Annotated in this window: 49 protein-coding genes and 1 riboswitch (2 of these 50 only partly in view); of the genes, 25 read left to right on the top strand and 24 right to left on the bottom strand. The window is 43.4% G+C overall.

Annotated elements, in window-relative coordinates:
• On the top strand, window positions 1-1,032 hold the 3' end of the coding sequence (locus tag OCV24_RS08225; RefSeq protein WP_150877960.1) for a retention module-containing protein. 16,551 nt of this gene lie to the left of the window's left edge; the window shows 1,032 of its 17,583 coding nt (coding positions 16,552-17,583); its start codon lies off the left edge, out of view; the stop codon is at window positions 1,030-1,032.
• A gap of 268 nt (window positions 1,033-1,300) precedes the next feature.
• On the opposite strand, the gene OCV24_RS08220 is transcribed toward OCV24_RS08225, so the two are convergent.
• Entirely contained in the window at window positions 1,301-1,810 is a 510-nt protein-coding gene (locus OCV24_RS08220) for a peptide-methionine (S)-S-oxide reductase (RefSeq protein WP_150877962.1), read from the bottom strand.
• 325 nt (window positions 1,811-2,135) lie between these two features.
• On the opposite strand from OCV24_RS08220, the gene OCV24_RS08215 reads away from it, so the two are divergent.
• The 3 genes from OCV24_RS08215 (at window position 2,136) to tnaA (ending at window position 7,123) form a co-directional block, all read left to right on the top strand.
• Window positions 2,136-3,248: a YcjF family protein gene (locus OCV24_RS08215; protein WP_046222862.1), complete on the top strand. Its 1,113-nt coding sequence runs from the start codon at window positions 2,136-2,138 to the stop codon at window positions 3,246-3,248.
• Window positions 3,235-4,920: a GTPase family protein gene (locus OCV24_RS08210; protein ID WP_017055207.1), complete on the top strand. Its 1,686-nt coding sequence runs from the start codon at window positions 3,235-3,237 to the stop codon at window positions 4,918-4,920. Before OCV24_RS08215 ends, OCV24_RS08210 begins: the two co-directional genes overlap by 14 nt.
• A 730-nt stretch (window positions 4,921-5,650) precedes the next feature.
• Window positions 5,651-7,123, top strand: coding sequence for a tryptophanase (gene tnaA, locus OCV24_RS08205; RefSeq protein WP_150877964.1), 1,473 nt, complete (start codon window positions 5,651-5,653; stop codon window positions 7,121-7,123).
• A 180-nt stretch (window positions 7,124-7,303) separates the two neighbouring features.
• Here the strand turns inward: tnaA and OCV24_RS08200 are convergent, their stop codons facing one another.
• Both OCV24_RS08200 and OCV24_RS08195 read right to left on the bottom strand, forming a co-directional pair.
• The gene (locus tag OCV24_RS08200; protein WP_017055209.1) at window positions 7,304-8,539 is read right to left on the bottom strand and encodes a DUF3103 domain-containing protein; all 1,236 of its coding nucleotides are present in this window, start codon (window positions 8,537-8,539) and stop codon (window positions 7,304-7,306) included.
• 488 nt (window positions 8,540-9,027) lie between these two features.
• Window positions 9,028-10,851 (bottom strand): M4 family metallopeptidase, encoded by a 1,824-nt coding sequence (locus tag OCV24_RS08195; protein ID WP_077680316.1) that lies wholly within the window; start codon window positions 10,849-10,851, stop codon window positions 9,028-9,030.
• 507 nt (window positions 10,852-11,358) lie between these two features.
• On the opposite strand from OCV24_RS08195, the gene OCV24_RS08190 reads away from it, so the two are divergent.
• From OCV24_RS08190 to OCV24_RS08170, 5 genes are all read left to right on the top strand, one after another.
• Window positions 11,359-11,976 (top strand): HAD family hydrolase, encoded by a 618-nt coding sequence (locus OCV24_RS08190; protein WP_146441969.1) that lies wholly within the window; start codon window positions 11,359-11,361, stop codon window positions 11,974-11,976.
• Window positions 11,977-12,171: 195 nt separating this feature from the next.
• Complete coding sequence (locus OCV24_RS08185; RefSeq protein WP_017055212.1) at window positions 12,172-12,585, top strand: hypothetical protein; 414 nt, start codon at window positions 12,172-12,174, stop codon at window positions 12,583-12,585.
• A 121-nt stretch (window positions 12,586-12,706) separates the two neighbouring features.
• Complete coding sequence (locus OCV24_RS08180; RefSeq protein WP_261878786.1) at window positions 12,707-12,838, top strand: hypothetical protein; 132 nt, start codon at window positions 12,707-12,709, stop codon at window positions 12,836-12,838.
• Window positions 12,839-12,902: 64 nt separating this feature from the next.
• On the top strand, window positions 12,903-13,166 hold the full coding sequence (locus OCV24_RS08175; protein WP_017055214.1) for a YrhK family protein: 264 nt from the start codon (window positions 12,903-12,905) through the stop codon (window positions 13,164-13,166).
• A 33-nt stretch (window positions 13,167-13,199) separates the two neighbouring features.
• Window positions 13,200-13,604: a DUF1801 domain-containing protein gene (locus OCV24_RS08170; protein ID WP_017055215.1), complete on the top strand. Its 405-nt coding sequence runs from the start codon at window positions 13,200-13,202 to the stop codon at window positions 13,602-13,604.
• 221 nt (window positions 13,605-13,825) lie between these two features.
• On the opposite strand, the gene OCV24_RS08165 is transcribed toward OCV24_RS08170, so the two are convergent.
• Complete coding sequence (locus OCV24_RS08165) at window positions 13,826-14,854, bottom strand: methionine synthase (RefSeq protein WP_017055216.1); 1,029 nt, start codon at window positions 14,852-14,854, stop codon at window positions 13,826-13,828.
• Between the two features lie 69 nt (window positions 14,855-14,923).
• The gene (locus tag OCV24_RS08160) at window positions 14,924-15,901 is read right to left on the bottom strand and encodes a DUF1852 domain-containing protein (RefSeq protein ID WP_102506390.1); all 978 of its coding nucleotides are present in this window, start codon (window positions 15,899-15,901) and stop codon (window positions 14,924-14,926) included.
• A 343-nt stretch (window positions 15,902-16,244) separates the two neighbouring features.
• On the opposite strand from OCV24_RS08160, the gene OCV24_RS08155 reads away from it, so the two are divergent.
• Together OCV24_RS08155 and OCV24_RS08150 are read left to right on the top strand one after the other, a co-directional pair.
• Window positions 16,245-17,054 carry a sulfite exporter TauE/SafE family protein gene (locus OCV24_RS08155; protein WP_046222899.1) on the top strand — a complete coding sequence of 270 codons (810 nt, stop codon included), beginning with the start codon at window positions 16,245-16,247 and terminating at the stop codon, window positions 17,052-17,054.
• A gap of 219 nt (window positions 17,055-17,273) precedes the next feature.
• Window positions 17,274-18,275 (top strand): metal-dependent hydrolase, encoded by a 1,002-nt coding sequence (locus tag OCV24_RS08150; RefSeq protein WP_046222869.1) that lies wholly within the window; start codon window positions 17,274-17,276, stop codon window positions 18,273-18,275.
• 129 nt (window positions 18,276-18,404) lie between these two features.
• Here OCV24_RS08150 and OCV24_RS08145 read toward each other — a convergent pair whose 3' ends face one another.
• The 4 genes from OCV24_RS08145 to OCV24_RS08130 form a co-directional block, all read right to left on the bottom strand.
• Window positions 18,405-19,136 (bottom strand): anti-sigma factor, encoded by a 732-nt coding sequence (locus tag OCV24_RS08145; RefSeq protein WP_046222870.1) that lies wholly within the window; start codon window positions 19,134-19,136, stop codon window positions 18,405-18,407.
• Window positions 19,133-19,666 carry a sigma-70 family RNA polymerase sigma factor gene (locus tag OCV24_RS08140; protein WP_060467566.1) on the bottom strand — a complete coding sequence of 178 codons (534 nt, stop codon included), beginning with the start codon at window positions 19,664-19,666 and terminating at the stop codon, window positions 19,133-19,135. The genes OCV24_RS08145 and OCV24_RS08140 overlap by 4 nt, the downstream gene beginning before the upstream one ends.
• Before the next feature lie 138 nt (window positions 19,667-19,804).
• Complete coding sequence (locus tag OCV24_RS08135) at window positions 19,805-20,356, bottom strand: DUF3455 domain-containing protein (RefSeq protein WP_102506388.1); 552 nt, start codon at window positions 20,354-20,356, stop codon at window positions 19,805-19,807.
• Window positions 20,357-20,664: 308 nt separating this feature from the next.
• Window positions 20,665-22,137 carry a carboxypeptidase M32 gene (locus OCV24_RS08130; RefSeq protein WP_136998200.1) on the bottom strand — a complete coding sequence of 491 codons (1,473 nt, stop codon included), beginning with the start codon at window positions 22,135-22,137 and terminating at the stop codon, window positions 20,665-20,667.
• A 324-nt stretch (window positions 22,138-22,461) separates the two neighbouring features.
• Between OCV24_RS08130 and OCV24_RS08125 the strand changes: the two genes are divergently transcribed.
• Entirely contained in the window at window positions 22,462-23,097 is a 636-nt protein-coding gene (locus OCV24_RS08125; protein WP_029626806.1) for a LysE family translocator, read from the top strand.
• 102 nt (window positions 23,098-23,199) lie between these two features.
• On the opposite strand, the gene OCV24_RS08120 is transcribed toward OCV24_RS08125, so the two are convergent.
• The 4 genes from OCV24_RS08120 to OCV24_RS08105 form a co-directional block, all read right to left on the bottom strand.
• The gene (locus tag OCV24_RS08120) at window positions 23,200-24,675 is read right to left on the bottom strand and encodes an aerolysin family beta-barrel pore-forming toxin (RefSeq protein ID WP_102506386.1); all 1,476 of its coding nucleotides are present in this window, start codon (window positions 24,673-24,675) and stop codon (window positions 23,200-23,202) included.
• Window positions 24,676-25,120: 445 nt separating this feature from the next.
• Window positions 25,121-25,582: a hypothetical protein gene (locus OCV24_RS08115; RefSeq protein WP_017055226.1), complete on the bottom strand. Its 462-nt coding sequence runs from the start codon at window positions 25,580-25,582 to the stop codon at window positions 25,121-25,123.
• Complete coding sequence (locus tag OCV24_RS08110; RefSeq protein WP_017055227.1) at window positions 25,579-26,385, bottom strand: winged helix-turn-helix domain-containing protein; 807 nt, start codon at window positions 26,383-26,385, stop codon at window positions 25,579-25,581. Before OCV24_RS08110 ends, OCV24_RS08115 begins: the two co-directional genes overlap by 4 nt.
• 396 nt (window positions 26,386-26,781) lie before the next feature.
• Entirely contained in the window at window positions 26,782-28,152 is a 1,371-nt protein-coding gene (locus OCV24_RS08105) for an alanine/glycine:cation symporter family protein (protein ID WP_150877966.1), read from the bottom strand.
• Between the two features lie 129 nt (window positions 28,153-28,281).
• Window positions 28,282-28,415: riboswitch (glycine riboswitch) on the bottom strand.
• 623 nt (window positions 28,416-29,038) lie between these two features.
• Between OCV24_RS08105 and OCV24_RS08100 the strand changes: the two genes are divergently transcribed.
• Both OCV24_RS08100 and OCV24_RS08095 read left to right on the top strand, forming a co-directional pair.
• Window positions 29,039-29,773: a chromosome segregation ATPase gene (locus OCV24_RS08100; protein ID WP_017055229.1), complete on the top strand. Its 735-nt coding sequence runs from the start codon at window positions 29,039-29,041 to the stop codon at window positions 29,771-29,773.
• A 323-nt stretch (window positions 29,774-30,096) separates the two neighbouring features.
• Window positions 30,097-30,312: a hypothetical protein gene (locus OCV24_RS08095; RefSeq protein WP_017055230.1), complete on the top strand. Its 216-nt coding sequence runs from the start codon at window positions 30,097-30,099 to the stop codon at window positions 30,310-30,312.
• Between the two features lie 144 nt (window positions 30,313-30,456).
• On the opposite strand, the gene OCV24_RS08090 is transcribed toward OCV24_RS08095, so the two are convergent.
• From OCV24_RS08090 to OCV24_RS08065, 6 genes are all read right to left on the bottom strand, one after another.
• Window positions 30,457-31,998, bottom strand: a complete 1,542-nt coding sequence (locus tag OCV24_RS08090; RefSeq protein WP_046222880.1) for an alanine/glycine:cation symporter family protein — start codon at window positions 31,996-31,998, stop codon at window positions 30,457-30,459.
• A gap of 560 nt (window positions 31,999-32,558) precedes the next feature.
• Window positions 32,559-33,731, bottom strand: a complete 1,173-nt coding sequence (locus OCV24_RS08085; RefSeq protein ID WP_046222881.1) for an ABC transporter permease — start codon at window positions 33,729-33,731, stop codon at window positions 32,559-32,561.
• Window positions 33,728-35,017 (bottom strand): ABC transporter permease, encoded by a 1,290-nt coding sequence (locus tag OCV24_RS08080; RefSeq protein WP_046222882.1) that lies wholly within the window; start codon window positions 35,015-35,017, stop codon window positions 33,728-33,730. Before OCV24_RS08080 ends, OCV24_RS08085 begins: the two co-directional genes overlap by 4 nt.
• Before the next feature lie 7 nt (window positions 35,018-35,024).
• Entirely contained in the window at window positions 35,025-35,999 is a 975-nt protein-coding gene (locus OCV24_RS08075) for an HlyD family secretion protein (RefSeq protein WP_017055234.1), read from the bottom strand.
• 3 nt (window positions 36,000-36,002) lie between these two features.
• A complete protein-coding gene (locus OCV24_RS08070; protein ID WP_150877968.1) occupies window positions 36,003-37,445 on the bottom strand; it encodes a TolC family protein in 1,443 nt (480 codons plus the stop codon).
• A 237-nt stretch (window positions 37,446-37,682) separates the two neighbouring features.
• Window positions 37,683-37,910: a hypothetical protein gene (locus OCV24_RS08065; RefSeq protein WP_017055236.1), complete on the bottom strand. Its 228-nt coding sequence runs from the start codon at window positions 37,908-37,910 to the stop codon at window positions 37,683-37,685.
• Window positions 37,911-38,538: 628 nt separating this feature from the next.
• Here OCV24_RS08065 and OCV24_RS08060 point away from each other — a divergent pair.
• The 6 genes from OCV24_RS08060 to OCV24_RS08035 all read left to right on the top strand — a co-directional run bounded on the left by OCV24_RS08060 (window position 38,539) and on the right by OCV24_RS08035 (window position 45,921).
• Window positions 38,539-40,188, top strand: coding sequence for an ATP-binding protein (locus OCV24_RS08060; RefSeq protein WP_032547857.1), 1,650 nt, complete (start codon window positions 38,539-38,541; stop codon window positions 40,186-40,188).
• A gap of 69 nt (window positions 40,189-40,257) precedes the next feature.
• Window positions 40,258-40,953 carry a response regulator gene (locus OCV24_RS08055; protein WP_017055238.1) on the top strand — a complete coding sequence of 232 codons (696 nt, stop codon included), beginning with the start codon at window positions 40,258-40,260 and terminating at the stop codon, window positions 40,951-40,953.
• A 501-nt stretch (window positions 40,954-41,454) separates the two neighbouring features.
• Entirely contained in the window at window positions 41,455-42,957 is a 1,503-nt protein-coding gene (zwf, locus tag OCV24_RS08050; protein WP_017055239.1) for a glucose-6-phosphate dehydrogenase, read from the top strand.
• Entirely contained in the window at window positions 42,954-43,670 is a 717-nt protein-coding gene (gene pgl, locus OCV24_RS08045) for a 6-phosphogluconolactonase (RefSeq protein WP_017055240.1), read from the top strand. The genes zwf and pgl overlap by 4 nt, the downstream gene beginning before the upstream one ends.
• A 28-nt stretch (window positions 43,671-43,698) precedes the next feature.
• The gene (gene gnd / locus OCV24_RS08040; RefSeq protein WP_017055241.1) at window positions 43,699-45,147 is read left to right on the top strand and encodes a decarboxylating NADP(+)-dependent phosphogluconate dehydrogenase; all 1,449 of its coding nucleotides are present in this window, start codon (window positions 43,699-43,701) and stop codon (window positions 45,145-45,147) included.
• Between the two features lie 360 nt (window positions 45,148-45,507).
• On the top strand, window positions 45,508-45,921 hold the full coding sequence (locus tag OCV24_RS08035) for a VF530 family protein (RefSeq protein WP_017055242.1): 414 nt from the start codon (window positions 45,508-45,510) through the stop codon (window positions 45,919-45,921).
• A gap of 95 nt (window positions 45,922-46,016) precedes the next feature.
• Here the strand turns inward: OCV24_RS08035 and OCV24_RS08030 are convergent, their stop codons facing one another.
• The 5 genes from OCV24_RS08030 to OCV24_RS08010 form a co-directional block, all read right to left on the bottom strand.
• Entirely contained in the window at window positions 46,017-46,208 is a 192-nt protein-coding gene (locus OCV24_RS08030; RefSeq protein ID WP_017055243.1) for a hypothetical protein, read from the bottom strand.
• 221 nt (window positions 46,209-46,429) lie between these two features.
• Window positions 46,430-47,188, bottom strand: coding sequence for a sulfite exporter TauE/SafE family protein (locus OCV24_RS08025; protein ID WP_150877970.1), 759 nt, complete (start codon window positions 47,186-47,188; stop codon window positions 46,430-46,432).
• 191 nt (window positions 47,189-47,379) lie between these two features.
• On the bottom strand, window positions 47,380-48,900 hold the full coding sequence (locus OCV24_RS08020; RefSeq protein WP_017055245.1) for a tripartite tricarboxylate transporter permease: 1,521 nt from the start codon (window positions 48,898-48,900) through the stop codon (window positions 47,380-47,382).
• Window positions 48,901-48,910: 10 nt separating this feature from the next.
• The gene (locus OCV24_RS08015; RefSeq protein ID WP_060467586.1) at window positions 48,911-49,411 is read right to left on the bottom strand and encodes a tripartite tricarboxylate transporter TctB family protein; all 501 of its coding nucleotides are present in this window, start codon (window positions 49,409-49,411) and stop codon (window positions 48,911-48,913) included.
• Window positions 49,412-49,656: 245 nt separating this feature from the next.
• The gene (locus OCV24_RS08010) at window positions 49,657-50,628 is read right to left on the bottom strand and encodes a tripartite tricarboxylate transporter substrate binding protein (protein ID WP_017055247.1); all 972 of its coding nucleotides are present in this window, start codon (window positions 50,626-50,628) and stop codon (window positions 49,657-49,659) included.
• 552 nt (window positions 50,629-51,180) lie between these two features.
• Here OCV24_RS08010 and OCV24_RS08005 point away from each other — a divergent pair.
• From OCV24_RS08005 to prpF, 5 genes are all read left to right on the top strand, one after another.
• Window positions 51,181-51,900 carry a GntR family transcriptional regulator gene (locus OCV24_RS08005; RefSeq protein ID WP_029626809.1) on the top strand — a complete coding sequence of 240 codons (720 nt, stop codon included), beginning with the start codon at window positions 51,181-51,183 and terminating at the stop codon, window positions 51,898-51,900.
• Window positions 51,901-51,937: 37 nt separating this feature from the next.
• Window positions 51,938-52,834: a methylisocitrate lyase gene (gene prpB, locus OCV24_RS08000; protein ID WP_150877972.1), complete on the top strand. Its 897-nt coding sequence runs from the start codon at window positions 51,938-51,940 to the stop codon at window positions 52,832-52,834.
• Window positions 52,835-52,980: 146 nt separating this feature from the next.
• A complete protein-coding gene (gene prpC / locus OCV24_RS07995) occupies window positions 52,981-54,183 on the top strand; it encodes a bifunctional 2-methylcitrate synthase/citrate synthase (protein WP_150877974.1) in 1,203 nt (400 codons plus the stop codon).
• Window positions 54,184-54,283: 100 nt separating this feature from the next.
• Entirely contained in the window at window positions 54,284-56,920 is a 2,637-nt protein-coding gene (acnD, locus tag OCV24_RS07990) for a Fe/S-dependent 2-methylisocitrate dehydratase AcnD (protein WP_150877977.1), read from the top strand.
• 9 nt (window positions 56,921-56,929) lie between these two features.
• Window positions 56,930-57,671, top strand: partial view of a 2-methylaconitate cis-trans isomerase PrpF gene (gene prpF / locus OCV24_RS07985; protein ID WP_150877979.1) — the 5' portion only. Its footprint extends 431 nt past the window's final position; only the first 742 of its 1,173 coding nucleotides appear in the window; its start codon is at window positions 56,930-56,932; its stop codon lies beyond the right edge, outside the window.

Genomic DNA, 57,671 nt, shown 5'->3' with positions numbered 1-57,671 from the left:
GTTTACCTTGATGCGAGCCTGTCTCCAACCAATAGCATTGGTTTAGAAGTGGTCGCTAAAGACAGTGGTAACCCTTCAGGTATCGCGATAGAGGCGGCACCTGTGGTTTACAATATCGCGGTTACGCCAGTTGCGAACGCGCCAACCTTGTCTATCGATACTGCGACTAACTACGTGAGAAACATTACTGCGAGTCAGTCTGTCAGTGCGAGTGGTATTCCTTTGGTTGGGATTATCGCGGCCTTAACGGACATTACAGAAGAGCTCACGTTGCATATCAGTGATGTACCTGCTGGCGCTCAAATTACCAGTGCTGCTGGTTCTGTAACGGATCTTGGCGGCGGTGTTTGGATTGCAACGGCGGATGCAATTGAAAGCTTGCAAGCGGTCGGGCTTACTCAAACTCCAGGTAACTACACGCTTAAAGTTGAAGCGGTTTCTGAAGAGACTGACAACAACGATACGGCGACATCGGCTTCAATAGACCTTAACCTGAACATTGTGTCTGACGCGGCCGATATTAACCTAGCTTCTGAAACCGATGATGTTCAGTTGTTAGCTGGCACAAATACGACTGACCTAATTGCGGGCTCTGGAAATGACCGACTGGAAGGTGGATCGGGTGATGACACTCTTATTGGTGGTGACGGTAACGACACACTTATTGGCGGAGGTGGTTCCGATATCCTTACGGGTGGCAATGGAATGGATTCGTTCGTATGGCTTAATATCGAAGATGGCGTTGAAGATACCATCACCGATTTCAGCCTATCTGAAGGAGACCAGATTGACTTGCGTGAAGTACTACCAGAATTGAAGAACACATCTCCAGACATGACGGCGCTATTGCAACAGATCGACGCGAAAGTCGAAGGGGATGATATTGAACTTACGATCAAGTCTGATAATTTAGGCACCACGGAACAAGTGATTGTGGTTGAAGATCTTGCTCCTCAGCTAACCTTAGGTGGTACCATGCCTTCGGATATTTTGGATGCGCTAGTGCAGCAGAACGTTATTACTCATGGGTAGCTTATCAAAACGGGTGAGGTGCTTACTGAGTAAATATGAACTTAGTGGTTTCATTATAACGATGTTACCTAGCTTGTTTGGATATCTTGTTTTTATGTAACCGCACTAGCTAGTATAAGTGTTAGTAGTGTGGATCATGATTCGATGAATTAGCTGGAAAAAACGAAAACCTCAACAATATATAATTGTTGAGGTTTTTTTGATGGGTACTTTTTAAGCTAGAAGACAAAAGATAAAGTAGCGATCTAAACTAAACTTAATCTCAAAGCTAGGATTTGTATTTATGCAGCAGATCCCAAGGGATATGACATAAGTGATGATCTTCAGGAAAGTGGCTTAAGTGATGCTGATGGATATCGTCACTGGCGACGTATTTGGTCAACGGCAAAACCTCTAGAGCGACTCGATCTGCATCTTCACGTGATGCAATGTAGCGCTTGGCTTCCGCTAAGTGTTGAGCGTCGGTGCTGTAAACACCGGAGCGATACTTTTCGCCCACATCGACACCTTGTTTATTGACGCTGTAAGGGTCTATGATCTCGAACAGATGCTCCATCAGAACCGTGACTGATGTGATGAGTGGGTCAAATTCAATTTGCACACACTCTGCGTAGCCATCATAAGCGTTTTGGGCGTTATCGCTTTTTGATGTTTTGTTCTCTGTTGGCTGGGAGCTGCCATTTGCACGACCGGCTTCTGTGCTGATCACGCCGGGTACATACTTGATAAACTCCTGTACGCCCCATAAGCAACCGCCAGCTAAATAAATCTGTTCCATACTTCTCTTTGAGCTCTTAGTGTTTGTTCGTGGTCGCTAGCGACTATTTATAACTGTTAGTTGACCACTGATCATGGCTAATTGATGGTCTAGGCTACTAAGCTTCAATTATATCAATAGCTTGGAGTATGCTTTAATGCGTGATAGAACCGTGCATCCAAAAACGATCGCCTGTATAGAATGGGTTCTTATATCTGATTAGCGCCTAAACATTGTAAATTAGCATGAATGTATCAACTTAAGTGTAATGCGATAGAGTGATTATATAAGTCCTAGCGCTTTGTCACCAACCCGAATCTCAAAACAAGTGAGAGTTAGCCTAACTATGTTTGATCAAATAAAAGACTTCATTAATCCGAGCAAAAATCCCGATTTGACTCCGGCCCATGAATATCAGCGTAAGCATCTGCCGACATTATGGCTGTTGGGAAAAACGGGCGCTGGTAAATCATCGTTTATTCAAGCAGTCACGGGTGATTCTTCGGTTGAAGTGGGCAATGGTTTTGCGCCATGTACCATGACGGCGATGTCTTATGAGTTTCCTCAGGACAAACCTGTGATGCGGTTTCTTGATACCAGAGGTCTGGGTGAGGCAGATTACGATCCGAAAGACGATCTGGAAGAGATAGGTCTGGCTGGTAACGCGCTGGTGGTTGTGATGAAAGCCGATGAGCCAGAACAGTCTGCTGTGTTTGCTGCTTTGAAACAGATTAAGAAGCAAAAGAAAATTAAGCACTTGTTGCTTGTTCATACAGCAGTACTTTGTTCCAGTGAAACAGACCGCGCAAGACAAGTTCAATTTAATTCCAATCAAGTGGAAAGGGTTTGGGGGAAGGGCTTTGAATCGATATCGGTCGATTTCGAAACTGATGACTCGAGCAACAACATTGGCTTAATCTACAATTATGATGCCTTGATTGAACAGTTGGCGAATATCCTGCCTGTTGTCGGAATGATGGTGGTCGACAAAGAGCATTCCACGCAAGAAGAGGCCAACTTCGACCACGTAGAAAATGAGGTACTTTGGTACGCGGGAAGTGCTGCGACCAGTGATTTGATTCCGGGTGTTGGCTTAGTGTCCGTGCCTGCGATTCAAGCAAAAATGCTTCATAGTTTGGCGAACCAGTATGGAGTTGAATGGAACAAGAGAGTATTCAGTGAGTTGATAGGTACGTTGGGAAGTAGCTTTGCTTTGCAATATGGAATGAAGCTGGGCTCTCGACAATTGATAAAGCTGATTCCGGTTTATGGTCAGACGGTTGGAGCCGTTGCTGCTGCAGCTATGAGTTTTGGCACCAGTTATGGTTTAGGTCGAGCGGCTTGTTTTTACTTCTATCATAAAAACAAAGGCGAAGAAGTCTCTGAACAAGAGATGCAAAAGATCTACAAAGAATCCCTGAAGAAAGGTAAGGCAGCATCGGGTTATGAAGAAAATTAGAAACCTATTTCGATTACTGGCCGTTTTATCGAGTGGACGCTGGGGTATTGCTCTGATTTCGGCCGTACTCCCAAGTATTATTATGATGGGCTTTGGTATTTTCTTGGCGATTAAATACGGTTACTTACTGGAAATGTCGATTGTCATTGTTGTGAGCACTTTGTTTTTTACTATTCCTTTATATGTTTCTAGTCGTTCTTCACGTCAAGCTTTGTATAGACAGTCTGTCATTCACAAGTCTCCCTCAAATACTGAGCAAAATGGCATGGGGGATTCTGAATCAGAGATAAAGCATGACAATATTGATATTAACGATGCGTTGGTTAAGGCTTCTCTTGATTGGTCTCAAAAGGAGTTGTCGATCTGGAATGAATCAAAACACTATGTACGCCAACAATTAATGGTCGATGTAGAGTGGGGTAATCTCGATCAAACTGGTTTAGAGATACTTGAATTCGTCGCTGAAAAGTTTGATAAAAAACCACTCGATTTTTCAATTCCCGAAGGGCTAAAGCTTTTTGAAGAAGTCAGTCGGAGATACAAATTGGTGGTGCGGGAGCATATACCGGGTATTGAGTACCTGAAGGTCTCCTATATTAAAGCGGGATACGAAGCCTATGATCGATATGGCGAGCTAGGGCTGAAGATCGTCAAAGCGGCTATCTGGGGAAATCACCTTAAAAATTTGTACCTGAACCCTTTGAAAGTCGTTTCGGATTTAGGCCGAGAGCAAGCGACATCGTCAATGACCAAAGGTGTGGTCGATGATATGCAGTATGCTGCAAAACAAGCCTTGTTAGATGAGGTTGCAGCCGTGGCAATTGATCTTTATAGCGGACGCTTCAGCATTGAAGATGAAGCATTAAGAACATCGGAGGTTTCTGAACTGGACGAACAGCGTTTTGCTCCAGAATTAGAACCCGTAAGAATTGTGCTGGTGGGTCAAACAAGCTCGGGGAAATCCTCACTGATTAATGCACTTAAACAAGAGTTGGTCGCCGAAGTTGATGTTCTACCATCAACAGATGCTTCAACAGTCTACAACGCGTTTGTGGACGACAATGATGTTAGAGTTGTTGACCTTCAGGGGTTGGATGGTAACGCCAAAACCGAAGTCCTGATGCTTAAGGAGATGACTCAAGCAGATGTTGTGCTATGGGTGCTTAAAGCCAATCAGTCTGCACGTGAATTGGATAAGCAATTGAAAGATAAATTTGATGCTTTCTATGACGACCCTAAAAACATTTCTCGTAAGAAACCTATTGTAATATCGGTGGTGAATCAAGTGGATAGATTAAAACCGGTTAATGACTGGCAGCCTCCTTATGATTTGGGCAATCCTACATCGACAAAAGCTAAAACCATCGCTCAAGCACTCGAATATAACCATATGTTGTTGCAAACCGATATCGTATTGCCACTCGCTATCGCGCCAGAAAAGGTGGAGTTTGGATTAGAGGCTCTGAAGCGAACGCTAATCGAAGGCATAGCCGATGCGAACAATGTTCAGAGAAATCGCCAGCGTTTAGAAGCAATCAAAAGAGGGAGATCGGTCAAAGGTCAACTGAATCAAGCGGTAAATGCCGGTAAGAAGGTGGCACCAAGCGCATTGAAAGCAGCGACACCAAAATTGGCTGAAATGGCAATCAAGCAAGCGGTTAAGAAAAAGTAACCAAGGACTGAATTTACAATGACGTTCTAGCGAGGTGCTTGCGCTTTATTAATTCGCATTCTTGTTAGAGTTCAGTAGCATCCGGAGTTTACTATAGGTTATTGAATGTATAGGGGAGTATATATTATTATTTAGCTCTCTGAACTAGTTTAATAGTATATGAGCCGATGGCATTCACAGTTTATATAATGCGTTATCGTATTTTATTACTATTCTAAAGGTTGATCACATTTATACTTTTTTAATCTGTCTTTATAAAAGAATCATACTATATTTAACGTTCGGTTCATCTTGATTTCAACGTAGGGATATATTGTGAACATGTACCTGAAATGGCAATCAACAACATGGCTAACCTTGTTAGCTTGGTATACCTTAGATCATCAGCTCTCGTTCCACCTTTCTTCAGAGTAGTATTCTCTAGGCGTCACGCGCCAGCAGAGCCTTGAGCTTTGCCCAATCCTGTTAATTTTGTCTTAAAGAAATGTCGTAACTCATGCGTTCGCTCTTTGTGTTTTGTGCATGTGGTTCTTTATCTTTTAGTTATTATTAATTGGGACCTAATCAATACATCATTGATTAAATAATCTATTTTTAGCTATTAATTTTTATCGTAATTACCACGAGAGTGATCGTGCGTAAAACTAAATTAATGGTGATGACTCGTGACATCTAAAATAATGAATTCAGATTTTTCGCTTTAAGGCTGAATTTGTTGAAAGGGACTATTATGGAAAACTTCAAACATCTACCAGAACCGTTTCGTATTCGCGTTGTAGAGCCAGTAAAAAGAACAACTCGCGCCTATCGTGAACAAGCCATTGTCGAAGCGGGTATGAACCCATTTTTGCTCGACAGTGATGATGTGTTCATCGATTTGCTGACCGATAGCGGTACTGGGTCTATTACTCAACGCATGCAAGCTGCAATGTTGATGGGTGATGAAGCTTACAGCGGCAGTCGCAGTTACTATGCATTGTCGAATGCGGTGAAAGATATTTTCGGCTACGAGCTGACTATTCCAACACACCAAGGGCGTGGCGCAGAACAGATTTACATTCCTGTTCTTATCAAGAAGCGTGAAATGGAGAAAGGGCTTGATCGCGGTAAAATGGTCGCTTTGTCTAACTACTTCTTTGACACCACCCAGGGTCACACCCAGGTAAATTGCTGTGTCGCGAAAAACGTTTATACCAAGGAAGCATTTGATACCTCGGTTAATGCTGATTTCAAAGGCAATTTCGATGTAGTGAAGTTGGAAGAAGCTATCTTAGATGCGGGCGCAGCAAACGTTCCATACATTGTAAGCACAATTACCTGCAACTCTGCGGGTGGACAGCCAGTGTCTATCGCCAATCTAAAAGCCGTTTATGAAATCGCTCAAAAGTACGACATTCCCGTGATCATGGACTCTGCGCGCTACGCTGAAAATGCTTACTTTATTCAACAGCGCGAAGCGGGTTATCAAGATTGGACAATTGAACAGATCACACGTGAATCATACAAATATGCAGATGGTTTAGCCATGTCTGCCAAGAAAGATGCCATGGTACAAATGGGTGGCTTGTTATGCTTCAAAGATGATTCCTTCATGGATGTTTACACAGAATGTCGAACACTGTGTGTGGTTCAAGAAGGTTTCCCAACCTATGGGGGCTTAGAAGGTGGCGCGATGGAGCGTCTTGCTGTTGGCCTGTATGATGGAATGCGTCAAGATTGGTTGGAGTATCGCATCGGTCAGGTCCAATACCTGGTTGATAGCTTGGAAGCGATAGGTGTGGTGTGTCAGCAAGCGGGCGGTCATGCGGCGTTTGTCGATGCGGGTAAACTGCTCCCTCATATTCCGGCTAGTCAGTTCCCAGCTCATGCTTTGGCGTGCGAGTTGTACAAGGTGGCGGGCATAAGAGCGGTTGAAATTGGTTCATTATTGCAAGGACGTGATCCGGCTACTGGAGAGCAACACCCATGTCCAGCTGAGTTACTGCGTCTTACCATTCCTAGAGCGACATACACACAAACCCACATGGATTTCATCATTGAAGCGTTTGAAAAAGTGAAAGGGAATGGTGGGCAAGTAAAAGGCTTAGATTTTACCTATGAGCCAACAGTATTAAGACACTTTACTGCTCGTTTGAAAGAAGTTGAAATCAAGGAGAAGCAAACAGAAGCTAAGGATGAACCAACGCTCGAAGAAGAATTTTAAAATAAAATAATTTAACAGTTCAGAATAGAAAGGCTCTTTTGGGGGCCTTTTTTATTTGTCTATTTACTGGGTAAGAAAGCGTATATACCGAATGTATATTTACATAGGGCATATACGCTGAAGTGTAAGTTAATAACTCATTAAGGCTACGACAATGAAGGCCTCAACGTGAAAAAAGTATTATTCTGTTGGTGAAATTATTACAGGTGCGAACGACGCGACAGCATTCCCGCCAGCGCCAGGATGATCAACATAAGAAGTGTTTTGCATCAAAGTGTAGAATACGTCAACGAAGTCATCGTCATTCACGAGTACACCATCAGGAATCACATCGATAATCTTGCCAGTGATCTGAGGGATGATCGCATACCCTTGAACTTCAGGATCAGGAATCATTTTCAGTATCTCTTCTGCGGCTTCAACCAGCAGTTTTGCTAGCTCTTTGTAGTCGGTGCCGTCATCGTGCTCCATCAAAATCATGTCTGCTGCTCCCCAACGGTAACGAGGCCAGAAGATAACGGTTTGATTTGGGTAGTAGGTCTGCTTGTCGTAATCCAGATAAGGCATCTCAACGAGATCAATCTGTGGTTCTACACGACTCGAATCGACCCCAGTGACGATAGCATAGATTTCAGCTTTGCCAGAGATCCACGGTTCTTGGTCGACAGCCAAATGGATTTTCGTTAACTGCGTGGTGTTCAACGGCTCAGGTTCCGACATCGTCATTGAGCGTTTAGCTTTGCCCATAAACGTTTGTTTTTGGAACTTACTGTTTTTACTCCCTTTACTGTCTTCATTATCGCCAGTGTTTTTGGAGCCAGAATTGATTTGGGTTGCAGTACCCAGCTTGTTCATCTCGGCCTGCATCGCCATTAGGCCTGCTTTGAGTTCTTCAGCACCATTGCTATCAACGACAAACACAGGAACGTTTGGCATTTGGTACACGTCTAATTGATGAACTTGTCCGTACACGTCATACGCTTCAATGTATTGCCAATTCGAATCATCGCCTGATGGTTCAAATGCAAACAGCGGGTTTTCGCCATTCTTCCAAGCTTCAATCATTGCTTTATCAGCCATGCGAATCTCTAACACAGAGTCACTGAAATTATTGATCCCTTTCATCTTGCGATAGCCAAGATCCGCTTTCTGCATCTTGTTAGAGAATGCGGAGTAGGGCTGAGAAGAGTTCAGTTTGTCTATTGGTGTGGATAGACTCTTTTGTGAAATTTGAGCCTTTAAAGAAAGCTCAAGATCGGAATAACGCTCGCTGATTTGCAACGCCAAAGATTGCTTTTGTGCTGAGGAGCTCTCTGAAAGAGAGCGTGCGTCTATTGTGTCGATATTGTTTGCATAGGACTGGAAGCCAACCACTGTCGTTGCAAGCACCATACTGATAGAAATAGATGGTCTCATAAATAATCCTTATTTTAATTTTTATCATTAATAGAGCATTTGCCCTATAAGGATTAACCTATCAGCAAGGTGAATGTGTTTAAAAGTTAGACAACTTATTTTATTCCGTTGTTCAGCACAGGATCTCAATTTAAACAATTTATAAAATATTAAGTGAGTGCTGACTTGCCATATCCAAATTTATAAACCAATAATTAGTTAATTAACAAAATTATTAACTGTATATCCTGAGTTTGTAGGGATTTAGAGCGCGCTTAGGTATGAGGGTATCTGTTGGCTTGTATAATTCAGATAAGAAAAAGGGCTAGCGCTTGGCTAACCCTTTTATGTTTATAAGCGCACGGCAACGCTTATACATACTGACTGTTGTTGGTCTTGGATTTAAGTACCAAGTCTCTAGATAAATCTAACTGCTTAATAAGCAATGAAGCCTACTCATGTGAGTAGGCTTTGTTATTGGTTGCGACCTTCAACGGTACGTTTTAACCTCAATCTAAACGCAATGTTAGGCCAGAATAGTTCGAGTACCCACGCAATAACACATGATACGTTACATCAGGTTGTGCACTCACATTACACTGTTCTGTGTTTCCTGGACGGTAAGGGCGGCAGTCGTAACTTGAAGTCGTCGGCTTGCTTCCCGATTTAACGTAAAGATCCGCGTCGCCTGAACCACCAGACATTGAAACTGTTACGTTTGATGCTGACTCAACGGTGAAAGTATAGAAGGTTTGAGAGTTTTGGCTCCCGCTTAGGTTCGCAATCGGAGTGCCTTTGGTTAAGATATTGCCAGTTGGAGGCGTCGTTCCACAACTTGCATTGACACCGACAGTACTAAAAGCGGCTTCAACATCTGAAACTTCGTAACCCATGTCTGCGGCGGCTTTTGCAACACCACAAGCCCCAGCGTCAAAGGTACTGTTTGCCGTCCAATAAAGTTGGTTTGCAACCGTAAATACCTCGAAGCCCTTACGCACATCCCAGCCAGATTTGTTCGCTAACAGGTAAAAGGCACGGTTATAAACCCCGCTAGATAAATGAACGTTCAAACCATCGTAGTATTGAGAAGCGTGATCTATAGATCGGCCATCTTTTGACGGTTGATCAAAGTAACGTAGCCCACCTTCTGATTTGAAGATATCGCTACCGACAACCCAGTCAACATTTCCACGCAGATAGTATTCAGCAGCTTCGCCTGCAATGTCTGAGAACGCTTCGTTAATCCCTCCCGACATATTTTTATATACCAAGCCAGAGTTCTGTTCAGTAAAGCCGTGACTGACTTCGTGGGCACTCACGTTGATATCGACTAACGGATAGAAGGTATTTTTACCATCCCCAAATGTCATTGATGTACCGTTCCAAAAAGCATTTTCGTAATCAGAACCGTAGTGCACTCTCATGGTAAGCTGGAAAGTTAAGGGAGACGTGTTCATCCAATCTTTGTACATATCAAATACAACATTACCGAAATAATGAGCGTCGTTAAGAGGTGAGTAGGCGCCGTTAACGTATTTATAGTCATTGTAATTGGTGCTGTCGCTACAGTTGTAACTGAATGCCGAGTTACCAGAGGTTCCGTTATTTAAGTTGACCGTTTTAACCGCGGAGTTTTCCAAAGTACAAGTGGTGCCCGTTTTGTCTATGGAAAATCCCGTAAAGTCACTTCCATATTCATATCGAGCCGTTTTTATGTTGCCACCTGGACCTGTTCCCAGAGCTTTGGCATGGTTTAATCCGTCCCATTTTTGGAGGACTTCTCCAGTGATCGCATCAATGAAGTAAAAAGGGCGCTCAGGGTGATCGGAGGCGACGAAGAAGTCGACCAAGTAAACCATCTGAGCGATTTGGTTCTCATCTAGTCTCACCATCAGTTTTGCATTTTTGTTTTCAACAGAAATGTTATCGACTACCAAGGTTTTATGAGCTGAAAGTGCAGCGGCAATAGCTTGCTTTTTATTCAGTTTGGGAGTGATGCTTGATAGGTCACCACTGATTCCTTGCGCCATTGAACCGAAGACTTTAGTAGGCTGGTTTTTAGAGAGTGTTGCCACAACCGAGGTATCAAAAACGGGTAAACCTAAGTGTGTTTGTTGGTAACGGACTTTTGTTTTTCCATTGGGCAACACTACCCGCTTTACTTCAGAAAAACCTAATTCTAGTGGGGCGACACTATTCGATTGAGCGAGGATACTTTGTTGTAGCAATGTATCATTATCCACTTTTACCATTTCTGCAGCATGCGCTGTAAAGCCGAAAGCGGTACCTAGAATAGCTGCTATTTTCCAGCTTAATTGACGTTTTTGGTTCATTTTTCGTTCCTGATATAAATATAAACTCCTTCTTCCCAACGACTTTATAGGAAGCCTATATGCAACACATTAATGCCATGTGTTGCGAATCAAGATTGGGAGAACGTGTGGAATTATGGCAAGTTTTTCAGGAAAATTAAATTTTATAGTATGTAAACTATAATATACAAAAACATTATTGATTGTTATATCGATAATTCTTTAATTTTAAACTTTTATTATAAATACATGAAATTACGATAGTTCCTATAATTTATTCTGTTTTAATTTTATGTATTCGTCTTTCCTATTGAGGAGTGTGTTTTTTCGTTTTTTATTAAATTACAAAGTTAATAATAACGACATTTTCGTAGTGGTGGTAGATGTTAATTCTATCAATGTTGAGGTTTGATAGCGGTTGTTAAACACAGCTCCCAGTTTTATGAATTAATTAGTGTTAGAAGAGAATGGTTATATATTTCCCGTCACTAAAAAGAAGTGCGAATTAGACCTGTGAAAGGAGAAACTATGAGCTCAGGAAGCATTAGAAATGTAGTCTTTGATATTGGTAACGTGATTGTCCGTTGGACTCCTTTGGAAATCGTGAAGCTCACATTTGGTGAGGTTAAAGCTCCTGAGGTATTGGTTAAGGCTATTTTTCAGTCTGAAACTTGGCTCGATTTAAATAAAGGTTTAATTTCAGAATCTGATGCTAAAGCGCAGTATCAGCAGTTTCTTAATTTATCACACTTGGAATGTGAGCGCTTATTTTACTACGTCAAACAAACACAAATCCTTATTTTCGGCTCTGTTGATCTTCTGCAGCGTGTTAAGTTAGCAGGTTACAACGTTTATGCGTTAACAGATAATGTTCACGAAATTGTTTCCCATCTTAAGTCTACATACACGTTTTGGCCTTTATTTGACGGAGCGACAGTGTCTGCGGAGTTAGGGCTACTCAAACCTCAAGCAGAAATCTATCAATCATTACTTATGCAGCATAGATTAGATGCTTCGGAAACCGTATTTATAGATGACATGCCGTGTAATGTTATGGGCGCAAACGCTGTTGGTATTACTGGAATTCAATTTGAAAATGCAGCTCAATGTGAGGAAGCTTTAAAAGCTTTAGGACTGTCTTTCTGAATAATTGAATTTCTATATAATAGAGACTTCACCATTTTGCTATACAGTAGGATGACTATGATGGGTTTAGCTAGCTCGATACAGCAGAACTAAGGCTAATCAGACATAGTGTCTCGATGTTGTTAAATACCACTCAAATGTGGAAGGTCCTTAAGAGGGAGAATACATGTTACTCATTAAATTCAAGGAGGAGATATGGGGTTACTAATTGGTCCAGTAGTGATTTTTTGGATCGTTTCATTCTTTTTTACTTGGCGTATGGGATATTACCTTTTGGTAGATAAACCATTTTTTCCTTATATATTCACCGTGGTTATCATAGCTATCTTCGGTGCGCTAACCTATGTTATGGGTGGTTTGTTTACCTTTAAAGATCGCAGTGAACTTTGGGCATTTGAAATCCCATGGTTTTTCCTCGTGAATAAATATGCCTTTGTATTATTTGTTTGCTCAGTAATGGCTTACCTATTTGGAAGCAATATTTTTACCGGAAATATCTCAAAAGCAGTGATTTTTATTATTGCTTTTTCGATCACTTTGGGAAATCTAGTAGGGTGTTTGAGCTCTAACACCTTTATGCAAAAGTATAATATTTCAGAAACGTATTAAGCTATCCGGTTTCAGTTATCCGTTTTTGGAGAATAAGCAAGTTTCAATTACGGATGTATCTGATTTACCCGTGTGGAGTTCTTATTCTTCAAACAAGTAATTTTAAAGTGGTTTGAAATGTATGGCATTGTCACTGTGTGGTTTCGGTGGTTTCGGTGGTTTCGGTGGTTTCGGTGGTTTCGGTGGTTGCGGTCACCCTATGGTTGCAGCGACTCAGGTATTGCTTGTTCATACTTTAGCAGCGTTATGTTGACAAGTGGAGCATCGGTCTGATATCCATTTATAGTTTTAATCATAGTTCGACCTAAGGAGAGTTTGTGAATCAAGGTGTTGAATTGGATGTAGATATCGGTAAGAAACATATAGTGATTCAGCGCCGTTATGAGGCTTTAGGTGCATTCAATGATTTGTTAATAGCTGTTTGGTTTTTGATCGGTAGTTTTTTCTTTTTAAATGAGTCTCTTATTGAAAGTGGTACTTGGTTATTTATAGTGGGTAGTGCGCAGTTAATCATTAAGCCATTAATCAAGCTACTAAGTTTAGTTCATGTTAGTAGAGCGTCCAAACCATTTACACAATAGTTACGCCATTTGTTAGGTTCATCGGAGGTTTCAGTGGACAAGCTAGTCAAAAATCGTTTTGAAGAATATCCGGAGAACGCTCGAATTCGACTAGAAGAGTTGCGCTCTCTCATTCTTGATCTGTCCTGTGAATTGAAGTTAGGGGAAGTTGAAGAGTCTCTTAAGTGGGGAGAACCTAGTTACAGTGTTAAAGCGGGCAGCCCAATTCGAATTGATTGGAAATTGAAATCGCCGAATAACTACTCTTTATTTTTCAACTGCCAAACTAAGCTCGTTGATACATTTCGAGAGTTACATGGAGATACACTGCAGTTTCAAGGTAATAGGGCAATTGTATTGCATTTATCTGAGCCCATGCCTGAGGTAGCAATCAAACAGTGCTTGGAGCTTGCTTTAACTTATCAAAAACGAAAGCATCTACCGCTTCTTGGGGCTTAATAAGGCACTAATAACTCTGAAGAAGATGACAGTTTTCTTCGATGAATGAAGAGCTTGCTAAATAGATAACCGCATCGACATAGACAGTTTCTCTGAGTAAAGTGATGTGTAGGAAAAAGAAAGCCTAAGCGCTGATATGCGACTTAGGCTGTGATAACTGGTTTAAGCTTCAAGAGCTAGGTTTAGCTTTGAGGATTAGTTTTGGATATACGTATAGAGGGTTACGCTGATAGCTCTTTTCGAACAATCTCTGCACCAGCACTTAACGCATTGAGTTTAGCCGATGCTATTTGGCGAGGTAGGGGAGCCATACCGCAATTGGTGCAAGGGTAGAGCTTGTCTGCATCAACATACTTAAGTGTTTCTCTAAGAGTGCTGGCGACTTCTTCTGGTGTTTCAATCGAATCGGTTGCCACATCAATTGCACCGACCATCACTTTCTTGCCTCGAACCAGCTCAAGTAGTTCAAGTGGTACATGAGAGTTGTGACATTCTAAAGAGATGATATCGATATTCGATTGCTGCAACTTAGGGAAGACTTCTTCGTATTGGCGCCACTCCGTGCCTAATGTCTTTTTCCAATCAGTATTGGCTTTGATGCCGTAACCATAGCAAATATGTACCGCGGTCTCGCACTTTAGCCCTTCAATGGCTCTTTCTAAGCAAGCAATGCCCCAATCATTTACGTCATCAAAGAACACATTAAATGCTGGTTCATCGAACTGAATAATATCAACGCCAGCGGCTTCAAGCTCTTTTGCTTCTTGATTTAGGATCTTCGCAAATTCCCAAGCGAGTTTTTCGCGGCTTTGATAATGCGCATCGTAAAGTGTATCGATCATGGTCATTGGCCCAGGCAGAGCCCACTTAATAGGTTGATCGGTTTGCTGACGTAAGAACTTCGCATCTTCAACAAACACCGATTTCTGACGAGAAACTGGGCCAACAACAGTCGGTACACTTGCATCGTAGCGGTCGCGGATCTTAACCGTTTCGCGCTTCTCGAAATCGACACCATTTAGGTGTTCAATGAAGGTCGTCACAAAGTGCTGGCGGGTCTGTTCGCCATCACTCACGATATCAATGCCGGCTTGCTGTTGCTCATGCAGAGACACACGTAGGGCATCCTGCTTGCCATCTGTTAATTCGTCGCCTTCCAGTTTCCATGGAGACCAAAGTGTTTCTGGTTGTGCTAGCCAAGACGGCTTAGGTAAGCTGCCTGCTGTTGAAGTCGGTAATAGTGTTTTCATAATTAATTTTGCCTATCCTTAGATTGCCCAAAGCGCGTAATTAATGGATTAAAGCGCCTAATAAATTGATTAAAGCGCGTAATTGGCAAACCAGTTCTCAAGAACCGATTGATATGGCTTAATGAAATGTTCTTCTGCGAATTTACCTTGCTCAATAGCTAACTTGCCGCGTTCTTCTCGGTCATACACGATCTGAGTCAGTGAATGGTCCAAGTTTTTCAAGTTTGGTTGGTAACAGTTACCTGCAACCGCGTTCGCGTTGTAAATCTCAGGTCGGTAGATTTTCTGGAAAGTACCCATGGTGCTGATGGTGCTGATAAGCTCTAGGTTAGAGTAATCGTTCAGCAGATCACCAAAGAAATAGAAAGCCAGAGGAGCGACAGTATTTGGCGGCATGAAATAACGAACCTGTAATCCCATCTTCTTGAAGTATTGCTCAGTTAAAGAAGATTCATTAGGTTGGTATTCAAAGCCTAATACAGGGTGTTGATTTTCAGTACGGTAATAGGTTTTATTATCTGAAACACTTAAACAAATAACAGGTGGCTTATTGAAATTCTGTTTGTAAGCTTCAGAGTTAACGAAATGTTTAAAAAGCTTACCGTGTAAATCACCAAAACCTTCTGGAATACTGAATTTATCTTGGTCTTTATTATACTCCAACAGAAGAACGCTAAAGTCATAATCTCGAACATAAGAAGAAAAGTTATTTCCGATAATGCCTTCAATACGCTCGTCGGTTTTACGGTCTAAAATATTGGTTTTCAGCACTTCAATTGAAGGGAATGCTTGACCGTTACTTTCAATATCCATATCAACAGAAATGATTTCAAGCTCCACAGAATAGCGGTCGCCCTTAGGGTTGTCCCAATGTGCTAAGGCGTTGAAACTGTTATCGATCATTTGTAGTGCATTACGCAAGTTCGCTTGACGGCTGTCACCTCTCGCCAAATTCGCAAAGTTGGTTGTGATACGCGTGCTGTCTGCAGGCTGGTAGTTTTCGTCGAGGCTAATGCTTTTGATCGTAAAATTAAATTCTTTATTCATGCTGGTCTAGTATCCCAATTCGTTGTCTGGTTCTCTCGGTCTTTAGTATTAAAACTGCTTTTATTTTTTGCTTGTGACCGGATTAAGAATCGAAGGCTATGCTTTCTGAAATTAATACTTAGTAGAATTAATGTCGTATAAAGTTAATCGCTTAAGGTTTTTATACGTGGATAGGTGTGGGATTAATAATGGTATTACTTCACATTCATCATGAGGAATATTCATGATCTATATGTTTGAATGTTTAAGTCGGTGTCAGTTATATTAATTAGCTTAATGCAAATATAACCGCATTAATAGTGGTGTTATTTAAGGTAAATTAATTTAATAAGAGATGGATGAAATGAGTGAATTGCTGTTTTTGATTTTCTACTGTGCGTTACTAGGCAGTGGTGTTGGTTTTCTTGCCGGGCTTTTGGGTATTGGCGGAGGGCTGATCATTGTTCCTGTGTTAAGCAGCATTTTACTTTACTTAGAAGTTCTGCCGTCCGACCAAGTTGTTGTTGCTGCGATTGCGACCTCGTTGGCCTCGATTCTATTTACTTCAACGTCTTCTGCGCTCGCTCACCACAAGAATGGCAACGTGCCTTGGGATCTGGCACCTTGGATCATGCTGGGTGTTGCCCTTGGTGCTTTGGTTAGTGGTTTTATGGCGGCGTTATTGCCGGAAAAGGTCGTTCGTATCGTGTTTGCTGTGAGCGTAGTTCTTATCGCGATTAAGATGTTCTTAAGCAGTAAAAGCGGCACGCCTAACGAACGAAAACTACCGAATAAAGGGGTATTAACCGTTTTAACAACCATTACTGGCGGGTTGTCTGCCATGATAGGGATTGGTGGCGGTGCGTTGTTAGTTCCACTATTAACGTTCTTTTCGGTCGATATGAAAAAGGCGATCGGCTGTGCGTCTGCGTGTGGCATTGTAATCGCATTGTTTGGTTCTATCGGTTATATCACTGCGGGCAGTAGCCAATTTGCTTTAACCGATGGATTTGCAGGTTTTGTTTATTTACCAGCGTTACTGGGTATTGTGTGCACCTCTTGGTTCACGGCTCCGTTAGGCGCAAAAGCTACAAACCACTTGCCAGTTCCAATAATTAAGAAGATCTTTTCAGTACTGTTGGTTGTTATCGCTGTAAGTATGGTCGCTCGCTAAGTTTTGGTTGTTCGGCTGCCTATGTTGCAGCTATCAGTGGGTAGCTCCAATAATAACAATAGAAAGTAGCAGTCATCAGGCTGCTTTTTTTGTTTGCCAGTCTACATTTATACGATTATGTCTATGAGTATATTGACAAAATATTGTTGTTTAACTGGATTCACTGCTATAGCTAAATGTACTTGTTCAGATCAATGGAATGCTAAAAGTGAGTGATTTATGGATCCGTTAACGCAGGGTGTGCTAGGTGCTTCTTTGTCACAAGCGGCGAGTAAAAAACAACATTTAGTGGTCGCTGGGGGTCTAGGTTTACTCTCTGGAATGGCCCCAGATTTAGATGCGTTTATTCGATCGGAGAGTGATCCTTTACTGGCATTGGAGTTCCATCGACAATTTACTCACTCACTTCTGTTTATCCCTATTGGCAGCTTGATCTGCGCTCTGGTTTTACATCTTTTGATTGCTAAAAGGCGCGGTCTCTCGTTTAAACAGAGCTGGCTGTATTGCGCGTTAGGCTATGGCACACATGCTTTATTAGATTCTTGTACTACGTATGGCACTCAGTTGTTTTGGCCGCTTACCAATGAGCGTTATGCTTGGAATACCATTTCGATTATCGATCCTGTCTATACACTTCCCATTTTAATATTGCTTGTGTTTGCAACATGGAAACGAATCCCTTTGCTGGCTCGCATCGCGTTTCTGTGGGCTTTGATTTATCCGACGTTAGGAATGATACAAAGGGATAGGGCAGAAGCCATAGGCTGGCAATTAGCGCAAGAAAGACAACACACGCCGATCCGATTAGAGGCAAAACCAAGCTTTGCGAATATCTTGGTGTGGAAAGTGGTGTACGAAACAGAATCTCGATACTACGTAGATGCTGTTCGAGCCGGCAAATCCGTTAGAACTTATCCTGGAGACTCAGTAGCTAAACTGAATGTGAGTCAAGATTTCCCTTGGCTCGATCCTAATTCACAACAAGCAAAAGACATTGAGCGTTTTCGCTGGTTCTCAAATGGTTACGTGGCACAAGATCCAATGGATGATCTGCGTGTTATCGACGTTCGATATTCAATTGTACCGAACCAATTGATAGCACTTTGGAGTATCAAATTATCTCAGTCTGCCGATGCCGAGGCACATATAAAGTACGAAACCCACAGAGACAACACACCCGAGTCGAGACAGATATTTTTAGATATGTTGAAAGGCGACTGAGGTCTATGAAGTTCTGAATAGATAGAACGTGGCTGATTTTTATCTGCCGTCAAAAAAGGCTGAGTCAGTAACCTGCTCAGCCTTCTTTCTATTCATTCTATAGGGAATGGTCTTTAAATTATCTGCTCACTATATCGAAAGGCCGCGACCAATTGAGGTAATAGGGCCAGTTGGGCGACCTGTAGAAGAGCCTGTTTCTTGCTCTAAAGTTAGTTCGAACAATTGGTTTTCTGTTAGTGGCGGTAATTCACTAATATTTAGATTAAGCGTTTCGCCTTCTCTGACTAATCCTAGTGAAACAGGTGCATCCCAATCATCGGCTTTTGTCCAAAATTGTAATGCTTTGCCTTCTGGTATTCTCACTGCACCTAGGGGCACTAGTTGCATATGATTGGCATGAGTGGTTTGAATTACCCAACTTGGGTTTTTGTTTTCTGGTTGTACTAACACCGCGATATAAGTCGGTGTGCTCTGCATTGGTTCAAGGGTCTGTAATTTAAAACCTAGTACCATAGCTAGTACAAGACACGCCATTGAGATAGCCCGCCATAAACCGAGACTTTGCCAGAAATGGCTTTGTGGTTCAGGTCTTGATTGCGTTACCGGTTTAGAAGATTCTTCAAGTTCATCTATGCTGCGCTCAATACGTGCAGATAAAGGTTGAGAGGCGACTTTTGGCTCTAATCTATCAGTAATAGACAAAAAATGGGTTTGCCATTGATTAACCGCTTGTTGCAATTCGGTACTGTCAGCTAAACGTTGTTCAAAATTATATCGTTCTTCTTCTGTCAGTGTGCCAAGCACATATTGGCCGGCTAAATTATCATCGTTGATAGGAATTTGTTGCGTATCTTTTTTCATTGCAGACACCCCTTTAAAGCATTCAAGCTGCGCTTAATCCATGATTTTACGGTACCAAGGGGTTTGTTAAGCAATTGAGAAATTTCGTCTTGGGTGTAGCCATCAACATAAGCGTGCAATATACACAATTTGCGTTCGGGTTCTAAATATTCCAAACATGTTTGTAGAGACGTTTGTGCCAAAGGATCTTCTGAAAGTTCAGAAATACCATCTGGCTGCTCTGCTAAGTCTAATACTTGACTATCACATAGAGCGAGTAACAAATCTGGTTCTGATAAGATTTGGCGGTTGGAGTGTTTAAGTGCATTTAACGCTAAATTACGGGTTAACGTATATATCCAACCACGTGCGGACCCTAGCTCTTGATGGTAGGAGTTTGCATTTTTCCAAATTTTTATAAAGGCGTCATGCACAACGTCTTCGGATAAAGCACGGTTTTGCAAAATCCTCAGCACTACAGTGAGTAATCTTGATGCTTCCTGTTCATATAACTGTCTTAAGGCTTGGCGATCGCCTTGAGCGCAGTGCATTAGAACACTTTCATAGTCGAACTCTGTCGATATTGACACACGATATACCTGTTTATAAAACGTCCAGTATACGTAACTGGACGTTTTAAGTCATTATTTAGTCAGTGTTTATTCTCGTGTACGGTGGCGGTAATGCGATCACTTTTGTTTCCAGAATAAATACTCACCAGAGTAGTTAACCACGACTTTATGACCAAGTTTGTCCATAGTACAACCTGTCATTGGAGCAGCACCGCCCTTTAAATTAATACGCTGTATATAAGTGACATCTTTTAATGTACCAGAACGCATAGACTCATTTGCTTTGACTAACTGCATCGGAATACTGCCTTTATCTGAAGGGGAAACGGCCAGTTGTTTACCGGTAATAGATGAACCATCAAGAGATTCCCATGTTGCAGGAGGACCAAAATAAGAGACTAAATGGTTGCCTTTATTATCACTTAAAATGGCTCGAGGACCAGCAAATACCCATTTTGCACTCTTGTCATTTGAACTGTCTACTTTGCACTCCCATGTGATATTACCTTCCGCAACAGTAAACATGGCGACTTTGTTACCCTCCGGTACACGCACTTCACTTGGTAGGTTGTCTTGAGAAAAGGTACCAGCATAGGATTGAGCAGCCATAGCCATTAGAGCTGATGTTGCGGTGATTTTTAATGCTTTCAATATGTATTGTTTTTTCACTGTCGTATCCCTTTTTATCAGTCGATTTTGAATTTGAAAAACAGCTTTTTCCTGCTGTTACTAGGTACTACAATCGAACAAGGTATTTGGATGCAGAAAAGTAAAATAAATTGAAATTATTTTTATGGAAGGTATTTAAAAAAGGAAAGTTTTCACGTAAGTAACTATATTATAATGACTTTATCCCACAACCTAAGTTTGATAAACATTACAGATAATCTGCGGCTATTACCATAGGGACAAAGCTCTATATCAGTGAAGACTAAGCCTTCCTTCAAATAACAATAGGAAGGCTTAGTATCAAGTGATTATAGATAGCGCTCTTCTAGGTGCTTTTTAAAGTATGCAGCGTTAAGTGTTTCACCTGTCGCACCTCTCACTAAATCATCAGTGGCCAGCAGGCTGCCTTTGCTCCAAATATTCGATTCTAACCAAGTGAAGATAGGCGATAGGTCACCACTTTCAATTACTGAGTTCACATCAACCGTTTTCTTCATTGAAGCCATAAACTGAGCCGCGTACATCGCACCTAGTGTGTAAGATGGGAAGTAACCGAATGCGCCATCTGTCCAGTGAATATCCTGCATACAGCCATTAGTGAAATTGCCTTGGGTGCTTAAGCCAAGGTATGACTGCATCTTGGTACTCCAAAGTTCTGGCACGTCGGTGTGTTTGATCTTACCGTTGATCAAGTCACGCTCAATCTCGTAACGTAAAATCACGTGCGCTGGGTAGGTCAGCTCATCGGCATCAACACGGATGAAGTCTTTCTTCACGCGCGTGTAGATCTTCTGGAAGTTCTCTTTCTCAAACTCTGAACCAGAGAATTGTTGACCCGTGAGGTTCGCTAAGTGTCCAATGAACGGATCGCTGCGGCCAACTTGCATCTCGAAGAACAAAGACTGAGATTCATGGATACCCATAGATCGAGCTTCACCGGCAGGTTGGCCTGCTAGGTGTTTAGGTAAACCTTGCTCATAACGTGCATGCCCCGTTTCGTGGACGATACCCATCAAGCTCTGAACGAATTCAGCTTCATCGTAGCGAGTCGTAATACGCACGTCTGAAGGGACGCCGCCACAGAATGGGTGAACACTTTCATCTAATCGGCCGTGTTCGAAGTCGAACTGAAGCAGTTTCATGACTTCTAAACCAAGTGCTTTTTGTTTCTCGGTCGAATAGATGCCAGATGGCGCATTAAATTGCTCGCTCGATTGCTTTTCGATCACTTCATCAATCAAGCCTGGAAGCCAAGTTTTAACGTCTGCAAATAGGGTATCCAGCGAAGCAGAACTGGTGCCCGGTTCATAGATATCAAGCATCGCATCATAAGGTGTTAGGTTAGCAGCATCAGCGCGAATTTGCGCCTCTTCACGTGACAGCTCAACCACTTCACGCCAGTTCTTTTCAAAACCAACCCAGTCGTTTTCTCCACGTTGGCTACGCCATGCATGTTCACATTTTGAACCTGCTAGAGATTTCGCTTCAACCAGTTTTTCTGGAAGTAGGTTCGCTTGTTGCCATTGGCGTTTGATTTCACGAAGTGACGATTGTTGCTCGTTGTTCAGCGCTTCGTTTTCAGCGTCTGCAATCCAATCACCAAGTTGCGGTTGCGTCATTAATCCGTGAATATGAACAGATAGCTCGGCCATCGCTTCACTACGAGCTTGGTTACCGCCAGCCGGCATCATGGAAGCTTGGTCCCAACCACAAATAGCGGCTAGGTGTTGAAAGCGTGAACATTTTTTAGAGTGTTCGACTAGTTTTTTGAATGCGCTCATTTGACTACTCTTAATTTAGTTTCTTTTAATGATCCTACTGGCAACGCCGGAGGTTAGGCTCATCTCAGTGTTTGTTACCTTATTGTGGTTTTTACTTTGCCTGCTTCTAGAAGCTGCGAACTATAGTAGAAAATATATAGCTAGTAGAAAATATAGCTTAAACGACCAAGGCAAGTGATGTCGAAAATTTACTATTTTTTAACAAGTTAAACTGTATCAGTGTGCACAAAATCAGTGAGTTGTATCGCTGATCGAAATTGTTGCTTGCGAATTGTTCAGATACACGGTATTGATGATAAATTGCTGAACAAGAATAACAATGATATGGATATTTTGAACTTTGAGGCATTTCTTATTGCCATCACTATTTTAACATTAACGCCGGGTTTAGATACGGCATTAGTGATTCGCAATACGAGCCGCTCGGGCTTAGCTGACGGTTGTATGACCAGCTTTGGTATTTGTAGCGGTCTTTATGTACACGCCTTTTTCTCTGCTGTGGGGATCTCCGCGATTCTTGCCCAATCAGCTGAACTCTTTCAAGCCGTTAAAATGGTGGGCGCGGTTTACCTGATTTGGCTTGGCTTAAGCAGTTTACGAGCTTTGATGAAAAATGGTGGCGAAGTGAAGGTGGGTGAACAAGTTAAGCAAGCCTACAGTGCTAAGCGTTCTTTGCGTGAAGGCTTCTTGTCTAATGTTCTTAACCCGAAAACGGCAGTTTTCTACTTGGCCTTTTTACCTCAATTTGTAAACCCTGAAGGTTCGCCTTTATTGCAATCTATGCTGATGGCTTCGGTCCACTTTATGATTGCGATGGTTTGGCAATGTGGCTTAGCTGGTGCTCTTAACTCCGCTAAAAACTTGCTTAAGAATGCGAGCTTTATGAAGTGGATGGAAGGTGTGACAGGCATGGTGCTGGTGGGGCTGGGCGTAAAGCTTCTAATGGAAGAGCCTGTGTAGTTCACCGTTTTCTGATAGAACATATGAAAGCCCACGATATATCGTGGGCTTTTGCGTTTTAAGGCTTGTAGAACTTTGTAGCGCTCTGATTAAACAACGTAGTTATTCAACGACGCTAATGTTCATCTCTGCACCTTCAAAACCTAGGTCGCTCAACTCATCAGCATTGAAGTTGGTGGTGACTTCGATATCGCCAATGCGCTCAGTGGTTTCGTTGACGGAATCAACACTTCTTTTGCTACGTAAATTGTTGGTAATCGGTGTTGCTTGGCCAATCTCAATGGTACCGGCAAATTGAGAGTCAGCGTAAAAGTCACCCGACACATAAGAGTGGAATGGGCGTAAGCTTCCGCCTGTTGCGTACTGCATGTTTGATAAGCCAGCTTCTTTGATTGCCCAGCCCCAATCCCACCATTTTGTCTCACCTGGAATGTATCGGTGATCCCACTGGTAACGAATGTCTGCGGATTTATCGCTGCCTCGACCCATAGTAAAGGTGTGAGCTTTGTAAGGGCGGTTGTCTGGATGGGAGTGCCATGCGTTGCCACCCCAACGAAGGAAGCCATTAAACTCAACATCGTAACTAATGTCGGCGTTGAATCGATATGGGTAGGAGATGCTTGAACGATACAATTCAACTCGAATCGGAAGCTCTGAGTTTGCTGGAACCATAGGGCGCGCTTGAAGTGTCACTTGTTCACTAGTAGAACCACCATTGGATTTAGAGAAGCTTTGGTTGGCTTCAAACTTAATAGTGAGTTTAGTTTCGCCAACAAGAGGCCACTTAAACGTATTTTCTGTTTGAACGCTTTGCGAGAATCCATAGCTGTTCGTTTTCGACCAGTTTGTTGATTCGTCTACTTTCAGATCGACAACCACTTGTTGGGCGATATTACTGTTGTTTCTTGCGGTAGCGTAAACGGTCTTCACTAATTCACGGTCTGATTCGACAACATCACCATGCCAAAAGTTGTCATCGTTAACGGTGTAGGCAAAGTTGTCGACGGTGATTTTGGTTTTTTCACCACAACGATAACCGCTACAAGATCCATTGTTATTTCCTTGTATCACCCAACTGTCGCCAGAGCGCTTTATCGTCATGTCTTCGCCAACATACTGACTGTTATTACCGCCAACCCATGCGTAACCTAGGTTGTGGGCTAAATAGCTTAATGGGCGAACAAAGTCGTTACGGTTGTTCACTAATTCATACTGAACATCGATTTCGCTGCCTTCCTGAACCGATTTGGCGGAATAGTTAGGGATTTCAGATTGGTCGTTGTTTGGGTAACAGAACGTTGACCCACTGCTTGATTGCTTAATTTCGCCATGATAACCAGGCCCCATGATTACCCAGTTTCCTTTTAAGCCTGTGATCTGCCAAGTGCCCATACGGGCGACCAAAGCACTCTTCTGCTCTTCGGCTTCATAACGGTCTATAGGACGATAACCAGAGCGACATACATCTTCACCAAGTTGCTCAAACACGATTTGGTCTGGGTAAATCTTTGCGTTTACACCGGTTGATAGAACAGACAACACTGCGGTTGCTAAGAGACTTCTGTTTATTCGGATCATGAACAATTCCCTCATTTGTAATTTTTCTATTTTGATAATGTTTTTTGTGCCGTGCAGTTAACAAGACAAGTTCACTTTTTCATGTTGATAAATAGATAGATACTGAAAAGGGTTGAATTAATTTTCCACTTTAATTCAATGACTTGTAATGTTGATTTTGTTTTATTAATGAAACGATATGCAACGTAAAGGAAATTATTTGATGGAGTTCAAGCTATTTTTATGAAATGAGGAAATACTTTTGATACTCGAACGTCAATATTTCTTGATGTTAGTGAGAAACTGACATTGAGGATGCTATTTGAAGTGTTTAGGTCGACGGAAAGAATATATTAGTTATAGGATGAATAAATAAGATAACCAACCGTTTGTATGGGTAATATAGATGGTTATCCAATTTATTAAATATGAGAAAATGGTAGTTAATTTACTCCATCAATTTAGACTATCGTTTAGCTAGTAGTTGTGTTCGGCCTGTATTACATGTGCGGATTATGGCAAATAAATCGTTCGAACTTAAGATATCAACCTTGAGTGTTAATGGGTCATTGTTGATGAGTAGGTAGGGTGACAACAAGCTGTCATTCATTGTTTTACTTATTTTTTGTACGGAAACTAAGTCGATAGTGCCTGATATTGAAAAAAAAAGTGATTGAGAAGGACCTGCTTCTCCTTTAAAGCGAAGAACAATAGGGTCGGGCACGTTGTCATCTTGAACGGATATAAGGTGTAGAACCTTGTTATCACTTATTTTGGTGAGTCCATCGGTACGTAGTACATTTCCATCGAGTATGAGATCCACCACGCTATGTTGATAATGGCGCTCCTCTTGTGGTGGAGAGGAAGGGATACTCCATATACCAATGAATAACGTTAACGAGGAAAACAGAGCTATAAATGGCATCATAATTGGCCTCTTTCTAGGAATAACGCTATCTCTGCACTCGCTTGATCCAATTGCGTTGCGGTGTAAAAGATATTGACGGATTGACGCGTTGCTTTGTTGAGTATGGAGAGCTCAGAATAGTCAGGTTCATCGCTTATGTATGCTACACAATCACATTGATGTTTATAGAGAATAGCCTCCAGTTCTGGACTTAGGACCATCTCTGGATCCTGGAGAACTTGTATCTGACCAACCCATTGTTCACTGAGTCGGTTAACGGGGGTGAGATCACTGAGGGTCTCATCATTGATCTTAGCAAAAGCCAATAGCGCCGACGCCATCAGTAAACAAGCGGTTGTGAAGTAACACAGTCTGTTTTTGTATAAGCTGACTTGTTGCGCAGCAGGTAAACTCGATTTGGATTCAGGTTTATGATCGTCTGGAATGGAGGCAGCAATGCTACTATGGTCGAGTGGAATTTGGTCGCTCACTGGATTGAAAAGAATAGTGTCTTCGCTTTGTGGCTGTGAGTCGATAAAGACACACTCATCAATAAGGCGGTAACCGACCTTCGGCACCGTGACGATGGGTGTTTCTCTGATGCCAAGCTTAACGAACCCTTGGCGAAGTAAGCTTATACACTTTGCAAGTGATGTATCCCCTATGAACTCGCTTCCCCATGCGAAGCTAATAATATCCTGTTTACTTACAATCTCGGGCGAATTTTTAAGTAATAACTCTAAAACACAAGTCTCACGATATCCTATTTTAATAGAACGTTCGTCGTTATAAATACGGTTTTTAATAGGGTCGAATCTGATCATATAGCCAACGTTTTATTTTTATTATAATTCTCTCAACAGTGTAGATGACTATAAACGGACTCATATATGAATTAAAGTCACATATTTTATTGGGGTGTGTTTTTGAGCGGTTAAAACAAAAGTGCAGTTTATTCGTTTTTGACAAAAATACTGACACTTAGTCACAATTTTTTAAAAGTAAGCAATGTCTAATTAAGAGTTTATTTTATTAGTGAGTTTTATATTAGTGGATTTTTATTAATCTTTGTCTAATATTTAATTGGAACCGTACCCGAATAAATATTGTATTTATTTATGGATATTCGGTAGTCATAACTTAGTCAGTTTAACTTTCGAGTGAATATAAAAAAGCCCGCACTTGAAGTGAGTGCGGGCTTTGTGTTCAATCAATTTAGGTTATACTCTAACTGCTTCGCTATCATTTGAAGAAGTTAGAGGCTTGAAGAAGAGCTTCGTTTCTTCGACAACAACGTGGCGTAGTAAAATAAGTCCGATTAGGTTCGGAATTGCCATTAGGCCATTCACGATATCTGCCATTATCCAGATCATGTCGAGCTTTAAGAATGCCCCAGAAGCCACCAACGCGATGAAGATTATCTTGTAAGGTAGAACGGCTTTAGTACCCAACAAAAATACAACGCAGCGCTCACCGTAGTAGTTCCAACCTAAAATTGTTGTAAACGCAAAGAAAATTAAGCCAACAGAAACCAGCATTGGGCCAAGGGTGTCTGCATTCAAACCAACAGCGAATGCATGAGTGGTCATCGCAGCGCCAGAAAGGTCCGTCTGCCAAGCACCCGTTAAGATAAGCGCCAAGCCTGTCATCGTACAGATGATGATGGTGTCAAAGAAGGTACCTGTCATAGAGACAAGTCCTTGCTTCACGCATGAATTTGTTTTTGCCGCAGCCGCAGCCATTGGCGCACTACCCAAGCCAGATTCATTAGAGAACACACCACGAGCAATACCTGATTGGATGGCAAGCATGATGCTCGCACCAAAGAAACCTCCTGTTGCTGCTGTGTTAGTAAACGCAGAGGTAACAACAAGGGTAATGGCATTCAGTAGTTGATCTGCATTTGAAATCAGAACGCTTAAACACGCGACGACGTACATAACCGCCATAGTAGGGACAACTTTCCCTGCCACTTTAGCGATAGATTGGATACCACCAAGGGTTACAACTGCCACCAATATCGTAAGAACAACCGCAGACATCTCACGCGAAGCGCCAAATGAGATGTGAGTTGCGTCTAAGATTGCGTTGACTTGTGGGAAGGTACCAATACCGAAGCAGGCAACACCCAAAGCGAACACAGCGAACATCACCGCTAAGACTCTTGAGCCGACACCGTATTGAAGGTAGTACATTGGGCCGCCAACCATTTCACCATTACTATCGGTTCTGCGGTATTTAACGGCAAGTAGACATTCTGCATATTTAGTCGCCATACCAAATATAGCAGCAAGCCACATCCAGAATAGGGCACCAGGGCCACCAATCTTGATAGCGGTCGCTACACCAACGATGTTACCTGTACCAATGGTCGCTGAAAGCGCAGTACACAAAGCGGCGAAACTTGATACATCACCCGTACCCGATTTGTCTTTGCTGAACACCATTTTTAGTGCCGTTGGGAGGTGTCTAAACTGGAGCAAGCCTAAGCGAAAAGTAAAGTAGATACCTGTCCCCACTAGCAGAATAAGCAGTGGTGGTCCCCAAACGAATTGGTTGATGGTTTGTAGTGTAGCTTGTAGGTGGTTCATAGATTCCCCTTAATAAATTAAAAATTTAAGGAGAAGAGGGAAGGCAGCGCAGATCACAGGGATCGATAGCACCACTTAATACATACGGATTTCTAGATAGAATTCTATTGTTAATTAAGGTTTGTTGCTTTCCACTCCTCTGTCCTTTTGCCTGAGAGTTTCACTTAGCGAATCACTTATAGATAAGTTACGGGCACTAAGCTTGCTCCTTCGGCGGCCGCTTTCTACAACAAAGTAGTACGGCTCTCTCCAGAGGTTCCTCCAACGACAGTCCTCACTTTTCTGGGGTTAACCAGCATAAAGCACCTGAAAGATTTACTTCTTCGGCGGGTCAATCTAACTAAATGTTAAAGTTTAGTTAAAAACCACTCTCCTGCAGTCTTCATTGGAACAATTACCTAAATAATCAGGTAATCTGTAGGCGTATCCTAGATCATATAAAATGTGATGTCAGCTACAAAATATCTGTTTGCACAAATGTTGTTCAACTAAATGATCAAACAACGTGACTCTGACGTAACTTGCTTATTTAAATGGTATAAAATAGAGAAACAAGGAGGAGTTATGACTCGACTAATAGCGATTGTTTTTTTATTAGCTTTGGCATTTGTACTGTTTCGTTATCGGACTAACGAAAAGGTGCAAAAAGGGGTAGTGATAGTTATCGTTAGCAGCTTCCTTTTGTATACAGCCAGCTTGATGATTTCGGAGTTAACTCGTTAGGCGCGGTGGTTTCTACTGCGTTTTTAAATGAGCGGTGTTCAAACGACAGCGAGCGAGTGGACATGAACTTAGGTGATGTATTCAAGGCTTAGGTGATAGGTTTAACTGAATCTTGAACATCAGTGACCGCGTAATGTTAAACATATTTTGGGAGTACCCGCTAGTGAACCAGCAATCTGGACAAAGCGAACAAGATGAAGTGGTTGTTATTGAAGAACGTGATAAGCGCAGTCAGCTTTATATCGGCATTGCTGCGGTTATAGGTTTAGCGCTAGGTGGCTTAATCGGTTCTACAGTGACGGCTTCGAAGTGGGAGTCCACTTATCAGGTACTTGAAACCCGATATCAAGAATTGCGCGACAGTAAAACGGAATTGATGACGTCAGTGGAAGCGAAGGTGGCAAAAGTCGATACCGAGGTCGATGCAAAAGTAGAAGCCGCGCTAGTCAAACAGGCTGAAGAGCATCAAAAAGAGGTCCAAGACTTAGCGAAACAATCTGCAGTTTTAGAGAAAGCGAACTACTCGCTAGAACAACAGTTAAACGAACAAAAGCAAACGCTAGACAAAACTAAACAGGACAACCTGAAGCTAAACCGTCAGGCGGATATGCAGTCGACTTTGTTTGAACGCTCTCGTGAATTGTTCCGTAAAGAATTACAAATTTCTCAAGAACTTGAAAAGCTTGAGAAAGAAAGAGATGAACTTGAACAGAAACTTGGCTCTTTAAAAAAGGCGTGTGACGTGTTTTTAGATGGCACATCATGGGATTCAAAATCAAATGCTTGTGAGAAACAAGATAACGCTAACTCTCGATTGAGTGATATCAGACAAATGATTCAAGTTCACACTATGGACCTCAAACAAATCAAAACATTAACTGAAGAGATGGGTCTATAAGCCGTAGGCTTTACCAACCTAACGTTAGTTTTGTAGTAAATATTGAAACGCCCACATCACACACGTGATGTGGGCGTTTTGCGTTTTCTCGGGAGCATAGCTCCAGTGTTTTGTCATTATTGATTATTTGCGTGTTTTCATTGTTTGCTTAGATATTTGTGAATAGATACGTATATCCACAATGATATGTTACTTATTGTCTATTAAATGACTTTGCATACATATTTTCAGCTCAGAGTCGCTGCATAATAGTGTTGTTCAGGATGAACACGAAGTCGATTGCTCGCTCGTATTTGGCTGCTTTGACGACAAGGGATGGGGTGATGCCAGAGTATCTTTGTGAGAACTGCACCATAGCTTATTGTTTCGATGATTGTTGTTCGCCATTAGCGCAAAAAGAGATGATCGAAGTAGAAGAGTTGATTCGTCGTGTCGACGTTGAACACGATAGTGAAAAGGGCGAAAAGAGTGAGCAGGGCATTGAGGATAGTTACTCGCCTAATCATTCAGACATAAAAAATCCCCACAAGCCAAGCTAGTAGGGATTTTGGATAAGTTGCAGTCCTGTTTACGCTTTCTCAAGTAAAGGGTCTTACAAAAATTTTTAGAACAGTTTCGTTTTTAGAGCTGTATCGTTTCTTAGAGTCCAGTTAGCTACTAGAGCAACCTCATTCCACTAAACATTATTTCTCATACGTTTTGATTTCGCCTGATTTCACACGAGCAACAAACGATTGCAGTTCTTTCTTCACAACTGGCATCAAGAAGTACAGACCAAGAATGTTGAAGATAGACATCGCAAAGATAGCCGCATCAGAGAAGTCGATTACCGCACCAAATTGAATCGTGGCACCAATAACAACAAACACACAGAACATCACTTTGAAAATCAGCTCCGTTGTTTTGCCTTCACCAAATAGGTAAGTCCAAGCTTTAAGACCGTAGTACGACCAAGAGATCATGGTAGAAAATGCAAACATGATTACCGCGAGAGCGAGTGTATATTTGAATACTTCTGCCGTTTCAGTAAACGATGCTGCAGTCAGCGTTACACCCGTTAAACCAGAACCATCGAACGGACCTACGTTTAAGCCAGCGATAGTGATAACCAATGCAGTCATTGTACAAATGATTACTGTATCAACGAACGGTTCTAATAGGGATACTAGACCTTCGGTGATTGGCTCTTTTGTTTTTACCGCTGAGTGAGCGATAGCTGCTGAACCTACACCTGCTTCGTTCGAGAACGTTGCACGTTTCAAGCCTTGAATTAACGCACCAATGAATCCACCAACAACACCTTCACCAGTAAATGCACCTGTAAAGATTGCGCTGAACGCAGGGCCAACTTGATCAAGGTTAGAACCGATAACAATCAGAGCCATACCGATATACAGAGCAGCCATCCAAGGAACAACTTTTTCCGTAACCGATGCGATAGAAGGCATACCACCAACAATCACAGAGAAAACTAAAGAGGCAAGTACAAGGCCAGTGATCACACCGTATTCACTTGGTACATCAAATGCGTAAGTTAACATGGCATGTGCTTGGTTAGCTTGGAACATGTTACCACCGCCCAATGAGCCCAAAATACACATTAATGCGAAACCAATAGCGAGCGCTTTACCTAGTCCGCCTAAACCTCTTTCACCAAGACCTTGGCTTAGGTAGTACATTGGACCACCCGAAACAACGCCTGAAGGTAGGATAGTTCGGTATTTCACACCTAAGGTACACTCACAGAACTTAGAAGCCATACCCAGAAGGCCACACAAGATCATCCAGAATGTCGCGCCAGGACCACCAATCGCGAGTGCAGCACCCACACCGGCAATATTACCAAGCCCAACAGTACCAGAAAGCGCAGTTGTTAACGCTTGAAAGTGAGAAACTTCCCCTTCGTGTTTAGAGTTAGGATCGGTGTACTTGCCTTTGATAATATCTATTGCCATCCCTACACGTTTAAATTGAACAAAGCCAAAGTAAACAGTAAAGATGATCGCAGCGAGCAGTAGCCAGCCTACAATAATTGGGAAGCTTGCTTCACCTACCGGTACGCTTTTAAATATTAGCCCAACGAACCAACCTGTGTATTCGTTGAAAAATCCATCAACATTTTGACTTAAGTTGCTGATAGCTTGGTTAAATGATCCTTCTTCTGCAAATGCACTGGAACTAAACAATAATATAAACCCAAAAAATAATTCACGTATGTTTTTCATGGTTTTCCCTGTCTTTTTAATAAATTATGTTTGTTGCTGTTGTGTTTGTTTTCTATTTGATTTGTATATCTCAGTGGTTTATCTACTTCATTTGACGGCAACATAAACGGCTGTAGCTAGGTCGAAAAACGAAATAAATATAAGTACTGATCTTGCTTTATATGGATATCCTTTCGGTATGTGCACCAATAAGACTATGGTATTCGGCCTACCAAGCCCTACTGATAATCCTATACATAAAAATAATGCCAACAAAGAAATTTTTACAATAAATTTACAACTGTTTGGGTTTTGTCATCATTTTGGAATAAGTCGGTGCTTTTTAGGCTGAGAAAAGTATATACAGTAGTTGTTTTAGGGGTGGGTGAAGGAGAATTCAGAGTGATGGGTTGTAGGGACATAGAGGGAACGTAGGGGAGTTCGAGTATTCGATATGTTTTCGAGGTGTTTAAACATTCGAAGGCTGAAGGTGTATTCGGATCTGAGGATATTAAAAAAGCCCTTTATCAGAGCTTTTTTGATGAGCGGAAAGCATGAGTACTTTCCGCTAGAACATAAAACTAAACGGCTCGATGACTATTGCTGTTGCCAACCGTGCTTTTGCTGGATTTGTGGTAGAGTTTAAGTGCCAGCAACCAACCCCATAGAACAACTTGTCCCCATAACAGCGTCCATTGAGGTGCTACTTCTTGCCATGAAGCGCCCATCTGATTAAGAGCCAAGAAACCTTGAATCGCCGGTGTACTTGGGAATAGCTGTGATAACAGTACTAACCACTGAGGCATCATTTCAACAGGCCAGATAAATCCAGAGGAGAAGATAAGTGGCATCGAACTGATCAACACCACGACAGTGACTAACTCTCTTCTTGGCACTAGCTCACCAATAAAAATTCCGATCAAACAGCTTGCCAGTAAGAAAGGCAGCAGCAGAGTTAGAATTTGAGTCATAGAGGCGAGCAAGTTAATCCCATACATCGAGAAACTGGCTCCGAAGTAGTACATGGACAACAAGTAATAAACGCCGACTAAGGTACAACAACGAGCAAGGATCAGCTTAGCTGGTGGCATTTTACTCCAATAACCAAATGTCGATTGAGCGTTTTGTGTTGCGCCAACTAAACCAGAAGCCATAGCTAAGGTTTGTTGTAGGATCAACACAAAGACCGCAGGAACAACATAATCGATGTATCCCATGCGACTATTGAAGGTTGGCTTTAGGTTTAAGCTAAATGCACTGTAACTTTTGGCTGCCGATTCTAAAGGCACACCTTCGACTAACAAATGACTGACCTTAACTTGTGCAGCTAACGTGCCTCCGGCTTTGGCTAACCCCTCAACAATGGTTCCGTATACCAAGAAGTAAGATGCATCGCCTGCATAAGAGAGCGTAGGGCTATTTCCAAGAAGTAGATCTTTATAGAAATCTTCTGGGATGACGATGAACCCGCCAATCTCTTGGTTCAGCACGGCTTGTTTCGCATCTTCGATGGTGGAATCTCGACGAACCAAATCGATTTGAGAGGTCGCATCGACCATTCTTTCTAACTGGTAGCTGCTTTTGCTCTTATCCAAGTTCACCACCGACGCTTTCAATTGTTGAGGTACTTGATTAGCGTAAGGCAACGGATACAAAAAGGAATAGAAGACCACACCACCGAACACGGTGAGCAATACAACAGGGTTGCGAAGTACCGCTAAGAGTTCTTGCTTGAGCAGTTGAGTAAAGCTCATCGTTTTACTCCTTGTTGTGCTGATGCTTCTGGTTTCTCTTGCAGTGTTGCTTGTGTTGACGGCGTCGCTTTTGCAGATAGAGCAGCTTGGGCTGTTAGATCCGTTTGTGCAGACAGAGCCGATTGAGCCAAGTGTTTCTTAATTAACAACATCACCACGAAAGCAGGAACCGCGTACCACAACATGGAAGAGAGGCTGATCAGCGACTGTGCTGCGCTCACGCCATAGCTAGACTGTCCTGTTTGTACTTCGATGTAATGACTCACAGGCAATAAGCTTCTCCAAATTTGAGCTACCGTGTTCATGTCTGTCACCGGAAAGGTAATCCCCATGAATGCAAAACTTGGTGCCGTAAATGCGCCAGCGAAACTCATTGCCCTTGCAGGATCAAGTGTTAAGAAGAAAAACAAACAACCCATGATGATACAACTAATCACAGTAAGCAGTTGGGCGATGGTCAATGCCACAAAGCTGCCGTTAAATGGCCAGTCTAAGAGCACATAGAACCAAAAGCTAAACGCGATACCAAACATCAAAAACAAGACAAGGTAGGGCGTTAATGTTGATGCAAGTGACTTCACAGGGGCGCTGGATAACCAAGCGTGAAGCCCACAAGCTCTAACGTTCGCCGTCAAAACCAATATCGTGCCCACCACAATCATGATCTGCCATAGTGCAGGAATAACCGCAGACACCAAGAACTGAGCATAACTGCTGTTCTTGTTGAACAGTGGCGTGATCTGGCTTTGCACTGTTACTGCTTGGCCTAATGCGGATTGCACTGTGGTATCACCATGCGAAAGTTGTTTCACCACTTCGAGTTGCGCGTTAAATGTGCCTTGAACCTGCAGCAGAGCCGAGTTAACCAGTTTGCCGATCAAAATAAATTGGCTGTTGTAGAACACCGATACTTGCGGGTTTAACCCTAAGTAAATATCTCGGTCAAAGTGTCTAGGGATGACAACATAGCCATAGATATCGCGTTTGATCATCGCCTTAGCTGCTTCGCTCACTGAGCTGTATTTCTGACTCACTTGCAGCGTCGGGGAGGCATCAACTAAGCGCGTGAACTGTTGCGAAATTTGACTATGTTCAAGATCAACCACCGCAACGGGTAAGTCACGAGCGATGCCTTGTGAGAAAATTAGCCAAATGCTGGCAGCAAGAAGCAAAGGTATCCACGTTAGGCACGACAACAACCACTTGTCTTTGCTGACTATCGCCCACTGCCTAAGTAATATACTCGTCACTTTATGGTGATCTGATGAGTGAGAGTTAGCAGACATACGCCACCTAAAGCTCAACCACAAGGCTCATGCCCATACGCAGTGTTTCGTCGGTGTCGACAGGGCGTGCTTCTACTTCGAATGTACGTAAGTCAAAGCCTTGCGCTGCATCGGTTGAGCGCCAAGTCGCGAAATCACCCATGACGGCAATATGAGTCACTTTAAAGGTTAGTGATTTATCTAGAGCAGGAAGGTAGGCTTCAAATTGAGTGCCTTTCTCAAAGTGCTTCAACATGTCTTCACGAACATTGAACACAGCCCAGGCGTCTTGAGTATCGATAACGGTGACAACGGGGAAACCTTGTGGCGCTAATTCACCACTGCTCAATAGTACTTGGGCCACTTCACCACTAAACCAGCTGTGGATCTGTGTGTCTTTCGCGTAAGCCTCAACTTCCGCTACCGCACCTGCCGCCATTAACGCTTTTTGAGCGGCTGCCACTTTGGTTTCGTCGCGAGCACCTTCTTGCGCCAATTGGTACATTTGGAAAGCGGCACTTTCGGTGTACTTCGCCGCTTGCCACTGTGTTTTGGCTTCATCACGCTTCTGCTCGGCAACCACACCATCGTTGTAAAGATTATTCACTCGTTGGTAGGTTTTGTTCATTAGGTTTGCAGCAGCTTTGGCTTTCAACCATTGGTCTTTCGCAGCTTGGATTTGTTGGCTACGCGCACCATTCTCGGCTTCTTTAGCCAATGCACCTGCCGCTTTCTGTCCCGCTTTTGCTTGTTCTAATTTTGCATCAATTTCTGGGCTAAGAAGAGAGAAGATCAATTCTCCTTTTTCCACTGAATCGCCCTTGCGTACAAAGACTTGGTCTATTCGGCCGGGCACTTTAGAAGAGATACTGTATTGCTGTGCATCGATTTGTCCTTGAAGCTTAACGGGTTGAGGCTGATACGCTTGGTAAAAACTGTATCCGACCCAGCCAATAATTCCGATACCAACTAAAGATAGAAGAAGGGGCTTAATAGGTTTCATGAATTATCCTTTTGACTGGCTATCGGTGTCTGTTTTTGAATCGAAATCAGACGAAAAAGAAGAAGTTGAGTAACTCGAGTAAGCGTTCATTTCGCTGGTTAGCGCCAAAAGCTTGTTGAGAGAAATGAGGTATTTAAATCGCGCAGCAGATTGCTGGGTTTTAATGCTCGCAAGATAGAGTTCAGCATCAACAACCTCTAACGAATTAGAGAGCCCTTGAGTGAAGGCTTTTTTACGTAGGGATAGGTTCTCTTGAGCCAATGAAAGGCTGGAATTCAGTCCTTGAACCTCTTCAATTGCTTGGTTTGCTTCGAGGTAAGTCTTTTGAACCAACACGGTTAAGTCTTGCTTAGCTTGTGACTTCAGGAATTGGACCTGAGAAACAGCGCTGTGAGCAGCGGCTACTTTGTCTGAGCGCCCTGAGGTATCCAGTAACGGAACGTTCACCCCAATGCCAACTAACCAATCAGGCTTCATTTCGCTGGCTAGAGAGTCATCCTCATACAAGCTGTAATCACCGTAAAGGTACACATCAGGGTAGTATTTACCTTTCTCCGCTTTAATTAAGCTACTTGCTTGTTTCTCTTTCGCATCAAGGATTTTAAGGCCGGGGTAGGTCATTAGTGTTTGATCAATGAACACATCCATATGAGGTAGGTTCTTGTTGATAAACAGTTGCTCTGAAGGTTCGACGCGTTGACTTTGGCCAAGAATTTGAGTCAGTGCTAGCTGAGCAATCTTAAGATCATTCTCAGCCTTGGTGCGTTCAACGACCGCTTTATCTAAAGAAGCATCCGCTTGTAGACGTTCTACTCGTGCAATTTGCCCTTGTTGTTCCATCTTGATAGCGAAATCTCGGTGCTGAGTTAAGCCTGCTTCTACGGCTTGACGCGTTTTCACTACATCTTCCGCTAAGATCACTGAGAAGTAGTATTTGCTTAGGTCTTCGTATCGCGCCTGCTTTTCCATCAACAGTTGACTTTGCGCTTCTTCGCTTTTACCTTCGGCTACATTTTGTGCGGCGGTAATCCGTCCGCCCGTAAAAATAGGCCAAATAGCGCGAATCGAAGAGCTAAAGATGTCTTGTTCGGTGATGGTTGAGGTGATACCGCCCAGCGTATTTACAATTTGAGGGGGAATGGGAAAGCCAATTGAAGGAACTCCACTTAAACTATCCGAAAACTGTTCACCATTAATCGTCACATCACTATCAAGGTGCGTGTAGTTAGCCCCTAAGGTAATAGATGGAAGATTGAGGCTACTCGTTGAGTTCTGAAGGTGTTGATAACGTTCAACGTTGGCTTGTTGAGCCGCAAGTGAGTTATTGTTTTCTTGTAATATTTGCCACGCTTCAGAAAAAGTGAGCGAAGCTGCATAGCCTGGTGAAGCCATAGTGCTGAGAAGCATACTGGCGATCGCAAGGTATCGGAATTTTGGTTTGGTCATCTGTAATTAAATACCAATTAGAGTATTAACTCTAATGTTAGCAGGGCGATAGTTATTTGTCTTGAATAGATTGTATCTGTGAATAGATTGTCTCACACCAACAGAAGTCTCATAACTCGTCAATCAAGTGTAATAAGATAGAGTGATGAAGATGTCAAAGATAAATAACACTTAAAAAGCACGCCGAAGCGTGCACTCTAAGTTCTGTAAATAGTTGTCTTTACAGCATTAAGTGGTCTATTTAAAGCTTGGACAATGGTGATCGGCTCGCCATACCAATTGCTTTGACCCTTGCATTGTTTGTAATAAATCTTTGCCTGACATTTGCGGAAATGCTAACAATACCTTGAGATCGCGTGGGGATGCATCGTCTTTCTCATAGGCTCTTACATGAGTGAAAGTAGATTGTAAGTGTTTGAATAGCATAGTCTTAGTTAGACAAATTCCAAAATTATCGCGTTTCATTGCCTGGTTTCCTTTTCAACAATGTTTGTACGTTATGTTTTTTATCCCGTTGTCATTGGGCATCACCACTGGCTTACATGCCCTTATTATTAGTGTTTTTTCGTCGTTAACTGAGTCTAGCTGATGTTCCACTAGCACCTCTGAGTTTTCATTCCTGTCTACTGTTTAAGTAGAGGCAAACAAATAGGGTTGGAGACATCACTCATTTTTTTAACTTTCTCAACAGCAAAATTACAAGTTTCTTACTGTACGACACGTCTAGCGGGTCAATGATTGTTGCCTTTCTGTTAATCCAAATTGCGACCTAGATAGCTGTCTTAAAATGGAGACTTACAGTTTAACAACAATAAATTTCTTCATATGCAACTATTGTAATTGTATTTATTTTAAACAACCTAAAAACACCTAAAAGCTAAGTGATCTAGCTCAATGTTTACTCGTTTATTTATTTTTTGAGTCAATCAGCTCTGAAATTGAACAATAGCCTAAGTGACATAACGTAAGGGATTACTAATTAAGAGCCAACCCAATTATTTAGTTGAGTAACAGTCACAAATTCGTATAAGTACAAAGGCTATCGAATTAACTTGGTGTTAACATCAATGGCTAAGTATTAGGGACGTTCTATATGAAATGGAGTAGCATCAGCTTCAGAAAAAGGTTGCTGATTATCATGACGGTCACTGGGCTCGTTGAACTTTTGATACTGTCTGCTGCAGGTTTTTATTATATCAAGCAATCTCAAGAGCAAGAGATGGGGTTGAAAGCATTAGGTGTTGCTGAATTTCTATCCGAATCGCCACTTGTCACCAGTATTATTCAAGAAAATGGAACGTTGGATGCTAATGGTGTTCCCTACGTTCTGTCTGAAGAAACCCAAGTTAAATTTCGTAACCTTACTCAGCTGATTGGCGCGGCGTTTATCGTTGTGGGAGATGATAAAGGTATCCGCTTGATCCACCCTTATGATGACAGGCTCGGTAAACCAATGCGTGGTGGCGATAACCAAAAAGCGTTGGTATTGGGTGAGTCTTATGTGTCGACGGCTAAAGGTTCACTCGGTTTTTCTGTACGTGGTAAATCTGCAGTCAAAGATGCTCAAGGCAATGTCATTGGCGTGGTTTCTGTAGGTTATTTATTGGATTCATTGCAAGACAGGATTGAGCCTTATTTAGCCTTTTTGATCGTGATGGCTTTGTTGGTGGTTGCGGTCAACGCTTTGATTTCAAGTTATGTCTCTCGCCGTTTTCAGCGCGCTATTTTAGGCTTTGAGCCTGAAGAGATAGGCCGATTGTATGTTGAGTTAGATGTAACCATGAGTACCGTGAAAGAGGGCATTCTGAGTATCGATAAGCACGGCATTTTGCGTTCTATTAATAAAAGTGCCTGCGATATTTTGTCGATAGACAGGGATAAATCCCTTAATCAGCGCCTTGCCGATGTATTGGCTGGCAGTGATTTGGAGAAACTTTTATCAACGGGAGAAATTGACCACGATGTTGAATTATACCTGAATAACAAACGAATTATTGCTAACCGTAGCCCAATTACTGTGGCCGGTGAAGTGGTCGGTGCGGTGTCCAGTTTCCGATTACGAGATGAGATTAATGATTTAACTGATCAGCTTTCTCAAACTAAAGAGTATGCGGATTTGCTACGTTCGCAAACGCACGAACACCAAAATAAGTTAAACACTATCAGTGGCCTAATTCAGATGGGCGAGTTGGATTCAGTACAGCAACTGATTGGCCAAGAAACCGCACACTACCAAAGCTTGATCGAGTTCTTGCGTGAAACCGTTAAAGACCCGCTTATTGCAGGTATGCTCTTAGGGAAAACGGAGCGCGCGAGGGAAATTGGTTTAGAGCTCAAAGTCGAAGAAGGCTCAAGGCTTGAAGCGCTGCCTAGTTGGCTGAACGCGGATGACGTTGTCACAATTCTAGGCAACCTGATTGATAATGCCTTTGATGCCACTATGACGGCTATTAAGCAAGAGGCTCAAATTGCTCCAGCGCGTCGGGTTATTGAAGTTTCAATCAGTGATTTTGGTAATGAAATTATCATAGAAGTAGAAGACAAAGGGTGTGGTTTACCGAAAGACTTGGAGACCAAAGCACTCACCGAAAAAGGCGTCTCGAGTAAAGCGAAGCAAAATCGCGGTGTTGGTTTGTATCTGATAAAGCAACTGACAGATCGATATCAAGGTCAGCTTGAAATGGTCGACAACCACGACTTTGGCACACGAATGACGGTTTATTTGCCAAAAGATGAACAATAATAATTAAGCGCGAAGCGATCTTGTGAAGATCATCGTGACGGAAAAAGCATGGTTAAAGGAAGAACATAAATGAGCGCAATCACGAGAGTCATGGTCATTGAAGATGATATTGCGATTGCAGAGCTACACCATCGTTATTTAGAACAGATGGGTGGCTTTGATGTGGTGGGGATTGCGACCACGCAGTCTGAAGCCTTAATGCAATTGGATATCTTAAAGCCGGATTTGGTTTTGTTGGATGTGTATCTCCCTGATGGGTGTGGATTGGATATTCTGAATCACGTAAGAGGAAGCAATCAAGGTTGTGACGTTATCTTGATTACTGCTGCTCGGGATGTGGATACTCTGCAACAGGCAATGCGCGGTGGAGTGGTAGATTATTTGTTGAAACCTGTGATGTTTCCTCGCTTAGAAGCGGCGCTGAAAAAGTATCAATCGCGACAGCAAGAGTTTGAAAGTGTATCGGATTTGAACCAAGGCTTGGTTGATAAGATGCTGCAAGCCAATGCGAAAGCGGGCTCAGGAAAGGTATCAACCTTACCCAAAGGAATTGATGGCGTAACGTTGGATAAGATCAGAGCGCTTTTTCAGCAAGTAAGCGCGACCAACATCACGGCGGACGAAGCGGGTGAACGTATTGGTGCAAGCCGAACCACAGCCAGACGCTACTTAGAGTTTTTGATCACGACGGGTGAGTTGGTTGCCGACTTAAACTATGGCACCGTCGGTCGCCCTGAGAGGTGCTATAATAGAGCGAAACGATAGGGCAAAATTAGAAGGTAGTACTCTTTATTTAAAGTCTTCCCTTCTACTTAAAGCTCCTCCTGCTTAAAAGATTCTCGTTTGCTTGAAGGTAGCGCTTAATTTAAACGTAGAATGCGAAATCAGTTGAGTAAAGCGCTGTTTGCTTTCTTCGGATATCCCGCAGTTAACTCCACCGACCAGATACCATTCTTTATTAACTACAATGTTCGTGAACGAGGAATTATCGTCACAACGGGCTTTACGAACTCAATAATCGCTTATATTCCGGACAAAGTGAGCCAATATTTAATCGATTGCCTTCACAGTGGTTGATGTAAATCAAATAGTCATAGACAATACTGTCCCGAATAGAGGTGATAGCTTTCACCCTCGTTTACCAAACGCATTCTCAAGTGTAATAGGCACTTGCTATTGATGTAATAGTTAAGACCTATTATCTATTTTTGTATGTCGCTGATACCTTTGGCGAATACTAAAAACCTTGTTTTTATAGGAAAGATGATGGTAATACCTGAAAACAGCAGCATCGTTATTTTTGGTGCGTCGGGAGATCTAACTTATCGTAAGTTAATTCCTGCTTTATACCACCTGTATGCTAGCAATCAACTTCCTGAATCCTTTGCGATTCTTGGAGTGAGCCGTACTGAGTACAGCGACGAGTCTTACCGTGAGAAGCTGAAGAAGTCTCTTCAGGAAATGGAAAAAACTGAACCAGAGACGCTAAATGCATTCATTGAGCATTTGCATTACCAGGCGATCAACACTTCAGATGTAGACGACTACGCTCGTTTAGCACAACGTCTAGATAATCTTGAGCAAGACTACCAATTCGAAAACCATAACACACTGTTCTATTTGGCAACGCCGCCAAGTTTATATGGTGTGATCCCAGCAAACCTTGCTGCGCATGGCCTGAACGATGAGAAGAACGGCTGGCGTCGTCTTATCATTGAGAAGCCATTTGGTTACGACCTAGCATCTGCTCAGGCGTTGGATGAAGAGATCCATCATCACTTCCAAGAACACCAGATCTACCGTATCGACCATTACCTTGGTAAAGAAACGGTACAAAACCTTCTAGTGCTTCGTTTCTCAAACGCGATGTTTGAACCACTGTGGAATCGTAATTTCATTGATTACGTTGAAATCACGGGTGCTGAGTTCCTAGGCGTTGAAGAACGTGGCGGATACTACGACAGCTCTGGGGCTGTGCGCGACATGTTCCAAAACCATCTGCTACAAGTACTAGCAATGGTAGGCATGGAGCCGCCAGCTCAAATCAATGCGGATTCTATTCGTGACGAAGTGGTTAAAGTCCTTCAGTGTCTAAAACCACTAGAAGAAGATGATCTGCGTAAAGACTTGGTCCTAGGTCAATACACAGCATCAGACGTTCGCGGCCAGCAATTGTTAGGTTATCGTGAAGAACCAGGTGTTGCGGATGACTCTCGTACTGAAACTTACATCGGCTTGAAAGCTCACATCAATAACTGGCGTTGGAATGGTGTTCCTTTCTACGTACGTACTGGTAAACGTTTACCTACACGTGTAACTGAAATCGTGATTCACTTTAAGAACACACCACATCCAGTATTTGGCCAAGATGCACCAGAGAACAAACTGATTATCCGTATCCAACCGGATGAAGGTATCCAGATGAGCTTTGGTTTGAAAGAACCTGGTGCAGGCTTTAAGGCAAAAGAAGTCAAGATGAACTTCTCTTACTCTGACTTGCCTGAAACTCAAATGCTAACGGCTTATGAGCGTCTGCTTCTTGATGCGTTAAACGGTGACGCAACTCTGTTTGCACGTACTGATGCGGTAGAAGCATGTTGGAAATACGTTCAACCAATCTTAGACTTCAAACAAGATCCTCAAGCACTGTTTGGCTATGCTTGTGGTACTTGGGGCCCACAGGAGGCGGATGAGCTTCTGCAACGTGATGGCCGAGCATGGCGTTTCCCATGCAAAAACTTAACAGACACGGATTACTGCGAATTATGATCAATCACAAGATCTTTGCAACGCCAGAATTGGTCGTTGAAAACCTAGCAAACGAAATGAAAGCTTACAGTGAACAGGGCAGACCTGTTCATATTTCATTGTCGGGCGGCAGCACGCCAAAAATGCTCTTTAAGCTGTTAGCTCAAGCACCATACGCAGAAGGTATTCAATGGAATAACCTTCATTTTTGGTGGGGCGATGAACGTTGCGTGGCACCAGATGACGCTGAAAGCAACTTCGGTGAAGCGAATGCGTTACTGTTTTCGAACGTGAACCTTCCGGCAGAGAATATCCACCGCATCCGTGGTGAAGATGAGCCTAACGCTGAAGCCGAGCGCTTTGCTAAAGAAATGGCTGATGTGATTCCTTGTGAAAACGGCACGCCTATTTTCGATTGGATTCTGTTAGGTGTTGGTGCCGATGGCCACACAGCTTCGCTATTTCCGGGTGTAACTGATTACCAAGACGAGAGACTCTCTCTATTAGCTTCTCATCCTGAGTCCGGTCAAATCCGAGTTTCTAAAACGGCAAAAGTTTTAGAAGCAGCAAAACGAATCAGTTTCCTAGTACTGGGTGCAGGTAAAGTTGAGATCGTTAAAGAAATTCATACAACTCCTGCTTCAGAATTGCCTTATCCGGCAGCGAAAATCCAGTCTAAAGCTGGCGAAACAGAGTGGTTCCTAGATTCAAGTGCAGCAAGTGCTATCGCATAAGTGCGAATAGCCGCAAGGAGATAAAATAATGAAAGGTGATATCGGTGTAATTGGCCTAGCAGTAATGGGTCAGAACCTTATCCTAAACATGAACGACCACGGCTTCAAAGTTGTGGCTCATAACCGTACTGCTGCTAAAGTAGACGAGTTCCTAGAAGGCCCAGCTAAAGGTACTAACATTGTTGGTGCTTACTCTCTAGAAGAGCTAGTTGAGAAGCTAGAAGCGCCACGTAAAGTGATGCTTATGGTTCGTGCTGGTGACGTTGTAGATACGTTCATCGACAAGCTTGTACCACTTCTAGACAAAGGCGACATCATCATTGATGGCGGTAACACTAACTTCCCAGACACTAACCGTCGTGTTGCTGCTCTTCGTGAGAAAGGCATCCACTTCATCGGTACTGGCGTTTCTGGTGGTGAAGAAGGTGCTCGTTTCGGTCCTTCAATTATGCCAGGCGGTTCTCCTGAAGCTTGGGAAGCGGTTAAGCCTATCTTCCAAGGTATTTCCGCGAAAACTGACGCGGGTGAGCCTTGTTGTGATTGGGTTGGTAACGACGGTGCTGGTCACTTCGTTAAGATGGTTCACAATGGCATCGAATACGGTGACATGCAGCTTATCACTGAAGCATACCAGTTCATGAAAGATGGCCTAGGTATGAACCACGACGAAATGCAGGCTGTATTTGCTGACTGGAACAAAACTGAACTAGACAGCTACCTAGTAGAAATCACTGCTGATATCCTTGGCTACAAAGATGAAGACGGTGAAGCGCTAGTTGAGAAGATCCTAGACACTGCTGGCCAAAAAGGCACAGGTAAATGGACAGGTATCAACGCACTAGACATGGGTATCCCACTGACTCTAATCACTGAATCTGTATTCTCTCGTTGCCTGTCTGCACTTAAAGACCAACGTGTTGAAGCTGAGAAACTGTTCGGCAAGACGGTTGCTCCAGTTGAAGGTGACAAGCAAGAGTGGGTTGATGCAATTCGTCAGGCTCTACTGGCTTCTAAGATCATCTCTTACGCTCAAGGTTTCATGCTAATGCGTGAGGCGTCGAACGAAAACGGCTGGGATTTAAACTACGGTAACGTTGCACTTATGTGGCGTGGCGGTTGTATCATCCGTTCTGCATTCCTAGGCAACATTCGTGATGCTTACGAAGCGAACCCAGAGATCGCTTTCCTAGGTTCAGATGCATACTTCAAAGGTATCCTAGACAACTGCATGAGCGCTTGGCGTAAAGTTGCAGCTAAGTCTATGGAATCTGGCATCCCAATGCCATGTATGACTTCTGCACTAACGTTCCTAGATGGCTACACTACAGCCCGTCTTCCAGCGAACCTTCTACAAGCTCAACGTGACTACTTCGGTGCTCACACTTACGAGCGTACTGACCGTCCACGTGGTGAATTCTTCCACACAAACTGGACTGGTACAGGCGGCGATACTGCTTCTACAACTTACGACGTATAATCGTTAGTTAGATTCAGTTAAGAACAATATTGTTCTTATCAGCGATACAGAGAAAACAAAAGGATGCTAATCGGCATCCTTTTTTGTTGCTTGAGCATTTTTGTTAATTTGAATGGTGAGGTTTCGGAACCGAAGAGGACACCCGAGATGCAGGGCCGTTGATGATACCCCGAATGTTAAATGACCAATTCGAAATTAATTTTAAAGATAAATAGGATAACGAGCATGCTTTATGCCATCATAAAGGCATAAATAAGGGCAATGGATGTAATGCCCAAGTGATTGAGCTAGAAATGGTCAGTGATGACGGTGTTCTAGAGTAAATTCAAGGCCTTTAGTTGCCTTGAAAAAGGTAATGTTATGACTGAAGAAGAAAGAATCGAACTGCAACAAAATAACCCATTGCACGGCTTAAAGCTTGAAACCATGATCACTGAATTAGTCGATCATTATGGTTGGGAAATTTTAGATGCGGCAATGCGCATGAACTGCTTTAACACTAAACCAACGGTAGCAAGTGCTGTTAAATATTTAAAGAAGACAGAATGGGCTCGTGAGAAGGTAGAAAACTTTTACCTGTACCGTTTTAAGCGTATGCCTAAAGCGTCTGATATCGAATATCAGATGCCACCACGTTCACGTACGTTCCGTCACGGTTTAGAACCTCGTGAACCAATGGAGTTGACGGTTGAGTCTATTCAAGCGTCACAAGCTAAAGCCGCGTCTGCTTTCAAAGAGCGCCGAGGTGGCAACGGTCGTAACTTTCGCCGTTAGAGCGGACGTCGCTAGTTCGACGACGTGATGAGCACAGAATATATTAGGAGCCTAAGTGCTCCTTTTTTATGAGTTAAATTTGAAACCGTTGAAGATTACCGATCGCGTCTCTTCTTTTTATTCTTGCAAAGATCGGCGATATAAACGATCGCACTGATAATCAAAAATAGTGCTGACACGGAAAACAGAGCTGGCATATTTAAGATCCATGCGAATGTTGCTGTGAGAAAAGCGACAAAGCAGATGAGGCGACTTGATGACATGACATGACCGAGTTTAATGTTCATAACGTCTCCTATGAAGTATCACGTACCACATAAGAATTATCCCATTCTCAGTAAAATAAAGGCTAAAAAGAGTCTAAATTATTCTCAAATTTGCTAATTGGCAGACTCGCTTCACATATTATTGCGTGGTTGTTTTATGAGCTATAAAGTAGTGAAAGATAAACTCAGATGTCATTTTTACCGGTGACCTCTGTTTAGTCTATGTAATGTTTGAACCCCAATTAACTTGAATAAAAGAAATATGCGGTGATTAAGAAACTCGCGATGATCACTGTGTTACGAACATATTGTTGTGGGATGCGGCGAGAGATTTTTGCTGAGTAATAGCCACCAACCAAGGTCCCCATCAAAACGGCTATGCCTGACGGCCAATCAATAGAGCCATTCACGATAAAAAATACGATCGCAGCGAGGGAAGCACACGCGGACACGAGCAGTTTGATGCCATTCATCACGTTGATATTGGTGTAACCAGCCAGCGCCAAGTAGCTCAATGTCACAATGCCCAAACCTGCATTAAAATAACCACCGTAGATACAAACAATCAAAAGCAATAAAGCGGAAAAGAATGCACCTGCGCTGGTGGCATGCTTATGTTTTGCTGTGGCTTGCTTTAACCATTTATTGAGCGTGCCGCCAAACGTGAATAGCAAAGCTGCAAACAGCAACAGCCAAGGAACGGATTGAGTGAACAGAGCTTCTGGTGTGTGAAGTAGCAAGAAAGCCCCGATACCACCGCCAATGACACATAAAGCAATGGTCAGTTTTAGCTGCTTGGTACCAGATTGAATTTCGTGGCGCAGAGCGTAGGCTCCGCTAATGTATCCGGCACACGAAGCAAAGGTATTGGTCGCGTTGGCTGCTATTGGTGGAACGCCAGCAAACAATAGAGCAGGGAAGGTGATAAAGCTGCCGCCACCCGCAATGGAGTTAAGCACACCGCCAATCACGCCTGACAAGAATAGAATCAACCAATCCATAGTTTAGAATCCAATACGTTAACTAATTGGTTACCTTACTTGAATTTGTTATGAATATCAGCGCAATGTGTGTTGTAAAGATAGGTTTGTGAGTTTGCTACCATCTTTAACCGTTGGTTCGAATTGAGGCTCTAAATGAAAAAAGGAGCCAATGGCTCCTTTCGTTGAGGTTTAGTTGATTCGGTAAAGCTTTACACTTCTACTGGTTTTGTTCTAAAGCTCTTGAACAGCTTAACTAGAATCGGACTAGCAAGAACCAATACAGCCAAGATAGTGAATGTCATGGTGATAGGACGCTCCCAAAGGAAGCTTAGTTCACCATCGCTGATCATCAGTGCGCGTCTTAAGTTTTCTTCCATCAAACCACCTAAGATAAAGCCAAGTAGTAATGGCGCCAGTGGGAAGTTGGCCAGCCTCAACGCTATCGCTGCCATCGCCACAATTAGCATCACAAACACATCCATCGTGTTGAATGACACCAAGTACACACCAGTGATTGAAAAGAAGATAATCATTGGCAGTAGAACCGTTCTAGGTACCGCTAGCAGTTTAGAAATATATGGGATAAGCGGCAGGTTCAGAATAACCAATACAATGTTGCCAAAGTACATAGAGATAATCACCGACCAGAATACATCTGGGTGTTCAACGAACAGGCGAGGGCCCGGTTGGATGCCGTAAGCGATCAATGCACCTAGCATGATTGCAGTGGTACCAGATCCCGGAATACCTAGCGTCAGTAGTGGAACGAATGAGCCACTTGAAGCTGCGTTGTTTGCTGATTCAGGAGCAACAAGACCACGGATACTGCCTTTACCGAACTCTTTCTGCTTGTCTTTGGGCGCTAGACTACGCTCCATGCCGTAGCTTAAGAAAGCTGCGATCGTCGCGCCTGCGCCCGGTAGAACACCGGTAAAGAAACCGAGAATAGAAGAGCGGATCGAAACTGGCGCTACTTCTTTGAACTCTTCTTTGGTGACCTTCATGCTACCTATATCGGCCATCTTTTGGCTTTCTTCTGCGCTGGTGTCTTGTTCTGGTTTTAGAATACCCATCAAGGTTTCACCCAGTGCGAACGTTGCCATCGCTAATAATAGGAAGCTGAAGCCATCCATCAGATCCGTTAGGCCAAAAGTGAAACGTTCAACGCCAACGCCTTTGTCGATACCAACAGTTGATAGCATTAAACCAAGAATGGTCATCATCCACGCTTTGATTACCTGACCTGGGCCTGCAAACGCCGCTACAGCGGATAAGCCTAATAGCATCAATGCAAAGTAGTCTGAAGATTGGAAGCTCAATGACACGCTTGCTAGAGCCGGTGCGGCAATCAAAAGCATGATTGCTGAAAGCGTACCGCCTGTGAAAGAAGAGTAAGCTGCGAGTGCAAGAGCTTTACCCGCTTGGCCTTTTTGAGCCATCGGGTAGCCGTCAAACGCGGTTACTACCGTTGAAGAACAACCCGGAGCATTAATTAAGATTGATGATGTTGAACCACCAAATACCGCACCGTAGTAAACACCGGCCATCAAAATAAGACCAGAAGATGGGTCTAGGCCGTAAGTGATAGGGATCATCAGAGCAATGGCTGAGATTGGACCTAACCCCGGAAGCATCCCGATGAAGGTACCTACGAAACAGCCCACGATTACCATCATGATGTTCATTGGCATCACAGCGGTAGAAAGTCCTTGTAAAATTCCGTCTAACATAATGTTATCCCTACCAAAGAGTGAAGATTAAACCAGGCTCTAGGTAGATATCTAAGCCTTGAGTTAAAAGAAGAAAGAACGCGATAACGAAAGGAAACGACGCGCCAAACAAGATTGATTTACGGCGCTCACCCAGTAGGTAGAAGCCCGCTAATAAGAAGAAGCTTGTTGCTAAAACAAAGCCAAGATACGTCAACCCAACACCATACAGTGCCATTAACACCAAGAAGCCAATCAGCAGTTTCCAGTTCAGCGGCGTTGTTTCACATTTGACTTTCTTGTTTGGTTCTCCAGTGACAAGCAAAATCAACGATAACCCGATACCGATGAAAGTCAGCAGGGTAGGCAGTGTTCTCGCGGTAAATGGTTCATATTCATCACCGGGAAACAAAGGAATCAGCGTGGTTTGATAGCCGTAGCACAAGCACGCCAGCATAAAGATCAAAGCTCCGAGACGATCGCCTGAAAGCAAAGATTCCTTACTGAAAAATTTGGTTGGTAAGTCCGACATATCCAACTCCATTTGGGTGGTGTAGAAAAGTAAAAAAGCCGTACATGAGCGAGTCAATGAAATGTCTGGGATCACTAACCAAAGGTAAGCGAATTACGGTACTGGTTTATCAGCCACTTGCGTTTACAACGAATCGGCAAGCGTTAGTAATACGTCTACGAATAAACAAAGGAGTTTGAAGTTAACTCATGTACGGCGAAACAAGGAAAGAGTAAGAGGGCACATAGACCCTCTCTGGTTGTTGGTTACTTCAAGAAACCAAGCTCACGCATTAGATCGCCCATCTGTTTTTCTTGGTCTTCTAGGAAGGCGTAGAAATCTTTATCTGCTTTGTAGTTGTCGATCCAACCGTTACGGTCACGAACCACTTGCCACTCATCGGTTTTGTACATTTTGCCAAGAGCTTCGTTCCACTCGTCGATTTTCGCTTGGCTTGTACCCGGTGCCGCGAAGAAACCACGCCAGTTAGCAAATACTGTCTCGTTGCCGTACTCAGTCAGTGTTGGGATGTTAGGCGCAGCGTCAAGACGCTTTGGAGCCGTCACAGCAAGCACTTTTACTTGGCCAGATTTAGACATCTCTAGCACTTCACCAAGGCCCGTTGAAAGAAGCTGTGTTTCGCCAGAAAGCAGTGCCGCCATCGCTTTACCACCAGCATCGTAGGCAATATAACGCACTTTCTTCGCATCAAAACCTTCGCCTTTGAACGCTGCAGCAACCACAAGGTGGTCCATGCTGCCACGAGCTGAACCGCCAGCAATTTTTACTTTACGAGGGTTTGTTTCGAATTCTTTTACTACGTCTTCCCACGTGTTGTACTTAGAATCTGCAGACGCAACGATTGCGCCGTAATCGGCAATGGTTGCAGCTACAGGTGTTAGGTCTCGGAAAGACTGTGGAAAAATACCCGTGAGAGAGCGCACAACGATAGGTGTTGAGTTCACCATCAGCGTGTCTTCTTGGCGTTGAGCCGTTTCAATTAGGTGCGCAATGGCTTTACCGCCGCCACCACCAGATAGGTTTTGGAAAGAGACATTTTCTACGATGTCTGATTTCACCAGTACATCACCGGTACCACGAGCTGTCATATCCCAACCGCCACCAGCGCCGCCAGGGATTAGGAAGTGTATTTTTTCTACGTCAGCAGCAAAAGTGTTGAAAGAAAAGGTTGCTGCGATGATAGAAGCCGCAAGAGTAGGTTTCAGTGCCTTGAACATGGTTCACGTTCCTTATGTAGGGGATCTCTTCAATGGAGAGAAACTTATGTTTTCTATATAGCTGCTAAACAAACGGGTAGGACATTGCTTAGCAGGTAAGGTTAAAGTTAACGATGTGTTAATGAATTGTCTGTAATGCGGCGATATTGAGGATAAAGAACATTGGGTGAATAAAGTTCATAAAGTTCACGACGGGGAGTAATGTCTTTATTCGTTGAGAGACATAAGGTTTATCGTTGAACTCGCTGACAGGTATAGGTTAAGTGGTGTTTGGCAACTTGGCTTAGCTAGTTGTCGACACATCGATTCCAAATGACTTTAGGGTAGATAAGGGTTTAGTGACTCTTACTCTGATTAAGTCGATAAATAACATATGGTTGAGTTGTTTTTGGTGTCCTTTTGGATAAGTTTTTATCGTCTATAAAAGATACTACCTTAGTCTAAATTGTCGACAATTGGCTTGATTGTCGACAATTTAATCGTGTATTTTATGTTCATGTTATGGAATTGTTGACAATTAAGGTTCAGCAATCAGAAGTGAGCAGCGTGAATATGAATACTGCGATAAAAGATCTCAGCTTAAATGCAAACACGAAGACACGTGTGAACGATAAAGAGAACACTAAATCAGAAAACCTCACTGAGTATCTTGTTGAGGCGATTGTTAACGGTGAATTACCACCGGGCAGTAAGATCTCGGAGCCTGAACTGGCTAAACGCTTTGAAGTAAGTCGAGGTCCATTACGTGAAGCGATAATGCGTGTGGAGGGGCTAGGGCTTATTGAACGAATTCCTCATGTCGGCGCACGAGTTATTACTTTTTCGGCAGAAAAACTGCTAGAGCTTTACGCGGTGCGAGAGGCTTTGGAAGGCATGGCTGCTCGACTCGCAGCGAGACATATCACACAAGAAGAACTGATCGGCCTTGAAGGCTTATTGTCGACACACTCTCAGCATATTGATGAAGTAGAAGGTTCTTCTTATTTCCACCAACACGGCGATTTTGACTTCCATTATCGAATCATTAAAGCCAGCCGCAACAGCAAACTCATTTCTCTACTGTGTGATGAGCTTTATCACTTATTACGCATGTATCGCTACCAATCGCCTAGAGCGCAGTCTCGACCAAAAGAGGCGCTTGATGAACATAAATATATCCTACAAGCCATCCGTAACCGTGATGAAGAGCTAGCAGAAATGCTGATGCGACGACATATATCAGGTAGTCGAATGCTTATCGAACAACAAATTCAATCCAAACATATGGATTAATAGGCTTACAAATAAACAATTAACAGGGAGCGTCATTATGAAGTTATCAGCAGGAGCTAAGTTCCGACAAGCTGTGCAAGACAACGACCCATTGCAGATCGTCGGCACGGTGAATCCGTATTGCGCGATGATGGCAAAGAACTTGGGGCATCAGGCGATCTATTTGTCGGGTGGAGGCATCGCCAATGCGTCTTATGGTTTGCCTGATTTAGGTATTACGACATTGAACGATGTGTTGGTGGATGTTGAACGTATTACCAACGCGTGTGACCTGCCATTGCTGGTGGATATCGATACGGGATTTGGTGGCGCATTTAATATTGCACGTACCATCCGAGCGATGGAAAAAGCGGGCGCGGCTGCAATTCACATGGAAGATCAAGTCGCTCAGAAACGCTGTGGTCATCGACCAAATAAAGCGATTGTGAGCCAACAAGAGATGGTCGATAGAGTCAAAGCGGCAACCGATGCTAGAACCGATGACAGCTTTGTGATTATGGCTCGTACCGATGCATTGGCGGTTGAAGGCATTGACAGTGCGATTGAACGAGCTATTGCGTGTGTTGAAGCGGGTGCTGACATGATTTTCCCTGAGGCGATGAATCAACTCGATCAATACGTGAAGTTCTCGGCGGCGCTGAAATCGGCAACGGGTAAGCACGTGCCTATTCTTGCGAACATCACTGAGTTTGGCCAAACACCACTCTACAACTGTAGCGAGTTAGCCCAATCAAGTGTCGACATGGTGCTTTACCCATTGAGCGCGTTCCGTGCGATGAACAAAGCGGCGGAGAATGTTTACAAGCATTTGTTAGTTGAGGGTAATCAAGAAGCTCTGTTGGATTCGATGCAAACCCGTAAAGAGCTTTACGAACACCTGAATTACCACGACTACGAGAACAAGCTTGATCAGTTGTTTTCAAGCGAAGGGTAAACCGGTTTCAATTAATCAAAAATCAACTTAATCCAATAACGTGAAATGGTTGGTCGCCATATCCAGTACCGATGATAAAGATCATCGGACACATAAACAGGCAGCACCAAAGAGTGCAGGCGACTAACACAGAAAAGGAGTTCACCATGTCTGTATCTTTGAGTGATAAAGCAGCTGTCGATAAGGCTTCAACAGAAAACCACCAACAAAGCGAAAAAACAGCCAGCGCACCTGCAATCGGTGGTGCTGGTCTACGTGGCCAGAGTGCGGGAACCACAGCGCTATGTACGGTCGGAAAATCAGGAACCGGTTTAACCTACCGTGGTTATGATATTACCGATCTTGCTAATCATGCTCAGTTCGAAGAAGTGGCGCATCTACTACTAAGAGGTCATTTACCCAGTGAAAAAGAGCTAGACGATTACAAAACGTTGTTGATTGGTCTGCGCGGGTTGCCTCAACCTTTGAAAGCAGCACTAGAGCTTATTCCAGCAGACGCTCATCCTATGGATGTCATGAGAACGGGTTGTTCAATGCTAGGTAATTTAGAGCAAGAGACTGATTTTTCTGAACAACTGTCTGCGACCGAACGCATGCTTGCGCTTTTCCCTGCCATTATTTGTTATTGGTACCGCTTTAGCCATGATGGTGTGCGAATTGATACTGAAGATCAAAGTGAAGAGTGTTTAGGTGGCTACTTCCTGAAGATGCTAACGGATAAAACACCTAGTGAACTTCATAAGAAGGTGATGCACTGCTCGCTAACCCTTTACGCGGAACATGAGTTTAATGCTTCAACCTTTGCGGCTCGTGTGTGTGCATCAACGTTGTCAGATATCCATTCTTGTGTCACCGCAGCGATTGGCACACTGCGAGGCCCATTGCACGGTGGAGCAAATGAAGCGGCGATGGAAATGATCCAAGATTGGCAAACCGCCGATGAAGCGGAAACGAACATCATGAATATGCTTGCTAACAAAGACAAGATCATGGGCTTCGGTCATGCCATTTATCGTGAAAGCGACCCACGAAATGCTCTAATCAAGCGTTGGTCAAAAGAGCTTGCTCAAGAGGTGGGAGGTAAGCAGCTTTACGCGGTTTCTGAGCGTGTTGAAGCGGTAATGAAACGCGAGAAAGGGCTGTTCTGTAATGCTGATTTCTTCCATGCGTCGGCTTATCACTTCATGGACATCCCAACCAAACTGTTTACACCAATCTTTGTGATGAGCCGCCTCACAGGTTGGACGGCACACGTGTTCGAACAAAGAGAAAACAATCGCATCATTCGTCCAAGTGCAGACTATACCGGACCAGAGCATCAAGACTGGCTACCTATTCATCTACGTTAGCCCTCTATAACGAGCCGACTTATGTCTGAGGTGACTTCCGTCTTCATACGACAAGGCCTCAAGAAACAACGAATAGAATTTAACAGGTAATGGTGGATGTATGTCTGATGTAAAACTTCAAAGAAACCAAGAGCTTGATGAAAGCAAGTATCGAAAGGTTTTACCGGGTACGGGCTTAGAATATTTCGACGCTTGCGAAGCGGTAGAAGCAATATCCCCGGGCGCTTATAAAACCTTGCCTTATACGTCGCGAGTGTTGGCAGAGCAATTAGTAAGACGCTGTGATCCTGAAACCCTTGAAGACAGCTTAAAACAGATCATTGAACGCAAGAGCGACTTAGATTTTCCTTGGTATCCTGCGCGCGTTGTATGTCATGACATTCTTGGTCAAACAGCCCTAGTAGATTTGGCTGGATTAAGAGACGCGATTGCTGACCAAGGCGGAGACCCTGCCAAGGTGAACCCCGTTGTTGAAACCCAACTGATTGTTGATCACTCTCTGGCAGTGGAACACGCAGGCTTTGATAGCGAAGCGTTTGATAAAAACCGAGCGATTGAAGAGCGCAGAAACGAAGACCGTTTTCACTTTATAGAATGGTGTAAAACCGCATTTAAGAACGTCAGTGTGATTCCAGCGGGGAACGGGATCATGCACCAGATTAACTTGGAGAAGATGTCTCCGGTTATTCAATCTAAAGAAGGCATCGCGTTTCCTGATACTTGTGTTGGTACCGATAGCCACACTCCTCACGTTGATGCGCTAGGTGTCATTGCCATTGGAGTCGGCGGCTTGGAAGCTGAGACAGTGATGCTCGGTCGTCCGTCAATGATGCGCTTGCCTGATATTGTGGGTGTTAAACTGACGGGTCAACGACAAGAAGGGATAACCGCAACGGATATTGTGCTCGCAATTACAGAGTTCCTTCGCAATGAGAGAGTGGTTTCAAGCTATTTGGAATTCTTTGGTGAAGGGGCTCGTGCGCTGACCATTGGTGACCGCGCAACCATCTCCAACATGACGCCAGAGTATGGCGCAACAGCCGGTATGTTTTACATCGATGAGCAGACCATTCAATACCTGAAACTCACAGGTCGAGAGCCTGAGCAGGTTGAATTAGTTGAACGCTACGCTAAACAAACCGGGCTATGGGCTGACGATCTCGATTCTGCTCAATACGAACGTGTATTAGAGTTTGATTTATCGAAGGTTGAGCGCAATCTTGCAGGGCCGTCTAACCCACATCGTCGTTTGCCAACCAGAGAACTGGCTCAGCAAGGCATCAGTCAAACATCTTGGAAAGAGCAGCATGCTAAGCAGTACAGCGATGATCAAATGCCTGATGGTGCCGTAATCATCGCAGCAATTACCTCTTGTACTAACACCAGTAATCCAAGAAACGTGGTCGCCGCGGCATTGGTGGCTAAGAAAGCCAATCAACTTGGATTAGTTCGTAAGCCGTGGGTGAAAACATCATTTGCGCCGGGCTCTAAAGTTGCCAAGCTCTATCTTGAGTCGGCAGGTTTGCTACCTGAGCTGGAACAATTAGGCTTCGGTATCGTGGGTTATGCGTGTACTACCTGTAACGGAATGAGTGGGGCGTTGGATCCTACAATCCAACAAGAGATCATCGACCGCGACCTGTACTCAACCGCTGTGTTGTCAGGGAATCGAAACTTTGATGGTCGAATCCATCCCTATGCCAAACAAGCGTTTTTAGCATCACCGCCATTGGTGGTTGCTTATGCCTTGGCTGGCACGATTCGCTTTGATATCGAGAAAGACAGCTTAGGCACTGACAGCAACGGCAAGCCAATCTACTTAAGTGATTTATGGCCGAGTGATGCGGAGATCGATGCCGTTGTCGGTGAGCATGTTAAGCCTCAGCAATTCCAACAAATTTACGTAAAAATGTTCCAGCCAGACGAGGAGCAGGTAACGACTGAACCGCTTTATGACTGGCGACCTCAAAGTACCTATATTCGCAGACCACCTTATTGGGAAGGGGCTCTTGCGGGAGAGCGAAGCTTATCTGGTATGAGGCCTTTGGCTATTCTGGGTGACAACATCACGACCGATCATTTATCTCCATCAAATGCGATTCTAGCTTCAAGTGCGGCAGGTGAATACCTCGCAAAAATGGACGTTCCAGAAGAGGACTTTAACTCGTACGCGACTCACCGAGGCGATCATCTTACGGCACAAAGAGCGACCTTTGCTAACCCGAAACTGTTCAATGAAATGGTCAAGGAATCAGGAAGCGTGGTACAGGGTTCATTAGCACGAGTTGAGCCTGAGGGACAAGTAACTCGCATGTGGGAAGCGATAGAGACCTACATGAACCGTAAACAACCTTTGATTGTTGTGGCTGGCGCAGACTATGGGCAAGGCTCATCACGCGATTGGGCGGCCAAAGGAGTTCGCTTAGCGGGTGTTGAAGTGATTGTTGCTGAAGGCTTTGAGCGAATCCACAGGACCAATTTAGTCGGTATGGGCGTTTTGCCTTTGCAATTCAAAGAGGGAACGGATCGCAACACCTTACAACTCGATGGCACTGAGCTTTACGATGTGTATGGCGACATCCAAGCGGGTTCAGATTTGGCGTTGGTAATCACTCGTAAAAGCGGTGAAAAGCTTGATGTGCCAGTAACCTGCCGACTAGACACTGCAGACGAAGTGAACGTGTATAGCGCTGGTGGCGTGTTGCAACGTTTCGCCAAAGACTTTCTCGCGCAATAGGAGCCTGTGATGGACATTAAACAGATAAAAGTCCCGGCAACTTATATGCGCGGAGGGACCAGTAAAGGTGTTTTCTTTTGCTTGAATGACTTGCCAGAAGCGGCGCAAGTTGCGGGATCTGCGAGAGACGAATTCCTTCTGCGTGTGATTGGCAGCCCAGATCCTTATGGTAAGCAAACCGATGGTATGGGTGGTGCAACATCCAGTACCAGTAAAACCGTGATTGTTTCGAAAAGCAGTAAGGCCAATCACGATGTTGATTATCTCTTTGGTCAAGTGGCGATAGACAAGCCGTTCGTTGATTGGAGCGGTAACTGCGGCAATCTGTCTGCTGCAGTGGGCCCATTTGCTATTCATAGTGGCCTAGTCGACTCGAATCGTATTCCAGAAAACGGCGTGGTCGAGGTGCGAGTATGGCAAGTGAACATAGAGAAAACCATTATTGTTCATGTACCTATCGCTGGTGGTGAAGTCCAAGAGTTGGGTGACTTTGAGCTCGATGGTGTAACTTTCCCTGCTGCTGAGATCCAAGTCGATTTTCTAGACCCAGCCGATGCGAGTGGCTCTATGTTCCCAACAGGGAATATTGTCGATTTTTTAGATGTTCCAGATTTGGGTTGCATCAAAGCGACATACATTAATGCTGGGATACCCACCATTTTTGTTGATGCTGAATCGGTTGGTTACCAAGGCACTGAACTTCAATCAGATATCAATAGTGATACCAAAGCTTTGGCTCTGTTTGAATCCA

Origin of the sequence: Vibrio kanaloae (genome assembly GCF_024347535.1) — a bacterium.
GTDB lineage: Bacteria > Pseudomonadota > Gammaproteobacteria > Enterobacterales > Vibrionaceae > Vibrio > Vibrio kanaloae.
The sequence above is the reverse complement of the archived record's forward strand: the minus strand, read 5'-3'. Positions and strand labels throughout refer to the sequence as shown.

Excerpts from the sequence above, each read along its gene's own strand:
- OCV24_RS08090 (WP_046222880.1), bottom strand. The coding sequence starts at position 31,998 with ATGAAAAACATACGTGAATTATTTTTTGGGTTTATATTATTGTTTAGT.
- OCV24_RS08030 (WP_017055243.1), bottom strand. The coding sequence starts at position 46,208 with ATGAACATTAAACTCGGTCATGTCATGTCATCAAGTCGCCTCATCTGC.
- OCV24_RS08060 (WP_032547857.1), top strand. The coding sequence starts at position 38,539 with ATGAAATGGAGTAGCATCAGCTTCAGAAAAAGGTTGCTGATTATCATG.
- OCV24_RS08035 (WP_017055242.1), top strand. The coding sequence starts at position 45,508 with ATGACTGAAGAAGAAAGAATCGAACTGCAACAAAATAACCCATTGCAC.
- OCV24_RS08105 (WP_150877966.1), bottom strand. The coding sequence starts at position 28,152 with ATGAACCACCTACAAGCTACACTACAAACCATCAACCAATTCGTTTGG.
- OCV24_RS08210 (WP_017055207.1), top strand. The coding sequence starts at position 3,235 with ATGAAGAAAATTAGAAACCTATTTCGATTACTGGCCGTTTTATCGAGT.
- prpC (WP_150877974.1), top strand. The coding sequence starts at position 52,981 with ATGTCTGTATCTTTGAGTGATAAAGCAGCTGTCGATAAGGCTTCAACA.
- OCV24_RS08150 (WP_046222869.1), top strand. The coding sequence starts at position 17,274 with ATGGATCCGTTAACGCAGGGTGTGCTAGGTGCTTCTTTGTCACAAGCG.
- gnd (WP_017055241.1), top strand. The coding sequence starts at position 43,699 with ATGAAAGGTGATATCGGTGTAATTGGCCTAGCAGTAATGGGTCAGAAC.
- OCV24_RS08215 (WP_046222862.1), top strand. The coding sequence starts at position 2,136 with ATGTTTGATCAAATAAAAGACTTCATTAATCCGAGCAAAAATCCCGAT.
- OCV24_RS08005 (WP_029626809.1), top strand. The coding sequence starts at position 51,181 with ATGAATACTGCGATAAAAGATCTCAGCTTAAATGCAAACACGAAGACA.
- OCV24_RS08070 (WP_150877968.1), bottom strand. The coding sequence starts at position 37,445 with ATGACCAAACCAAAATTCCGATACCTTGCGATCGCCAGTATGCTTCTC.
- zwf (WP_017055239.1), top strand. The coding sequence starts at position 41,455 with ATGGTAATACCTGAAAACAGCAGCATCGTTATTTTTGGTGCGTCGGGA.
- OCV24_RS08155 (WP_046222899.1), top strand. The coding sequence starts at position 16,245 with ATGAGTGAATTGCTGTTTTTGATTTTCTACTGTGCGTTACTAGGCAGT.
- tnaA (WP_150877964.1), top strand. The coding sequence starts at position 5,651 with ATGGAAAACTTCAAACATCTACCAGAACCGTTTCGTATTCGCGTTGTA.
- OCV24_RS08120 (WP_102506386.1), bottom strand. The coding sequence starts at position 24,675 with ATGATCCGAATAAACAGAAGTCTCTTAGCAACCGCAGTGTTGTCTGTT.
- OCV24_RS08080 (WP_046222882.1), bottom strand. The coding sequence starts at position 35,017 with ATGTCTGCTAACTCTCACTCATCAGATCACCATAAAGTGACGAGTATA.
- OCV24_RS08130 (WP_136998200.1), bottom strand. The coding sequence starts at position 22,137 with ATGAGCGCATTCAAAAAACTAGTCGAACACTCTAAAAAATGTTCACGC.
- prpB (WP_150877972.1), top strand. The coding sequence starts at position 51,938 with ATGAAGTTATCAGCAGGAGCTAAGTTCCGACAAGCTGTGCAAGACAAC.
- OCV24_RS08165 (WP_017055216.1), bottom strand. The coding sequence starts at position 14,854 with ATGAAAACACTATTACCGACTTCAACAGCAGGCAGCTTACCTAAGCCG.
- OCV24_RS08055 (WP_017055238.1), top strand. The coding sequence starts at position 40,258 with ATGAGCGCAATCACGAGAGTCATGGTCATTGAAGATGATATTGCGATT.
- OCV24_RS08185 (WP_017055212.1), top strand. The coding sequence starts at position 12,172 with ATGGGGTTACTAATTGGTCCAGTAGTGATTTTTTGGATCGTTTCATTC.
- OCV24_RS08160 (WP_102506390.1), bottom strand. The coding sequence starts at position 15,901 with ATGAATAAAGAATTTAATTTTACGATCAAAAGCATTAGCCTCGACGAA.
- pgl (WP_017055240.1), top strand. The coding sequence starts at position 42,954 with ATGATCAATCACAAGATCTTTGCAACGCCAGAATTGGTCGTTGAAAAC.
- OCV24_RS08200 (WP_017055209.1), bottom strand. The coding sequence starts at position 8,539 with ATGAGACCATCTATTTCTATCAGTATGGTGCTTGCAACGACAGTGGTT.
- OCV24_RS08075 (WP_017055234.1), bottom strand. The coding sequence starts at position 35,999 with ATGAAACCTATTAAGCCCCTTCTTCTATCTTTAGTTGGTATCGGAATT.
- OCV24_RS08180 (WP_261878786.1), top strand. The coding sequence starts at position 12,707 with ATGGCATTGTCACTGTGTGGTTTCGGTGGTTTCGGTGGTTTCGGTGGT.
- acnD (WP_150877977.1), top strand. The coding sequence starts at position 54,284 with ATGTCTGATGTAAAACTTCAAAGAAACCAAGAGCTTGATGAAAGCAAG.
- OCV24_RS08010 (WP_017055247.1), bottom strand. The coding sequence starts at position 50,628 with ATGTTCAAGGCACTGAAACCTACTCTTGCGGCTTCTATCATCGCAGCA.
- OCV24_RS08095 (WP_017055230.1), top strand. The coding sequence starts at position 30,097 with ATGCCAGAGTATCTTTGTGAGAACTGCACCATAGCTTATTGTTTCGAT.
- OCV24_RS08140 (WP_060467566.1), bottom strand. The coding sequence starts at position 19,666 with ATGCACTGCGCTCAAGGCGATCGCCAAGCCTTAAGACAGTTATATGAA.
- OCV24_RS08110 (WP_017055227.1), bottom strand. The coding sequence starts at position 26,385 with ATGATCAGATTCGACCCTATTAAAAACCGTATTTATAACGACGAACGT.
- OCV24_RS08020 (WP_017055245.1), bottom strand. The coding sequence starts at position 48,900 with ATGTTAGACGGAATTTTACAAGGACTTTCTACCGCTGTGATGCCAATG.
- OCV24_RS08025 (WP_150877970.1), bottom strand. The coding sequence starts at position 47,188 with ATGGATTGGTTGATTCTATTCTTGTCAGGCGTGATTGGCGGTGTGCTT.
- OCV24_RS08115 (WP_017055226.1), bottom strand. The coding sequence starts at position 25,582 with ATGATGCCATTTATAGCTCTGTTTTCCTCGTTAACGTTATTCATTGGT.
- OCV24_RS08085 (WP_046222881.1), bottom strand. The coding sequence starts at position 33,731 with ATGAGCTTTACTCAACTGCTCAAGCAAGAACTCTTAGCGGTACTTCGC.
- OCV24_RS08220 (WP_150877962.1), bottom strand. The coding sequence starts at position 1,810 with ATGGAACAGATTTATTTAGCTGGCGGTTGCTTATGGGGCGTACAGGAG.
- OCV24_RS08190 (WP_146441969.1), top strand. The coding sequence starts at position 11,359 with ATGAGCTCAGGAAGCATTAGAAATGTAGTCTTTGATATTGGTAACGTG.
- OCV24_RS08015 (WP_060467586.1), bottom strand. The coding sequence starts at position 49,411 with ATGTCGGACTTACCAACCAAATTTTTCAGTAAGGAATCTTTGCTTTCA.
- OCV24_RS08065 (WP_017055236.1), bottom strand. The coding sequence starts at position 37,910 with ATGAAACGCGATAATTTTGGAATTTGTCTAACTAAGACTATGCTATTC.
- OCV24_RS08145 (WP_046222870.1), bottom strand. The coding sequence starts at position 19,136 with ATGAAAAAAGATACGCAACAAATTCCTATCAACGATGATAATTTAGCC.
- OCV24_RS08195 (WP_077680316.1), bottom strand. The coding sequence starts at position 10,851 with ATGAACCAAAAACGTCAATTAAGCTGGAAAATAGCAGCTATTCTAGGT.
- OCV24_RS08125 (WP_029626806.1), top strand. The coding sequence starts at position 22,462 with ATGGATATTTTGAACTTTGAGGCATTTCTTATTGCCATCACTATTTTA.